The 54,529-nt window shown below is 64.6% G+C and carries 57 protein-coding genes and 2 pseudogenes (1 of these 59 cut by a window edge); 22 read left to right on the top strand and 37 right to left on the bottom strand.

Annotation, left to right across the window (positions count from 1 at the left end):
• Positions 1-205: 205 nt before the first annotated feature.
• The 5 genes from EJ070_RS35270 to EJ070_RS36595 all read right to left on the bottom strand — a co-directional run bounded on the left by EJ070_RS35270 (position 206) and on the right by EJ070_RS36595 (position 3,745).
• Positions 206-508 carry a DUF982 domain-containing protein gene (locus EJ070_RS35270; RefSeq protein ID WP_126095469.1) on the bottom strand — a complete coding sequence of 101 codons (303 nt, stop codon included), beginning with the start codon at positions 506-508 and terminating at the stop codon, positions 206-208.
• A 127-nt stretch (positions 509-635) separates the two neighbouring features.
• Positions 636-815: a hypothetical protein gene (locus tag EJ070_RS35265; protein ID WP_126095468.1), complete on the bottom strand. Its 180-nt coding sequence runs from the start codon at positions 813-815 to the stop codon at positions 636-638.
• 68 nt (positions 816-883) lie between these two features.
• Positions 884-1,228: a hypothetical protein gene (locus EJ070_RS35260; RefSeq protein ID WP_126095467.1), complete on the bottom strand. Its 345-nt coding sequence runs from the start codon at positions 1,226-1,228 to the stop codon at positions 884-886.
• Positions 1,229-1,365: 137 nt separating this feature from the next.
• Positions 1,366-3,447, bottom strand: a complete 2,082-nt coding sequence (locus EJ070_RS35255; RefSeq protein ID WP_126095466.1) for an ATP-dependent helicase — start codon at positions 3,445-3,447, stop codon at positions 1,366-1,368.
• A gap of 130 nt (positions 3,448-3,577) precedes the next feature.
• On the bottom strand, positions 3,578-3,745 hold the full coding sequence (locus EJ070_RS36595; protein ID WP_189350269.1) for a hypothetical protein: 168 nt from the start codon (positions 3,743-3,745) through the stop codon (positions 3,578-3,580).
• A 134-nt stretch (positions 3,746-3,879) separates the two neighbouring features.
• Between EJ070_RS36595 and EJ070_RS36590 the strand changes: the two genes are divergently transcribed.
• Positions 3,880-4,053: a hypothetical protein gene (locus EJ070_RS36590; protein ID WP_189350268.1), complete on the top strand. Its 174-nt coding sequence runs from the start codon at positions 3,880-3,882 to the stop codon at positions 4,051-4,053.
• A 363-nt stretch (positions 4,054-4,416) separates the two neighbouring features.
• On the opposite strand, the gene EJ070_RS35250 is transcribed toward EJ070_RS36590, so the two are convergent.
• Positions 4,417-5,385 carry a LysR substrate-binding domain-containing protein gene (locus EJ070_RS35250; protein ID WP_126095465.1) on the bottom strand — a complete coding sequence of 323 codons (969 nt, stop codon included), beginning with the start codon at positions 5,383-5,385 and terminating at the stop codon, positions 4,417-4,419.
• A gap of 111 nt (positions 5,386-5,496) precedes the next feature.
• Here EJ070_RS35250 and EJ070_RS36585 point away from each other — a divergent pair, with 111 nt between their 5' ends.
• The 4 genes from EJ070_RS36585 (at position 5,497) to EJ070_RS35225 (ending at position 8,447) form a co-directional block, all read left to right on the top strand.
• Positions 5,497-6,330, top strand: a complete 834-nt coding sequence (locus tag EJ070_RS36585) for a hypothetical protein (protein ID WP_189350266.1) — start codon at positions 5,497-5,499, stop codon at positions 6,328-6,330.
• Positions 6,331-6,389: 59 nt separating this feature from the next.
• Positions 6,390-7,415 (top strand): DMT family transporter, encoded by a 1,026-nt coding sequence (locus tag EJ070_RS35235; protein ID WP_126095464.1) that lies wholly within the window; start codon positions 6,390-6,392, stop codon positions 7,413-7,415.
• Positions 7,416-7,444: 29 nt separating this feature from the next.
• Complete coding sequence (locus EJ070_RS35230) at positions 7,445-7,654, top strand: hypothetical protein (protein ID WP_126095463.1); 210 nt, start codon at positions 7,445-7,447, stop codon at positions 7,652-7,654.
• A gap of 352 nt (positions 7,655-8,006) precedes the next feature.
• A complete protein-coding gene (locus EJ070_RS35225) occupies positions 8,007-8,447 on the top strand; it encodes a MucR family transcriptional regulator (protein WP_126095462.1) in 441 nt (146 codons plus the stop codon).
• Positions 8,448-8,557: 110 nt separating this feature from the next.
• Here the strand turns inward: EJ070_RS35225 and EJ070_RS35220 are convergent, their stop codons facing one another.
• From EJ070_RS35220 to EJ070_RS36580, 4 genes are all read right to left on the bottom strand, one after another.
• The gene (locus EJ070_RS35220; protein WP_126095461.1) at positions 8,558-8,749 is read right to left on the bottom strand and encodes a hypothetical protein; all 192 of its coding nucleotides are present in this window, start codon (positions 8,747-8,749) and stop codon (positions 8,558-8,560) included.
• Between the two features lie 65 nt (positions 8,750-8,814).
• Positions 8,815-8,946 (bottom strand): hypothetical protein, encoded by a 132-nt coding sequence (locus EJ070_RS37535; RefSeq protein WP_281059635.1) that lies wholly within the window; start codon positions 8,944-8,946, stop codon positions 8,815-8,817.
• 113 nt (positions 8,947-9,059) lie between these two features.
• Positions 9,060-9,752 carry a lysozyme inhibitor LprI family protein gene (locus EJ070_RS35215; protein WP_126095460.1) on the bottom strand — a complete coding sequence of 231 codons (693 nt, stop codon included), beginning with the start codon at positions 9,750-9,752 and terminating at the stop codon, positions 9,060-9,062.
• 311 nt (positions 9,753-10,063) lie between these two features.
• On the bottom strand, positions 10,064-10,228 hold the full coding sequence (locus EJ070_RS36580) for a hypothetical protein (protein ID WP_189350264.1): 165 nt from the start codon (positions 10,226-10,228) through the stop codon (positions 10,064-10,066).
• A gap of 95 nt (positions 10,229-10,323) precedes the next feature.
• On the opposite strand from EJ070_RS36580, the gene EJ070_RS35210 reads away from it, so the two are divergent.
• Together EJ070_RS35210 and EJ070_RS35205 are read left to right on the top strand one after the other, a co-directional pair.
• Positions 10,324-12,201 carry an ABC-F family ATP-binding cassette domain-containing protein gene (locus EJ070_RS35210; RefSeq protein WP_126095459.1) on the top strand — a complete coding sequence of 626 codons (1,878 nt, stop codon included), beginning with the start codon at positions 10,324-10,326 and terminating at the stop codon, positions 12,199-12,201.
• 204 nt (positions 12,202-12,405) lie between these two features.
• Positions 12,406-14,511, top strand: a complete 2,106-nt coding sequence (locus EJ070_RS35205) for a molybdopterin oxidoreductase family protein (RefSeq protein WP_126095458.1) — start codon at positions 12,406-12,408, stop codon at positions 14,509-14,511.
• Between the two features lie 14 nt (positions 14,512-14,525).
• On the opposite strand, the gene EJ070_RS35200 is transcribed toward EJ070_RS35205, so the two are convergent.
• On the bottom strand, positions 14,526-17,279 hold the full coding sequence (locus EJ070_RS35200) for a sel1 repeat family protein (RefSeq protein WP_126095457.1): 2,754 nt from the start codon (positions 17,277-17,279) through the stop codon (positions 14,526-14,528).
• 218 nt (positions 17,280-17,497) lie between these two features.
• Here EJ070_RS35200 and dapB point away from each other — a divergent pair, with 218 nt between their 5' ends.
• The 4 genes from dapB (at position 17,498) to EJ070_RS35180 (ending at position 21,266) form a co-directional block, all read left to right on the top strand.
• Positions 17,498-18,271 (top strand): 4-hydroxy-tetrahydrodipicolinate reductase, encoded by a 774-nt coding sequence (gene dapB / locus EJ070_RS35195; RefSeq protein WP_189350262.1) that lies wholly within the window; start codon positions 17,498-17,500, stop codon positions 18,269-18,271.
• A 232-nt stretch (positions 18,272-18,503) separates the two neighbouring features.
• On the top strand, positions 18,504-19,463 hold the full coding sequence (locus EJ070_RS35190) for an ABC transporter substrate-binding protein (RefSeq protein WP_126096035.1): 960 nt from the start codon (positions 18,504-18,506) through the stop codon (positions 19,461-19,463).
• Between the two features lie 104 nt (positions 19,464-19,567).
• Positions 19,568-20,377, top strand: a complete 810-nt coding sequence (locus EJ070_RS35185) for an ABC transporter ATP-binding protein (protein ID WP_126095455.1) — start codon at positions 19,568-19,570, stop codon at positions 20,375-20,377.
• 10 nt (positions 20,378-20,387) lie between these two features.
• Positions 20,388-21,266 (top strand): ABC transporter permease, encoded by an 879-nt coding sequence (locus EJ070_RS35180; protein ID WP_126095454.1) that lies wholly within the window; start codon positions 20,388-20,390, stop codon positions 21,264-21,266.
• A gap of 22 nt (positions 21,267-21,288) precedes the next feature.
• On the opposite strand, the gene EJ070_RS35175 is transcribed toward EJ070_RS35180, so the two are convergent.
• On the bottom strand, positions 21,289-22,647 hold the full coding sequence (locus EJ070_RS35175; RefSeq protein WP_126095453.1) for a sensor histidine kinase: 1,359 nt from the start codon (positions 22,645-22,647) through the stop codon (positions 21,289-21,291).
• A 5-nt stretch (positions 22,648-22,652) separates the two neighbouring features.
• On the bottom strand, positions 22,653-23,321 hold the full coding sequence (locus EJ070_RS35170) for a response regulator (protein WP_126095452.1): 669 nt from the start codon (positions 23,319-23,321) through the stop codon (positions 22,653-22,655).
• 481 nt (positions 23,322-23,802) lie between these two features.
• Between EJ070_RS35170 and EJ070_RS35165 the strand changes: the two genes are divergently transcribed.
• The 4 genes from EJ070_RS35165 (at position 23,803) to EJ070_RS35150 (ending at position 25,245) form a co-directional block, all read left to right on the top strand.
• The gene (locus EJ070_RS35165) at positions 23,803-24,048 is read left to right on the top strand and encodes a DUF680 domain-containing protein (protein WP_126095451.1); all 246 of its coding nucleotides are present in this window, start codon (positions 23,803-23,805) and stop codon (positions 24,046-24,048) included.
• A gap of 56 nt (positions 24,049-24,104) precedes the next feature.
• The gene (locus tag EJ070_RS35160) at positions 24,105-24,311 is read left to right on the top strand and encodes a DUF680 domain-containing protein (protein ID WP_126095450.1); all 207 of its coding nucleotides are present in this window, start codon (positions 24,105-24,107) and stop codon (positions 24,309-24,311) included.
• Positions 24,312-24,698: 387 nt separating this feature from the next.
• Entirely contained in the window at positions 24,699-24,944 is a 246-nt protein-coding gene (locus EJ070_RS35155) for a DUF680 domain-containing protein (RefSeq protein WP_126095449.1), read from the top strand.
• Positions 24,945-25,002: 58 nt separating this feature from the next.
• The gene (locus EJ070_RS35150) at positions 25,003-25,245 is read left to right on the top strand and encodes a DUF680 domain-containing protein (RefSeq protein WP_126095448.1); all 243 of its coding nucleotides are present in this window, start codon (positions 25,003-25,005) and stop codon (positions 25,243-25,245) included.
• A 176-nt stretch (positions 25,246-25,421) separates the two neighbouring features.
• Here EJ070_RS35150 and EJ070_RS35145 read toward each other — a convergent pair whose 3' ends face one another.
• The 5 genes and pseudogenes from EJ070_RS35145 to EJ070_RS35125 all read right to left on the bottom strand — a co-directional run bounded on the left by EJ070_RS35145 (position 25,422) and on the right by EJ070_RS35125 (position 29,374).
• The gene (locus EJ070_RS35145) at positions 25,422-25,931 is read right to left on the bottom strand and encodes a histidine phosphatase family protein (RefSeq protein ID WP_126095447.1); all 510 of its coding nucleotides are present in this window, start codon (positions 25,929-25,931) and stop codon (positions 25,422-25,424) included.
• A 9-nt stretch (positions 25,932-25,940) separates the two neighbouring features.
• A complete protein-coding gene (locus tag EJ070_RS35140; RefSeq protein WP_126095446.1) occupies positions 25,941-26,261 on the bottom strand; it encodes a hypothetical protein in 321 nt (106 codons plus the stop codon).
• 14 nt (positions 26,262-26,275) lie between these two features.
• Positions 26,276-26,983, bottom strand: a complete 708-nt coding sequence (gene purN, locus EJ070_RS35135) for a phosphoribosylglycinamide formyltransferase (RefSeq protein ID WP_126095445.1) — start codon at positions 26,981-26,983, stop codon at positions 26,276-26,278.
• Entirely contained in the window at positions 26,980-28,059 is a 1,080-nt protein-coding gene (gene purM / locus EJ070_RS35130; RefSeq protein ID WP_126095444.1) for a phosphoribosylformylglycinamidine cyclo-ligase, read from the bottom strand. The genes purN and purM overlap by 4 nt, the downstream gene beginning before the upstream one ends.
• A gap of 173 nt (positions 28,060-28,232) precedes the next feature.
• Positions 28,233-29,374: pseudogene (locus EJ070_RS35125) on the bottom strand (IS4 family transposase).
• 325 nt (positions 29,375-29,699) lie between these two features.
• Here EJ070_RS35125 and EJ070_RS35115 point away from each other — a divergent pair.
• Genes EJ070_RS35115 through hdaA form a run of 3 tightly spaced genes read left to right on the top strand, consistent with a single transcriptional unit; the run spans position 29,700 to position 32,113 of the window.
• A complete protein-coding gene (locus EJ070_RS35115) occupies positions 29,700-30,257 on the top strand; it encodes a CDP-alcohol phosphatidyltransferase family protein (protein WP_126095443.1) in 558 nt (185 codons plus the stop codon).
• A complete protein-coding gene (locus EJ070_RS35110) occupies positions 30,229-31,407 on the top strand; it encodes an AI-2E family transporter (RefSeq protein ID WP_126095442.1) in 1,179 nt (392 codons plus the stop codon). The genes EJ070_RS35115 and EJ070_RS35110 overlap by 29 nt, the downstream gene beginning before the upstream one ends.
• A gap of 1 nt (position 31,408) precedes the next feature.
• Complete coding sequence (hdaA, locus tag EJ070_RS35105) at positions 31,409-32,113, top strand: DnaA regulatory inactivator HdaA (RefSeq protein WP_126095441.1); 705 nt, start codon at positions 31,409-31,411, stop codon at positions 32,111-32,113.
• Between the two features lie 172 nt (positions 32,114-32,285).
• Here the strand turns inward: hdaA and EJ070_RS35100 are convergent, their stop codons facing one another.
• Positions 32,286-33,203: a LysR family transcriptional regulator gene (locus tag EJ070_RS35100; protein WP_126095440.1), complete on the bottom strand. Its 918-nt coding sequence runs from the start codon at positions 33,201-33,203 to the stop codon at positions 32,286-32,288.
• A 79-nt stretch (positions 33,204-33,282) separates the two neighbouring features.
• Here EJ070_RS35100 and EJ070_RS35095 point away from each other — a divergent pair, with 79 nt between their 5' ends.
• Positions 33,283-34,113 carry a class I SAM-dependent methyltransferase gene (locus EJ070_RS35095; RefSeq protein ID WP_126095439.1) on the top strand — a complete coding sequence of 277 codons (831 nt, stop codon included), beginning with the start codon at positions 33,283-33,285 and terminating at the stop codon, positions 34,111-34,113.
• Positions 34,114-34,124: 11 nt separating this feature from the next.
• A complete protein-coding gene (locus EJ070_RS35090; protein ID WP_126095438.1) occupies positions 34,125-34,685 on the top strand; it encodes a hypothetical protein in 561 nt (186 codons plus the stop codon).
• On the opposite strand, the gene EJ070_RS35085 is transcribed toward EJ070_RS35090, so the two are convergent.
• The 17 genes and pseudogenes from EJ070_RS35085 to EJ070_RS35005 all read right to left on the bottom strand — a co-directional run bounded on the left by EJ070_RS35085 (position 34,651) and on the right by EJ070_RS35005 (position 51,709).
• Complete coding sequence (locus EJ070_RS35085; RefSeq protein ID WP_126095437.1) at positions 34,651-35,736, bottom strand: Gfo/Idh/MocA family oxidoreductase; 1,086 nt, start codon at positions 35,734-35,736, stop codon at positions 34,651-34,653. The two genes, EJ070_RS35090 and EJ070_RS35085, sit on opposite strands and share 35 nt — an antisense overlap.
• A gap of 56 nt (positions 35,737-35,792) precedes the next feature.
• On the bottom strand, positions 35,793-36,557 hold the full coding sequence (locus EJ070_RS35080) for an ATP-binding cassette domain-containing protein (protein ID WP_126095436.1): 765 nt from the start codon (positions 36,555-36,557) through the stop codon (positions 35,793-35,795).
• Complete coding sequence (locus EJ070_RS35075) at positions 36,554-37,558, bottom strand: ABC transporter permease (protein WP_126095435.1); 1,005 nt, start codon at positions 37,556-37,558, stop codon at positions 36,554-36,556. Before EJ070_RS35075 ends, EJ070_RS35080 begins: the two co-directional genes overlap by 4 nt.
• Positions 37,555-38,541, bottom strand: coding sequence for a substrate-binding domain-containing protein (locus tag EJ070_RS35070; protein ID WP_126095434.1), 987 nt, complete (start codon positions 38,539-38,541; stop codon positions 37,555-37,557). The genes EJ070_RS35075 and EJ070_RS35070 overlap by 4 nt, the downstream gene beginning before the upstream one ends.
• Positions 38,542-39,049: 508 nt before the next feature.
• Positions 39,050-40,131: pseudogene (gene ugpC, locus EJ070_RS35065) on the bottom strand (sn-glycerol-3-phosphate ABC transporter ATP-binding protein UgpC).
• A gap of 34 nt (positions 40,132-40,165) precedes the next feature.
• Positions 40,166-41,155, bottom strand: coding sequence for an ROK family protein (locus EJ070_RS35060; RefSeq protein ID WP_126095433.1), 990 nt, complete (start codon positions 41,153-41,155; stop codon positions 40,166-40,168).
• On the bottom strand, positions 41,155-41,877 hold the full coding sequence (locus tag EJ070_RS35055) for a ribulose-phosphate 3-epimerase (RefSeq protein ID WP_126095432.1): 723 nt from the start codon (positions 41,875-41,877) through the stop codon (positions 41,155-41,157). Before EJ070_RS35055 ends, EJ070_RS35060 begins: the two co-directional genes overlap by 1 nt.
• On the bottom strand, positions 41,874-42,692 hold the full coding sequence (locus EJ070_RS35050) for an alpha/beta fold hydrolase (RefSeq protein ID WP_126095431.1): 819 nt from the start codon (positions 42,690-42,692) through the stop codon (positions 41,874-41,876). Before EJ070_RS35050 ends, EJ070_RS35055 begins: the two co-directional genes overlap by 4 nt.
• Positions 42,692-43,510: a sugar phosphate isomerase/epimerase gene (locus tag EJ070_RS35045; protein WP_126095430.1), complete on the bottom strand. Its 819-nt coding sequence runs from the start codon at positions 43,508-43,510 to the stop codon at positions 42,692-42,694. Before EJ070_RS35045 ends, EJ070_RS35050 begins: the two co-directional genes overlap by 1 nt.
• On the bottom strand, positions 43,510-44,586 hold the full coding sequence (locus EJ070_RS35040) for a Gfo/Idh/MocA family oxidoreductase (RefSeq protein WP_126095429.1): 1,077 nt from the start codon (positions 44,584-44,586) through the stop codon (positions 43,510-43,512). The genes EJ070_RS35045 and EJ070_RS35040 overlap by 1 nt, the downstream gene beginning before the upstream one ends.
• A gap of 4 nt (positions 44,587-44,590) precedes the next feature.
• Positions 44,591-45,412, bottom strand: a complete 822-nt coding sequence (locus EJ070_RS35035) for a sugar phosphate isomerase/epimerase (RefSeq protein ID WP_126095428.1) — start codon at positions 45,410-45,412, stop codon at positions 44,591-44,593.
• A gap of 63 nt (positions 45,413-45,475) precedes the next feature.
• Entirely contained in the window at positions 45,476-46,318 is an 843-nt protein-coding gene (locus tag EJ070_RS35030) for a carbohydrate ABC transporter permease (protein ID WP_126095427.1), read from the bottom strand.
• A gap of 5 nt (positions 46,319-46,323) precedes the next feature.
• Positions 46,324-47,220, bottom strand: a complete 897-nt coding sequence (locus EJ070_RS35025) for a sugar ABC transporter permease (RefSeq protein WP_126095426.1) — start codon at positions 47,218-47,220, stop codon at positions 46,324-46,326.
• 139 nt (positions 47,221-47,359) lie between these two features.
• Complete coding sequence (locus EJ070_RS35020; protein WP_126095425.1) at positions 47,360-48,607, bottom strand: sugar ABC transporter substrate-binding protein; 1,248 nt, start codon at positions 48,605-48,607, stop codon at positions 47,360-47,362.
• A gap of 111 nt (positions 48,608-48,718) precedes the next feature.
• The gene (locus tag EJ070_RS35015) at positions 48,719-49,864 is read right to left on the bottom strand and encodes an ABC transporter ATP-binding protein (RefSeq protein WP_126095424.1); all 1,146 of its coding nucleotides are present in this window, start codon (positions 49,862-49,864) and stop codon (positions 48,719-48,721) included.
• A gap of 90 nt (positions 49,865-49,954) precedes the next feature.
• On the bottom strand, positions 49,955-50,905 hold the full coding sequence (locus EJ070_RS35010) for a PfkB family carbohydrate kinase (RefSeq protein WP_126095423.1): 951 nt from the start codon (positions 50,903-50,905) through the stop codon (positions 49,955-49,957).
• Positions 50,906-50,908: 3 nt separating this feature from the next.
• Positions 50,909-51,709: a class I fructose-bisphosphate aldolase gene (locus tag EJ070_RS35005; RefSeq protein WP_126095422.1), complete on the bottom strand. Its 801-nt coding sequence runs from the start codon at positions 51,707-51,709 to the stop codon at positions 50,909-50,911.
• Positions 51,710-51,871: 162 nt separating this feature from the next.
• On the opposite strand from EJ070_RS35005, the gene EJ070_RS35000 reads away from it, so the two are divergent.
• Together EJ070_RS35000 and EJ070_RS34995 are read left to right on the top strand one after the other, a co-directional pair.
• Positions 51,872-52,633 carry a DeoR/GlpR family DNA-binding transcription regulator gene (locus EJ070_RS35000; protein WP_126095421.1) on the top strand — a complete coding sequence of 254 codons (762 nt, stop codon included), beginning with the start codon at positions 51,872-51,874 and terminating at the stop codon, positions 52,631-52,633.
• Between the two features lie 269 nt (positions 52,634-52,902).
• Positions 52,903-54,051: a Gfo/Idh/MocA family oxidoreductase gene (locus EJ070_RS34995; protein WP_126095420.1), complete on the top strand. Its 1,149-nt coding sequence runs from the start codon at positions 52,903-52,905 to the stop codon at positions 54,049-54,051.
• A gap of 40 nt (positions 54,052-54,091) precedes the next feature.
• Here the strand turns inward: EJ070_RS34995 and EJ070_RS34990 are convergent, their stop codons facing one another.
• Positions 54,092-54,529, bottom strand: the 3' portion of a protein-coding gene (locus EJ070_RS34990) for a LacI family DNA-binding transcriptional regulator (protein WP_126095419.1). It continues 585 nt past the right edge of the window; 438 of the gene's 1,023 nt are visible here — the last part of the coding sequence; its start codon lies beyond the right edge, outside the window — the gene reads right to left on this strand; it ends in the stop codon at positions 54,092-54,094.

Raw genomic sequence — 54,529 nt, 5'->3', positions numbered from 1 at the left:
TGCGATGTTTCACGCAAGGGACCGTTCTGTGCGCTGCTTCACGCAGTGGTATGTTCTATGCGATGTTTCACGCAGCGCCGGAAAACTTTCGTGGAATCTGGCCGGGGCAGCGGAAGGCTGGGTTGAACGAGAAAAACCCGCCCGAGAAAATCATCTCAGGCGGGTCTGGCGGGCCCTCCATCGGGCTGTGCGGGGCCTGCCAATATCAGGCGGCGAAGCCACCATGGGCGCGCGCGACTGGCTTCACCGAGACGATCGGCTGGTCGGACGGCCACAGGATGCCGGCCGTCACCGCGAAGGTGACCAGCGCGTCGCGCGCCGATTCGACGGAAATTTCTCCGGCCCGTGCGGCTTCGCAGGCCTTCACCGCGACGCCGTAGCTCAGCCGCCGGCGCGACGGCGGGAACTCGGTCAGGAACACATGCATGTCGGACAGCGAGGCTATCATGCGTTTGTGGCCGGCGCCGACACTGAGCGCGACCGGGGCGAAGGACATCCTGTCGTACATTTAGACCTCTCGGATTGGGCAGAGGATGGCGGGCTGCCACCCTCGGTCTTGGGTAGGACGCCACACAACGCGCCTTGCGGCGCGAGGTTCCACGTTCGGGGATCTTTTCGCGCCTGCCCCGCCAGAGCTATTGGCCGGCGCCGGCGGTGATTGCCACTTCCGGTGGAAGTTGCGGAACCTGGTAGTGCGCCGACAACACCAGCAAGAGGATCGCGATCCCTGCGATCAGCGCCGCGGCGATGTTGACGAAAAGTTGGCCCGCCAGTTCACCGAGCCGCTGCCGCCAACTCATCGTCGATGGAATCAAGCGCATTTTCCACCTGTTTTCATGGGAGGCTCGAGGCCTGCGTCACGCGTCGACCACAGCATCCCGAGCTAGTCCCTCCAGCCTCTGTGGAGGCCGCAGCTCCAGACTCTATTCACGACCCAGTGGTGGTGATGCCAGCGTTTGTGCACCCTGACCATGCAGTCGCGATTGTGGCCGTAGCGGTATCCGCCTCGCATCTCATATCGGCCTCTGTAGCGCCAATCGTCGCGCATCTCGTATCGGTCTCTGTAGCGCCACTCGTCGCGCATGTGATGGCGGCGCCAGTAGTAATCGTCATCGTATCTGCCCATGCCGTCGTCGGTGGTTATGGTCAGGCTTACTGCCTGTGTCGGAACCGTCATTGGCGCCAAGCTAGCCACGCCCATCATGGCGGCGAGAATGAGATTCTTCATAACTGCCTCCTTGCATTAGATTTTACTAACGGAAATCCGTTGCCGGGTGAAAAGTTCCATGGAGAAGGCAGCAAACCGGCCGCGAGCGGCTTGGCGAGTTGGGGTGGAGTGCGGTTCGGCGATGCTCGGGGCGGACGCTATTTCCACATGCCGCGCATGCGCGCGCCGAGATCGACCTTGACCTGGGGTTGGGTCCGCGGATCGTTCGCCATACGCGCGCTCGCCCACGACGTCTGCTCGAAGGCTGAAAGCATCGAGGCCGGGATGAAGCGGGTGCGCGAGGCATAGATGTGGCGGTCGCCGCGCACCGGCTGGTTGTGCGGATAAAAGCGCTGCGGCACCACCAGATGCAGGCTGTCCTTCGCCCGCGTCATCGCCACATAGAGCAGCCGGCGCTCCTCCTCGATGTCCTCCTTGGTGCCGACGCCGAGATCGGCGGGGATGCAGCCGTCGACGGTGTTGAGCACGAAGACGTTCTTCCACTCCTGGCCCTTGGCCGAATGGATGGTCGACAGGATCAGATAATCCTCGTCGCGATGCGGCGGTCCGGCCTGGTCGCTGGTGGCATCCGGCGGGTCGAGCGTGAGCTCAGTGAGGAAGCGCTCGCGCGAGGGGTAGCCGGACGCGATCTGCTCGAGCTGCAACAGGTCGGCCCGGCGGGTGATCGCATCCTCATGGATGCGTTCCATATGCGGCTCGTACCACAGCCTGATCCGTTCGAGGTCGGCCGGCCATTTGGGACCGGCACGCAGCCCGCTGTAGATGTCGAGGAAGACCGGCCAGTCCTCTGCCGCGCGCTGAGGCGGCCGGAAGCGGGCAAGGCCCATCGTCTCGTCCAGCGAGGTGGCCATCGCCTCGACGATCTGCGAGGCGGCGGAAGGGCCGATGCCCGGCATAAGCTGCAGCACGCGAAACCCGGCGACGCGGTCGCGCGGGTTTTCGGCAAAGCGCAGCATCGCCAGCATGTCCTTCACGTGCGCGGCGTCGAGGAATTTCAGCCCGCCGAACTTGACGAAGGGGATGTTGCGGCGCGTGAGCTCGACCTCCAGCGGCCCGCTGTGATGCGAGGCGCGGAAGAGCACCGCCTGCGCCTTCAGCGCCGTGCCGGCCTCGCGTTCGGCCAGGATCGCGTGGCAGACATAATTGGCCTGCTCGGCCTCGTCGCGCACGCTCACCAGTTGCGGCTTGTGCGACGATCTGCGCTCGGTCCAGAGGTTCTTGGTGAAGCGCTCGGTGGCCTCGCCGATCACCGCGTTGGCGGCGGCAAGGATCGTCTCGGTCGAGCGGTAGTTGCGCTCCAGCATGACGATCTCGGCGCCTTGTGCGAACTGCTTCGGGAAATCGAGGATGTTGCGCACTTCCGCGGCGCGGAAGGAATAGATCGACTGCGCGTCGTCGCCCACCACGGTGAGCCCGGCGCCGTCCGGCTTTAGCGCGAGCAGGATCGAGGCCTGAAGCCGGTTGGTGTCCTGGTACTCATCGACCAGCAGATGGTCGAAGCGGCTGCCGAGATGCGCCGCGATCTCCGGCTCGGCCGCCATCTGCGCCCAGTAGAGCAACAGGTCATCGTAGTCGAGCACGTTCTGCGCCTGCTTGGCCTCGACATAGGCCGCGAACAACTGCTTGAGCTGGTCTGCCCATCCGGCGCACCAGGGAAATGCCGAGCCCAGCACTTCGCCGAGCGGCGCCTGCGCGTTCACCGCGCGCGAATAGATCTGCAGGCAGGTGCTTTTCGTAGGGAAGCGGCTTTCGGTTTTCGAGAATCCCAACTCATGCCGGGCGAGATTCATCAGGTCGGCCGAATCCTCGCGGTCGTGGATGGTGAAGGCCGGGTCGAGGCCGATCTGCTCGGCATAGTCGCGGAGCAGCCTGGCGCCGATGCCATGGAAGGTGCCGGCCCAGGCGAGCGCGTCGGCGATGATCGCGGCGTCGCGGCCCAGCACCTCGCCGGCGATGCGCTCGACGCGCTTGGCCATCTCGGCCGCGGCGCGGCGCGAGAACGTCATCAACAGGATGCGGCGCGGATCGGCGCCCTTGACGATGAGATGGGCGACGCGATGCGCCAGCGTGTTGGTCTTGCCGGATCCGGCGCCTGCGATCACCAAAAGAGGCGCGGCCACCTTGCCGTCGCCATGCACCACCGCCAGCCGCTGCGCGTCATTCAGCCGGGCGAGATAGGCGGGAGCTTCGAAGGACGAATCACGGGCGGCGATGTTCATCGCCCATCAAGCATCGTTTCCGCTTTGTTCGCAACGGGATTGAGGCGTCGAGTGCGTTCGCAGTTGGCGAAAGCCGGAATGATGGCCAATCTCCCCCAAGTGGGTCCCAAGTGGGGGAGATTGGCTGTAACTACCTTTTCGGCTCCACACCCATTGCCGCCGACTGGCGCCGCAGCGTCCGCCTTTCATCGCCTGGCATCTCCAACGGCGTGACGTCGCCTGGCACTTCCTCGATGATCCGCATTGTCACGCGATAGGCCGTGTAGGCAAACAGGCCGACAAGCAGCAGACGGATCATGACCATCTCCTTGTGCGGTTTGATCGGTTGGGAGTTCAACCGGGACTTGGGCGATTGGTTCCCATGGGCGAACGCAACCAAACCGCCACCGCTTCGTTTGCCCCTTGAAATGGGGCGAACGAGAGGAGGTCGTCATGATGAAGCTTCCTGTGCTGCTGGCTCTTGCGGCAGGGCTCGCGCTCGCCGCCTGCGACAACAGCGTGCAGCCCACCAAGGCGCCCGCCGACCAGAGCCCGCAGATCGACAAGAACCCGGTGCCGAAATCGACCACCGGCGGCGACCAGCAGGGCACGCAGCCGGCGCAGTGATGGCGGCAAAGCAGGTAGGCGATGTCTGCCACAGAAGAAGGCCGGCGCTGCTTGGGAGGAAGCTGGAAAGCGCCGGCCAAGCGGGAAAATCAGGCCCGCCGCAAAATAAATCATAGCTGAGTCTTGCCGCCAGGTCATGGGCAAGGCTTGGAAAGTCCTCTGGATATAAGTGAAATCCCGCCAGAAATTCCCGGTATTGTGTGAAATCTACAACAACAATCCTGAGATGCAGCCAGGCGTCGTCATGGTTGAATCATCTGTATCTTACCGGTTGCTCAAATGCTCCGGCTTCAGCCAACCGGTGAAGAGAAGCCTCCGCACTATCGAGAATTCGGCTCCAGGGCCTTAGGCATGGGCGTCCGCCTACGCCATCGCTACCCGCTTCACCGGCATGTCGGCGATTTCGATGTCCAATTGGCGCTGCGTCAGCGCCGCCTCGGCCATGATCCACTGCTTGAACAGCTCCACCTTGCGCGCGCCGAGCGCCTTGATCGGACTCACGAAATACCAACCGGCACTGTTGGGATGGTGGACCGCGAAAGGCGCCACGAGCCGTTCGGCGCGGATGTCGCTTGCCATATAGGCGCGGTTGGCGACGGCAAAGCCCATGCCGGCATTGGCCGCCTCGTAGGCCATCATGCAGGAATCGAAATAGATGCTCCTGGTCTCGCCGAGCACGAAGCTCGCGCCGGCAAAGCCCAGCCAGGACTGCCAGTTCTGGGTGCAGGTGTCGGAGTGGAGCAAGGTGAAGTGCCTGAGGTCCTCGGGCGTCACCTTGTACAGCGGCTTGTCGCCCAGCACGTCGTGGAACAGCTTGCGGCTGCACACCGGCGTCAGGTCCTCCTTGAACAGCAGCTCGGATTTGAGGCCGGGGAAATTGCCGTCGCCATAGCGGATCTCGAGGTCGTACTCGGAGGTCGAGAATTCGTGCGTCGCATAGGAGGTCGAGACCCGCATCTCGATATCGGGATATTGCCGCTGGAAGCTGGTGAGCCGCGGGAACAGCCAGCGCGCCGCGAAGGTCGGCAAAACGCAGATTCTCAGCACATGCGACTGCGACTGGCCGGTGGCCTCCATGCTGGCGGCGACGATCCGCTCCAGCGCCTCGCGCACCCGGGCCACATAGGTCTCGCCCTCCGGCGTCAGGGACACCGCATTTCCGCCGCGCTGGAAAATCTTGAAGCGCAGCTGATCCTCCAGGCTCTTGACCCGCTGACTGACAGCCGAGGCGGTGATGAACTGCTCCTCGCCGGCGCGCGTGAAGTTCTTGTGCCTCGCGGCGCTCTCCACGATTTTCAGCGAGTTTAAGTTGACCTGACTGAGCAGACGCACGGGGCCCGACCTTTAGCTGGGCTTAAAGTAGCACCAGCATTCCTAAATTTACAGGGGCGGGCGGCTTAATCGACTGTTTACCAAGTGTTGCCCCCATCTTGGAGAAGTAGAATGAACGCCCATACCATCCCCGAACTGCGCTATGCGATGAGCCGTGAAGCCATCATTGGTCATGATACGGCGTGGAAAGTGTCGAGCTTCGGCGTCGCCCAGTATCTGCACGGCTACGACCCCGCACTGCTTGCCGCGATCGAGGAGGCGGCGCTCAAGCTCAAGGCCAGCCATGCGGTGCACAAGCATCTCGACCTCACCTTCATCACCGGCGCCGACCGTTACATCCCGGAGATCAAGGAGCTTTTGCATGACAAGCTGCGCCTGGAGCGGCTGTCCGACATGATGGGCACCAAGCTTGAACCCTATCCACTGTCGATCGTCGGCTCGACCGTCACCTTCATGAACCCCAAGGACGGCGCCGTCGAATGGCACTGCGACGGCGTTCCGGTGACGGAGCTCATTCCGCTGTCGATCAGCGACCCTCTGATCGGCGGCCATCTTGAAATCTATTGCGACGATTCCGAGACCGGCCGCGCCATCCTCGAATCAGGCCGCGACCTGCCGCGCAACAAGGTCATGCGCATCGACCACAAGATGAACTACGCCACGCTCGGTCAGTTCCTCGGCGTGCTCCATCGCACCGCGCCCATCCAACTCGGCTCGCGCGTCACCCTGGTTCTCAACCAGCGCTCGGTGACCAAGCCCTATGTCGACGACAACCGCATGTTCTACCTCGCCGCCGACAACGACCACGACCGCGCCTGGGTCAATGAGCTTGCCGACGATGTCTGGACGAACCAACTGCCTGCCTATCGCCGCCATGCGGAGGAGCATCCTGTGCCGAAGCCGGCCGTCGAGTCGGTTTCCGGCGGAGCCAGAGAGTCGTGGTAGTGGCGGATGATCCCGTCGAGCGCCAGGCGCCCTCAGCGTCGTTGAGCCTCGGGCCAGTCATGGCCGAAAGGCGGAAGAACCGCTCCGGCGCTGCTTCCTCGGCGGCGCTAGCCCTCGCCTTCGGCGCGGTGGCGCTCTGGGCGACCAACGCCCTGGTCGGCAAGACGCTGCTTGCAAGTCACCCGGTGTCCGAGGTGCAATTCCTGCAGTTCTGCGGCGCCGCGCTGGTTTTTGCGGTGATCAGGCTTATGAGCACTTCTCCTTCCCCCCTTGTGGGGGAAGGTGGATCGGCGCGCAGCGCCGAGACGGATGAGGGGTGTTCCAGCGAAGTGAGACGTCGGCGTTCCCTGGAACACCCCTCATCCGACCTCGCTTCGCGAGGCCACCTTCTCCCACAAGGGGAGAAGGGGAGGTCGGCTCTCGCCGCCTACGGGGTCGGCTTCATTGGTCTGGTCGGCACCATGGTGCTGCAATACATCGCCTTCGCTTCGATGCCGGTCATCGAGGCCAATCTGGTCGCCTACACCTGGCCGTTGATGGTCGCCGAGGTGGTCATCGCGCTCGGCCGCCCGCAGCGACCGCTGCTGCTTGGGCTGACTGCCGCGCTCGGCTTCGTCGGCGTGGCGCTGGTGATCTCCGGCGGACGCGCGTCAGCCTGGTTCGAAGGCAGTCTCGTCGGCTATTGCGCCGCCTTTGGCTCGGCGCTTTGCATGGCCTTCTATTCGCTCGCCGTCGGCCGTCTTGCCCTGTCGCCGGATCGCCTTCTGCTGCCCTCGGCGCTGATCGGTTTCGCGCTGACCTTCGCCTGGTGTCTGCATGACGGCGCTGCAGACCTGAGCGGCACGCACCTCCTGCTCGGCCTCTATCTCGGCGCAGGGCCGATGGGATTCGGCTACTATTTCTGGTCGCGCGCGCTCAGCCTCGACCAGGGCGGCAGGCTCGCGGTCGTCGCCTATCTGACGCCGATCGCTTCCACGCTTTTGCTGGCGCTGTCGGGCGAAAGCCTGTCGCCGACGGCTATTGCCGGCGCCGTCCTCGTCATCGGCAGTTGCATTGCTGTCGGCATCGAACGTTCGGAGGCCTGAAGATCATGTCAGGAAGCATGCCTGGAACCATGCTTGACAACGACGAACGCCGCGCCCGGCAGGAGGCGCACTGGCTGATGAAGGAATTCGGCGCCGAGGCGCCGCTCTATGCCGCCATGAAGGCGGAAAAGGCCATCGAGCAGAGGGATTTCGGCCGCTGCGCGCGCTGGAAGCGTGTGCTGGAGATACTGGCCGACAACGGACCGGCGGATCTCAGGCGCGGAGCCGCCGCGGAATAAGCGACTCGCCGCGCCGAATCGGGCATGATCGGTCCTCCGGGCGCCTGTGCTGCTCGCCAGCGTCGGCCTTCATCCTGAATTTCGACTTTTGCTGGAATTACTCGCATAAATTGAAGTGCTGTTGCGTCATTTACGCGCCCGTGCAGATTTCCGGCGCTGTCAATTGTTTGTTATAGGTATTAGAATTCCTAACTTGCGCGGTCGTAGCCCGCAGTGAAAACGTGCTTTTGGTATTGAGTCTCGTGTATTTACTGACTCTGGACGGTCCGTTGGGGGACAGGTCCAATATGATACCTAGACCAAAGTCCTAAAAAACAGCTGGTCATTTGAGAGCCAGCAAAGGGTGAAAAAATTGTCCAATATCGATGACAAGACTGCAATCGAGCTGACCGCCGACATTGTCTCGGCCTATGTAGGCAACAATCCGCTTCCGGCTTCCGGCCTGCCTGATCTGATCGCCAGCGTCAGCGCCTCGGTGCGCAAGCTCGCCGGTGGCGCCGCTGTCAAGGAAAGCGCGCCGCTGACGCCGGCCGTCAATCCGAAGCGCTCGGTGTTCCCCGATCACATCGTCTGCCTCGAGGACGGCAAGAAGTTCAAGTCGCTGAAGCGGCACCTGTCGACCGACCATGGGCTGACGCCGGACGAATACCGCGCCAAATGGGGCCTGCCGGCAGACTATCCGATGGTAGCCCCCAGCTATTCGGCCACCCGCTCGGCCTTGGCCAAGTCTTCCGGCCTCGGCCGCAAGCCGGCCGCGGATTCCGGCAAGGGCAAGCGCAAGCCCAAGGCCTGAGGCCAGCCGCTCATGCCGCAACGGCCGACGCCATGCCGTCGGCCGACTGCTTGGGCACGCTCGATGCACTGCGTCGCAGGGCGGCCAACCAGTCTTCCGCCTGGTCGCCTTCAGTTGCGGGGCGGCTTACGCGCCTCGGCGCGGCGATCCTGCTCTGCCGCGAGGCTGTCCGCCTCGACAGCCGTCATCTCCAGAAAATAGACAAGCACCTGATAGCGCGTGCGCGAAAGCATCTTCGCCAGCCTTCGGGTGATCTCCGCGACATATCTCAGCATGCGCAGATCGTTGGCCGCCTCGCCCATCGGGAGCTCCTGACACAGTCAAGTTATTGTTGTTATTTTTGATTGTTATTGGCGCCTCGCGCGAATCACGACGCTTTCATAAGTTCGCAGGATTGCGGCAAAACTGAAATCGATTTTTCGCCAAGCATCGCGGCTGGATCAAAAGATTTGGCACTTTTTTTGGTGGTTTCGGCATCCATCGCGCTAATATAAGCCAAGGCGCGACTTCGGGTTGTTTTGGTTGACCGATTTGATCTTCCGCATGGGTTGGTCAGTGCCGCTGTTTTGGCGGCAGGCGGGCCTGGCCATGCGGCCCGGCCCGCCTTGCTGCTCAGTTCTTGTAGGCGGAACAGAAGGCCGGCGGATTGTCGGCGCCGATCATGGCGCAGCCTCGCTTGATCTCGTCGATCATCATGCTGCACGCGTTCTGTCCGTTGCAGGGCGGGTGTGTTGCCGGCGACACCTGAACGCATTGCGAGACATATTGGTCCGACTTCGCCTTGCCGGCGGATTGCACGCAAGGCCGCGTGTCGTTCGGGCTTGCCTTGGCAGGAGCGGCCGTCGCAGGCGCGGCCCCAGCCGTCGCAGACGCGGCGCCAGCCGTCGCAAGCGCGGCACCGCCGGCGGTTTGCGGCACGCAGGAGAGGTCGCCTTCCGGACATTGCAACTGGTGCTGCAACTGCGTCAGCCGCGCCTGGGTCAATTCCGCCTTACAGGCTTCGACCAGGCTCGAATACACCGAGCCGTCGGCATAGGGCTGGGTGCGGAAGGCGCATTCCTTGTCGCGGAACGGGATCCAGGCGCGCTGCGCGTCGCGAAGGCGTTGCTGGTCGGCGGGAGCGAGGCGTCCCGACAGCCCCTTGTAGACGGCGTTGAGCGCGGTGTCGGCCGAGGCAGCGTCCTTGGCGGTGCAGGTGGCAAGCTCGGCCTGCGTCTTCGCCGCCGCGCAATCCGCTGCAGCCGCATGGGCCGCGGGCATGATGAGAAGCAGGGCAACGCCGGCGGCATGGAGCAATCGCTTCATAGGAGCACCTCACGATGAGAGTTCTACAAAGCCCGCCGCTGGAACCAGCATAGGTTGAGAACATGGCAGCGATCAACGTCAAACCGGTGACGTGGCAAGCAAAGTGTGACCGGCGATTGGCGCAAGCAGAGGAGCGCGCAATCTCCCTCCTTGTGGGGGAGATGGCCGCCAGGCCAGAGGGGTCGCCGCGCGTGAAGCGTCGACGCCCAGCGACGAGAGACGGCGCCGGCGATCTATGTGAGACGACCCCCTCTGTCGCCTTCGGCGACATCTCCCCCTCAAGGGGGGAGATCGCCGGGTCGGCGCCTCGCTTACTGGAGCTGCAAAGTAGGCGATCCATCCGTATCGCCGGCGAACAGAACCACCTGCGTCGCCAGCGCGGCTGTCGTGGCGACCTGGAAGAAGATGAAGGCGAGGGCGAAATAACGGATCACGGGGCTCAAAACGCTCCGGCCGGCAACTGGTTCCAGTCCCATCGGGCTTTTCCCGAATGGTTCGCGGTCGCATGCAGCGACCCTCATCCAGGCCCTGGCTCTTGCGAACCGCCGATGTCCCGTGCAAAAGCCCGCCCATGCTTATCATCAACGACCTCTCGCTGCGCATGGCGGGGCGCCTGCTTCTCGATCATGCCTCGCTGACCTTGCCCGCCGGAACCAAGGCCGGCCTCGTCGGCCGCAACGGCACCGGCAAGACGACGCTGTTCAAGGCGATCACCGGCGATTTTCCCTCCGAAACCGGCTCGATCAGCCTGCCGAAGAACACCCGCATCGGCCAGGTGGCGCAGGAAGCGCCCGGCACCGAGGAGCCGCTGATCGAGATCGTGCTCAAGGCCGATGTCGAGCGCTCGGCGCTGCTCGAAGAGGAAAAGACCGCGACCGATCCGCACCGTATCGCCGAGATCCACACGCGGCTGGCCGACATCGACGCGCATTCGGCCGAATCCCGCGCCGCCACCATCCTGGCCGGCCTCGGCTTCGACGATGCCGCGCAGAAGCGACCGGCCTCGTCCTTCTCGGGCGGCTGGCGCATGCGGGTGGCACTCGCCGCCGTGCTCTTCTCCGAGCCCGACCTTCTGCTGCTCGACGAGCCGACCAACTATCTCGACCTCGAAGGCACGCTGTGGCTGGAGAACTATGTCTCCAAATATCCGCACACGGTGCTGCTCATCTCGCACGACCGCGACCTGCTCAACCGCGCCGTCAACTCGATCGTCCATCTCGACCAGAAGAAGCTGACCTTCTGGCGCGGCGGCTACGACCAGTTCGAGCGGCAGCTCACCGAGCAGCGTGAGCTGCAGGAAAAGAGCCGCGTCAAGCAGGAAGCGCAGCGCAAGCACATGGAATCCTTCGTCGAGCGCTTCCGCGCCAAGGCCTCGAAGGCCAGGCAGGCGCAGTCGCGGCTGAAGGCGCTGGAGAAGCTGAAGCCGATCGCCGCGGTGGTGAACGATACGGTGCGGCCGTTCTCCTTCCCGGAGCCGGTGAAGACGGTGGCCTCGCCGATCGTGGCGCTCAACGGCGTCAATGTCGGCTACACCGAGGGCAATCCGGTGCTGAAGAAGATGACGCTGCGCATCGATGCCGACGACCGCATCGCGCTGCTTGGCGCCAACGGCAACGGCAAGTCGACCTTCGCCAAGCTGCTCGCTGGCCGCTTGAAGGGCGAAACCGGCACCATCACCATTGCGCCGGGCTTGAAGGTGGCGATCTTCGCTCAGCACCAGCTCGACGATCTGCGCCCCGAGGAAAGCGCCTATGAGCATGTGCGCCGGCTGATGCCGGATGCGCCGGAGGCCAAGGTGCGCGCCCGCGTCGCCCAGTTCGGCCTGTCGACCGAGAAGATGAACACGGCGGCGAAGGACCTGTCCGGCGGTGAGAAGGCGCGCCTGCTGATGGGCCTCTCGGCCTTCGAAGGCCCGAACCTCTTCATCCTCGACGAGCCGACCAACCACCTCGACATCGACAGCCGTGAATCGCTGATCCATGCGCTGAACGATTTCCCGGGCGCCGTCATCCTGATCTCGCATGACCGGCATCTGCTCGAAGCCACCGCCGACCGGTTGTGGCTGGTCAAGGACGGCGCGGTCAACCCGTATGACGGCGATCTGGAGGACTACAAGACGCTGGTGACCGGCGTCTCGTCCAACCGCCGCGAGCAGAAGGAGGCCGACAAGGCGTCCAAGGCCGACCGCCGCCGCGAGGCCGCCCAGCGCCGCGCAGCACTGGAGCCTTTAGCCAAGGAGATCCGCGCCACCGAAGCGCTGATGGACCGCATCCGCAAGCGCATGGATCTGATCGAGGACGAGCTCGCCAATCCGGCCCTCTACGAGAAGGACCCCTCGACCGCCACCCGCCTCGCCAAGGAACGCTCGCAATTGGCACACACGCTGGCGCAGAACGAGGACAAGTGGCTGACAATGTCGGCGGAGTATGAGGAAGGGATCGCGGAGTAGCGTCTCTCCTTCTCCCCTTGTGGGAGAAGGTGTCGCCGAAGGCGACGGATGAGGGGTGCTCCAGGGAACGCCGGCGTCTCACTCCGCTGGAACACCCCTCATCCGTCTCGGCGCTGCGCGCCGATCCACCTTCTCCCACAAGGGGAGAAGGGAAGGAGCCATCTGGCCCTACACCTCGCCGGCAAAACCCGCTACACACCCCGCATGAACCAGCACGCCAAGCTCAGGATCGGCCATTCGGCCTGTCCGCACGATTGTCCGTCCACCTGCGCGCTCGAAGTCGAGCTGCTCGACGAAAACCGCATCGGCCGCGTCCATGGCGCCAAGGCGAACAGCTACACGGCGGGCGTCGTCTGCGCCAAGGTCGCCCGCTATGCCGACCGCGTCCACCATCCCGACCGGCTGCTGAAGCCGCTGGTGCGCGCCGGCGCCAAGGGCGAGGGCGCCTGGAAGGAAGCGAGCTGGGAAGCGGCGCTCGATCTCGTGGCGGAAAAATTCATCGCTGCCGAAGAGAAATACGGCTCGGAAACCGTCTGGCCCTATTTCTATGCCGGCACGATGGGGCTGGTGCAGCGCGACGGCATCGAGCGGCTGCGGCATGCGAAGAAATACTCCGGCTTCTTCGGCTCCATCTGCACCAACCTCGCCTGGACCGGCTGGATGATGGGGGCGGGCGCCCTGCGCGGTCCCGATCCGCGCGAGATGGCGAAGTCCGACTGCGTGGTGATCTGGGGCACCAATGCGGTGGTCACCCAGGTCAACGTCATGACCCATGCGACCAGGGCGCGGAAAGAACGCGGCGCCAGGATCGTCGTCATCGACATCTACGACAACGCCACCATGAAGCAGGCCGATCTCGGCCTGGTGCTCAAGCCCGGCACCGATGGCGCGCTCGCCTGCGCGGTCATGCATGTGCTGTTCCGCGATGGCATGGCCGACCGCGCCTATCTCGAAAAATACACAGACGATCCGCGCGGGCTGGAAGAGCACCTCAAGACCCGCACGCCGGAGTGGGCGGCGGCCATCACCGGGCTCTCCGTCGCCGAGATCGAGGCTTTCGCGCATCTGGTCGGCACGACGAAGAAGACCTACTTCCGCCTCGGCTATGGTTTTGCTCGCCAGCGCAACGGCTCGATCAACGTGCATGCCGCCTCCTGCATCGCCGCGGTCACCGGCGCCTGGCAATATGAGGGCGGAGGCGCCTTCCATTCCAATTCCGGTATCTTCAAGCTGAACCAGGACGTGCTCGAGGGCACCGCGATGCGCGACCCGAAGGTGCGCTATCTCGACCATTCGCGCATCGGTCCGGTGCTGACCGGAGCCGAGGACGCGCTTTACGGCGGCCCGCCGGTGACGGCGATGCTGATCCAGAACACCAACCCCGCCAACGTCGCGCCGGAGCAGCGCCTGGTGAAGCGAGGCTTCCTGCGCGAGGACCTGTTCTCTTGCGTGCACGAGCAGTTCATGACCGATACGGCCAAGCTCGCCGACGTGGTGCTGCCGGCGACGATGTTTTTGGAGCATGACGACGTCTACAAGGGCGGCGGCAACCAGCACATCACGCTCGGCCCCAAGCTGATCGAGCCGCCGCAAGGACCGCGCACCAACCACTATGTCAATGAGGAGCTCGGCAAGCGGCTGGGCGTCGGCGACCGGCCGGGCTTCGGCCTGACCGAGAAGGAGCATATCGACATCATCCTCGGCAAGCGCGGGTTGGGCAGCTTCGACAGCCTCAGGCAACAGAAGTGGGTCGACCTGCAGCCGGAGTTCGACGACGCGCATTTCATCAACGGCTTCGGCCATGCCGACAAGAAATTCCACTTCCGCCCCAACTGGACGGGGCAGGCGGCGCCCAACCGGCCGCCGAAGAGCATGGGCCTGTTCGGACCGGTCGATCGGCTGCCGGAATTCCCTGACCATGTCGACCTGATCGAGGTGGCGGATGAGGAGCATCCGTTCCGCCTGACGACCTCGCCGGCGCGCAATTTCCTCAACTCCACCTTTGCCGAGACGCCGGTGTCGAAGGCCAAGGAAGGCAGGCCGGAACTGCTGCTTCATCCCGAGGACGCCGCGTCGCTCGGCATCGAGGATGGCGGCCGCGTCGAGGTCGGCAACCGGCGCGGCGACCTCGTGCTGCACGCCAAGCTCTTCGACGGCGTGAAGCGCGGCGTGGTGGTGGCCGAAGGCATCTGGCCGAACGGCGCGCACGAGCGCGGCGAGGGCATCAACGTGCTCACCGGCGCCGACGCGCCGGCGCCCTATGGCGGCGCCGCCTTCCACGACAACAAGGTCTGGCTCAGGGCGCTTTGATCGCTCGGCTTTGACTATTTGGCGGCCTGAGCGTCCAGCGTCTTGATCTCTTCCGCGGCCGCCTTGCGGGCCGTGGCATCGATGCCGGTTGCACCCTTGTCCTTGGCGAATGCGATGAGAGCTGTGCGTGTTTGCTCGTCGCATCCATCCTCGCCCACGCCGTCGATGCCGGCCTTGCGGGCAGCAGCGAGGACGGAGTCGCAGGCGTCGGGCGCGAAGGCGAACTGTCCCATGATGGCGCCGAGCGTCAGCGGGTCCTGCAGGCGCGGATCGTCGCGGATCGCCTGAAGGGTGGCGTTGCCGACCGCGCGTGATTTCCGGTCCTGCGCGATCTGCGTCAGGTCGAAGATGAATTCGAACTCCGCCTTGTCGACGCCGTCGGGTTTCGAGACCAGGATGTCCAGCGCATAGCGCGTGACTTCGTCGGGCGTGACGACCGCTCGCACGACCCTTGCCTGGTGATAGTTGCGCACCAGCACCCAGCGCGAGGGGAGGTCGCCATAGCGGGCGAGCATGCCGAGCTGCTTGATGGCGGCCTTCTTCTGCTTGTCGGTCTTGGCGGCCTGCGCCTGGGTGAAGGCCTTGTCGCGGACGCGGTCGAGGATTTCGCCCGCGAGCATGTCTGAAGCCGGTGCCGCCTGCTGTGTCCCGGCCGCCGTTTGCGGGCTCGGAGCATCGGTGAGCGGGCCTTTCGCATCGACCCATGCGGCCAGCGCCTTGCGCGCGTCGGGGCCGAAATAGCCCTTCAGCTCACCCGCGTAAAAACCCTCGCTCTTCAGCGTCGTCTCGATCGCGATGCGGATTTCGTCGGGCAGGGCCTTGCCGACGCCGACCAGGTTTTCCTCGTCGAGGCCGGCCGGCGCTTCCCGGAACGCGTCCATCACCGCGGCGGCGACCGCGGCCGTTCCGGCGCTGGAGGCCGGCCCGGAAAAGAGGCCGCTGAGTTCGATACCGGCATCGCCGCCGAACACCCCGGCGCCCATCCTGCCGATGCCGTCATTGTAGAGGGCAATGCGGTTGGTGATGCCTTCGCGCAGCGTCATCAAGTGATCGAAACTGTCGAAGGTGAAGGCATCGGCGAGCTTGCCCTTTGCCTTGAGCGAGCCCAACCGTGCCGCCTCGCGCCACGCGTGCAGCCGCTCGCGCGGGTTCTTGTCGATGCCGAGACCGTTGTCATAGGCGTCGCCGAGCAGCACCATGGCTTCGACGCTGCCGAGATTGGCGGCGTTGATCAGCATCGCGGTCGCCCTGACGTCGTCCTGCGGATAGACCAAGCCCCGCCGCAGCAGCTTGGCATGAAGCAGGTAGGCCTGCGCCTCCTTCTTGCCTTCGCCCTCGTCGATCAGGGTTTTCAGTCGATCGTCGCTCAGGCCGTCTTCGCGGCGCGACGGCCGATAGCTGGTCGAATCGAGATTGGCATATTGCGTCGAGGCGTAGAGCCAGAGCGCGTCGCGGTCGCCCCCATCCGCCAGTGGCTTCAGCATGGCGCGCGCCTGGTCCTCGCTCCTGAACTGCTGATTGTCCGAAAGCTCGAGCCGCGCCAGCGCCAGCGCCGCGCCGGGCTCGCCGGCATCGGCGCCGTCGCTCAGGCGTTCGACCAGCATTTCGGGATAGTCGACCCGCACGCCGTCATAGTCGACAAGCGGGCCCGCAAGCCTGATGCAGGCATCGAGGTCCCATGAGCCGTTGAACAGCTGGACCGCCGCCCGCGGCTGGCGGCCGACGAACCTGCCGTCCAGCAGCAGGCCGGCGAGCATCGGCCCGGCCTCGGCAACATTCTTGGCGGCGCGCAGCATGGCGATGGCGCGCTTGCCGTCCGTCGGGCCGCCTTCGCCCTTGGCCAGCATGTCGGCCAGCATCGGGATGGCGTAATCGTCGTGACCGACGCGCGCCTCCAGCAACTGCCTGGCCTTTGCTGCATCCTGCGGCGTCCCCCGGCCCAGCCGGAGCGCCGTGATGTAGGCGAGCGCGGATCGTACCGAGTCATTGGTCCCGGCCTGGGAATCGGCCTCGACAGCATGAAAGGCCTTTTGCTGCTCGTCGCCGGTGAAGCCGTCCTTCTCCGGCGTCGTCTGCGCGATCAGCAGCGGCATGCCCTTACGGACCTGGCTGTCCCATTCGCCGGGCGACTGGCCCTGGACCGGCGCGTCGATGATGTGCTGCGCGGTCTCGACCAGCTTGCGCGCGTCGCGGCGCAGCAGCGGCCCGTCGTTATACTGGCGGAGCAGCGTCATCAGGGCCATCAGATGCCCGGCGGCGCCAGCTTTCTGCAGGGCGTCGAGCGCCATTTCGCGGGTGATCGACGGCGCACCGGCATCCGCGCGGTCGCGCCGATGCACCGCATAGAACTCGTAGAGCAGGAAATTCGCTTCAGGGCTGCCGCCGTCGGCCAGCGGCTTGATCTGCGGGATGAGCCAGGTCAGTCCCGGCTGGTCGAGCGCTACTTCGACCCTCAGCCATTGCAGCGTCAACCGCTTTTCCTGCGGCGCGCCGAGCATCGCCGCCTGACATTTGTCGGCCAGGCCTTTGAGCTTGCCGAAGTTCATATCGAACGGGAAGAGCTCGCCATACTGGATCGGCGGCGCCTTGGCTTCGGGGTCGAGCGGCACGGAGGCGCCCCGGTCGCAGGTGGTGATCGCCTCGGCGAGCGCGGCCTTCTTTGCCGCATCGTCCGATTTGTCGGAAGATGCCTGGGCGGCGAATGCCCCGCCGGCGAGTGGTGCGAGCACGAGGCAGGAAAGAACCAGGACATGCACTGGCCGTAACATGGGCGTCCCCCCTCGGACCCGGCCCGGGCGGCGCGTCGCGGCCGGACAGCGGAGCTAAATTAGCACATCGCGCGAGCCATGATGAGTGTGACGCTTCACATTCGCGTACAGTTCGCCCTTGTCTCGCTCCGATGTCGTGGCGCCGTAGCCGGCTGAATCAATTTGGCAAGGTGGCGTGCTAGAGGATTGTTCCGACTCAGCTTTCGACAGGGATAGCCATGCCGCAGCTCAAGATAGCCATTACCGGCGCACTCGGCCGCATGGGCCGGCAGATGGCGGAGACCGTCGCGGCCGATCCGCGGCTCGATCTCGCCGCCCGCTTCCACCGACCGGGCAGCGCAGGTGAGGGGCTGGTCGAGCGTGACGAGGCGCTGGCGCTGGCCGATGTGGTCGTCGACTTCACCACGCCGGCAGCGTCCGCCGAACTGGCAAAGGCCTGCGCGGCGCGCGGCGGGCCGGCGCTGGTCATCGGTTCGACAGGTTTCGACGCCGCTGAACTGGAAACCATCGCCGACGCCGCGAGGAAAATCGCCATCGTGCGCTCCGGCAGCTATTCGCTGGGGCTCAACCTGCTGACCGGCCTGGTCGAGCAGGCGGCGCGGGCACTCGGCGCCGACGATTGCGACATCGAGATTTTCGAAGCGCATCACCGCCTGAAGGTTGACGCGCCGTCGGGCACGGCGCTGATGCTGGGCGAGGCGGCCGCGCGCGGGCGAGGCGTCAGGCTGGATGAGCTGGCAAGGCGTACCCGCGACGGCGTCACCGGCCCGCGTCCCGCCGGCGAGATCGGCTTTGCCGTGCTGCGGGGCGGCAGCATCGTCGGCGAGCACAGCGCCAGCTTCCTTGGCGAAGCCGAGGCGCTCACGCTCTCGCATGCTGCAGGCGACCGCTCGATGTTCGCGCGCGGCGCCATCGCGGCGGCGCTGTGGGTCGCCGGACAGCCGCCCGGCGAATACGGCATGCGCGACGTGCTTGGCTTCACCTCCACGTGATTGGCAATCCCGCTCGGTTCCATTTCAACAGCCGCTAAAATGGCTGAAAGCCAGCTGAAAGCTTGGGCATGCCATGACAGTTTTGTGGCGTTCGCCACGTGACCGGTCTGGGAGCGGGCCGGCAAGGAGGAAATGCGGCGCGGCCCGGATGGCACGCCGCCCAGGTGGAGGAAGTTACGTGACCGGTTTCATCTCTAAATGCGCCCTGCGTTCGGCGGCGTTGACGCTTGCCATGGTTGCCGCGGGCGCAACGACTGCGTCGGCCGCCGACAAGATCTCGATCATGGTGGGCGGCTACGAAAAACAGATCTACCTGCCCGCCAAGCTCGCCGAGGCGCTCGGCTATTTCAAGGATGAAGGCCTCGACGTCGAGCTGCTCAATGAGCCTGCGGGCGTCGATGCCGAGAACGAGATGCTGGCGGGTGCCGTTCAGGGCGTGGTCGGCTTCTACGACCACAGCATCGACCTGCAGGCCAAGGGCAAGTTCGTCGAATCCGTCGTCCAGTTCAGCCAGGCGCCGGGCGAGGTCGAGCTTGTCTCGGCGAAACATCCGGAGATCAAGTCGCCCGCCGATTTCAAGGGCATGAGCCTCGGCGTCACCGGCCTCGGCTCCTCGACCAACTTCCTGACCGAATATCTTGCGGTCAAGAACGGGCTGAAGCTCGGCGAATTCACCTCCGTGCCGGTCGGCGCCGGCAACACTTTCATCGCCGCCATGCAGCAGGACAAGATCCAGGCCGGCATGACGACCGAGCCGACGATCACGCGGCTGCTCAAGACCGGCGAGGCCAAGGTGCTCGTCGACATGCGCACCGTGGAAGGCACCAAGGCAGCACTTGGCGGCACCTATCCGGCCGCCTCGCTCTACATGCAGACCGAATGGGTCGACGCCCACAAGGAAACGGTTCAGAAGCTCGCCAACGCCTTCGTCAAGACGCTGAAGTTCATCAGCACCCACAGCGGCGCCGAGATCGCCGAAAAGATGCCGAAGGACTATTATGTCGGCGACAAGGAAGGCTATGTGAAAGCGCTCGACGCCGGCAAGGCGATGTTCACCCCCGATGGCGTGATGCCGCAGGGTGGACCGGAGACGGTTCTTTCGGTGCTGTCGGCCTTCAAGAAGGAACTGCAGGGCAAGCAGATCGACCTTTCCAAGACCTACACCACGGAATTCGTCAAGAACGTGAAATAGCGGATTAGGCGGCGCGAGGTTCCGACCTCGCGCCGCCGCCCTATCTTGTTCCACGTCCGGCGATCACCGCGCGGCGGTCGCACGCTATTGGAGTTTGCTCAACTATGGCTGTTAAAAAGACCGCTCCGGCGATCGAGCTGATCAATGTCAGCCGCCGCTTCCTTTCCCCCACCGGCAAATCCCTGACCGCGATCCGCGATTTCACCATGACGGTCGAGCGCGGCGAGTTCGTCGCCGTCGTCGGCCCGACCGGCTGCGGCAAGTCGACGACGCTCAACCTCGTCACCGGGCTCGCCAGCCCGAGCGCCGGCGAGGTCCGCGTCATGGGCGCGCCGGTCAAGGGCATCGATCCGCGCATCGGTTTCGTGTTCCAGACCGATGCGCTGTTCCCTTGGCGCACGGTGATCGAAAATGTCATGGCCGGGCCGCTGTTCCGCGGCAAGCCGAAAGCGCAGGCGCAGGCCTCGGCGCGAGACTGGCTGGCTCGCGTTGGCCTGGCACGCTTCGAGCAGCACTATCCGCACCAGCTTTCCGGCGGCATGCGCAAGCGCGTGGCGCTGGCGCAGACCTTCATCAACGGTCCCGAGATCCTGTTGATGGACGAGCCGTTCTCGGCGCTCGACGTGCAAACCCGCGTCCTCATGCACGAGGAATTGCTGCGCCTGTGGTCCGAGGCCAAGGCCTCGGTGGTCTTCGTCACGCATGACCTTGAGGAGGCGATCGCGCTGGCCGACAAGGTCTATGTGCTCACGGCCGGGCCGGCGACGGTGAAATCCGTCTACACGATCGACCTGCCGCGCCCGCGCGTCGTCGCCGACATCCGCTACGACCAGAGCTTCATCGATTATTCGCGCACCATCTGGGCCGACCTCAAGGAAGAGGTTGAGACCAGCTACGCCCGCGCGGCGGCATGAGGAGGCTTTTATGACAGACGCCACCGTCAACATCTCGACCGCGAGCTTCAGGCCAGGAACGTCGGACGCCGAAATCGAGGCAGCCGCCGCCAAGGCGGCCGCGCATCGGCGCCATTCCGTCATCTTCTGGCGGCTCGCCATCCTCATCGCTTTTCTCGGCGCGTGGGAAATCGCCGGCCGCATGGCCTGGATCGATCCCTTCTTCTACGCCATGCCGAGCACGATTGCTGGACGGCTCTATGAATGGATGACGGAGGGGACCTCGGAAGGGCCGCTCTGGTACCACCTCTATGTCACCATGGAGGAGTCGGTGCTGGGCTTCGTCACCGGTTCGGTCGCCGGCATCATCATTGGCGTCGCGCTCGGCCGCAACCGCATGGCTGCGGATATCTTCTCCATCTACATCAAGGTGATCAACTCGATCCCGCGCGTCGTGCTGGCGCCGATCTTCATCATGATCCTCGGCCTCGGCCTTGCCTCCAAGGTGGCGCTGGCCTTCGTCATGGTGTTCTTCGTCGTCTTCCACAACGCCTTCCAGGGCGTGCGCGAGGCCGACCGCGCGATGATCGCCAATGCCCGCATCCTCGGCGCCTCCGACTGGCAGTTGACGCGTTCGGTGATCGTGCCGTCGGCGATGAGCTGGATCTTCGCCAGCCTGCATGTCAGCTTCGGCTTTGCCATCATCGGCGCCATCGTGGGCGAGTTCGTCGGCTCGCGCTTCGGTATCGGCCTCTTGATCAACATCGCCAAAGGCTCGTTCGACGCGGCCGGCATGTATGCGGCGATCGTTATCGTCATGGTCGTGGCGCTGGGCGCCGAATACCTGATGACGCTGGTCGAGAACCGGCTGGCGAAATGGCGTCCGCAGCCGCTGCATGAAACGCAGTGACCACCAACGCCCTGGCTAGTCTTTAACTGGAACGTAGCGGCAGCCGCACCTCGACCTTGAGCCCGCCGGAGGCAGCGTCGCCAAGCGCGACGCTGCCTCCGGCATTTTCGACCACCTCGCGCACGATGGCGAGCCCGAGCCCGCTGCCTTCCTCGTTCGTGCCGACAATACGGTAAAAGCGTTCGAAGACGTGTTCCCGCTCTTCCGGCGGAATGCCGGGGCCGGCATCGGTGACGGTGAGCTGCGCCTCGCTATCGACGGCGGCGATCTTCACCGTGACGCTGCCACCGGGCTTGGAGTATCGCAGGGCATTATCGACGAGGTTCACGATCATCTCGCGCAGCATCGTGCCGTCGCCGATCACCGGAACAGGCCCGGTTTCCTCGAGGCCGAGATCGATGTTGCGTTCGATTGCCCTCGGCGCATGCGTTTCCAGCACCTGGCGGCAGGCTTCGGTGAGGTCGATGCGGTCGGCGCGCGGCCGCCGGCTGCCGGGCTCCGCGCGCGACAGTGTGAGCAGCTGTTCGGCGAGCCGCGCCAGCCGGCCGGAGCTGGCCTGCAGGGCGACAAGCGCTTCCTGGCGCTTATCGGCGGCAGTTTCGCGCAGCGCGTAGCTTGCCTGTGTCGACAGCAGCGCCAAAGGTGTGCGCAGTTGGTGCGCGGCATTGGCAATGAAGCGGCGCTGCGCCGCCATCTGCGCCCGCACGCGCGCCATATAGGCATTGAGCGCGTCGATCAGCGGCCTGATCTCGCTTTGCGCGCCGGGAACCTCGACCGGGTCGAGCTCGCTGCGGCTTGGCGAACGCACGGCATCGCGGAGCCGGATCAGCGGCGCAAGGCCGCGGTGCAGGCCAAGCAGCACGAACACGCCGGCGATCGCTACCAGGGCCAACTGCTGGGCGAAGGCGCTGAGCCACAGACGCTTCACCATCGCGTCATGCCCGGCAAGCGTGACGCCCACCGTGACCTTGATCGGTGAATCCGCGCCGGCGCCGATCACCGCCTGGCTGAGGGTCAGGAGGCGGAGCCGGCGATCGCGGTAGGAAGCTTCGATGCTGCCGCGTTGCGACGCCTGGGGCAGGTCGGGATAACCGGTGAGCAGGCGTCCGCCGGCGGTCTCGACGTGATAGTAGACGCTGTCGCGGTCGCCTGTATCGAACATCTCGAGCGCCGCCGGCGGGATGGTGGCAAAGAGCACGCCGTCGTCCATCGCCACCTGCTCGGCGATCGCTCGGGCCGATCCGAGCAGCATGCGATCGGTGACCAGATCGGCGGTAGCAAGCGCATTGCCATGGCTGGTCCACAGATTGACGGTAGCGAGCCCGGCCAGCGGCAGCACGACCCAGGCCAGCAATTGCAGGCGGAGGCTGTTAATCCGCATCGCAACTAGTCTTCATGGCGCAGCAGATAGCCGAGGCCGCGCAAGGTGGCGATCTGAACGCGCGAGCCTTCCAGCTTCTTGCGCAGCCGATGCACATAGATCTCGATGGCGCTGGGGTCGGCGTCGGTTTCGAAGTCATAGATCGCCGCTGACAGCGCCGCCTTGCTCACCGTGCGCCCGGCCTTGACCACCAGTTGCTCCAGCACCGCATGCTCGCGCGGCGTCAGCGCCAGCGTCTCGCCGGCAAGCGAGAACAGCCTGGTGTTCGTGTCGAAGACGAGGTCGCCGCAGGAAATGATTGGTGCTGTCCGGTCGTTGGCGCGGCGCAACTGCACGCGAATGCGCGCTTCCAACTCCTCGATCTGGAACGGCTTTGCCAGATAGTCGTCGGCGCCTTCGTTGAGGCCCTTGACCCGGCCGTCGAGGCTGGCATTGGCGGTGAGCACGATCACCGGCACCGGGTTGCCGCGCGCTCTCAGCCGCTTCAGCACCTCCATCCCGCTCATGCGCGGCAGCGCGAGGTCGAGAATGATGAGCGCATGGTCGCCGGCCGCCAGCGCATGCTCGACATCCTCGCCGTCATGGACGACATCGACGACATAGCTCGCCTGGCGCAGCGTCTTGCTCAGCCAATCGGCTAATTCGCGATTGTCTTCGACAAGCAGGAGCCGCATCTCTGTCGTTGTTCACTCCAGGGACGGCACCGGCCCCGGCGAGCGCGCGGCGGCGTCCGAATTCGATCCTCGAAGCAACCGATAATATCGATCCGCCTACAAGGCAAACTCCGGCTCCTCCGCAGTCACGACCGCGTCACGGCGGCTGTTGAGCCGACTCATTGGTTGAATCGGGGATAAAACCGAACCGTTCGGTTCAATTTATGTTGACGGTTCGTGTAGTCGAGTTGAACGCCGGCTGGCTGATCCGTGGGGCTATATCGCGCAGCCCTTTCTGCAAGCCATTGATATTGCATAAGAAGAATGTGGCAACTGCGCCGCTCACGCAAATTCAAGGTCGAACCGAACGGTTCGGTTCACAAATTTTCGTGATTGGAAATGGCAACAGGACCGACCCATTTCGGTATTGTCCGAGCGACGCGATTTTCCACCAAGGCACGCCACTAGACGGACAGGACTTTTGAAATCTGGAGTACCCAAAATGAACAAGATTGCTCTTTCCGCTGCGGCTCTTCTCATTGCCACGGGCAGCGCCTTCGCCGGCAGCGACCACTACGGTTCGGACAACGTCAACCAGCCAGCCGTCACCCAGTCGGTCACGCCCCAGTCCGGCGACAACATCGACCGCAGCATCACCGGCTCGATCCGCAAGTTCGAACAGCGCGATCTCAAGATCACGCCCGATCAGAACCAGCGGGAATCCGGCCAGGGCATCTGGGGCCGCTAAACCGGCGTCCGTCCCGAACCAACCAAGCATCAACATTCAAATCTGGAGTACCTAAAATGACCAAGATCGCTCTTACCGCGGCCGCCCTTCTCGTTGCCACCGGTGCCGCTTTCGCCGGCTCCGACAACTACGGCTCGGCCAACGCCAACCAGCCGGCCGCTTCGGTCGACACCTCGTACACCGCTTCGGTCAAGAAGTCGGATGCGAATGTCCAGAAGCCGCTGACCCAGGGCGCCGACCGCGACCTGTTCGGCAACCGCTAACCGGTTCCGATCTTCGATAGACCTCAAAGCGGCGGGCTTGTCCCGCCGCTCTGTTTTTGTAGCGCCGGCTATCCGTTGGGCCGGCTTTTGCATGCGTTCGATCGAGCATTCATCACGAAGCGGTGATGCCTGTAGGGACGAGGGTTCGCCCCACCGCTTTTTTCTGGAGCCGGCTATGGGGCGGCCTGAATCAGCCGGATGGAAGCTCCTTCTAATCCATTGTTCGAGATGAGTTTTTTCGGGTGAGCTCACGGCCGCGGTGGCGAAACGACCAGCGAAGAAGAGATTTCGCCCGGGAATAAATCCGGGCCGTTCCGGGTCTTTGTCGGCAGCGGGGCCATCCTCCCAAGGCGCCGCCGATGAAACGACAGGACAAGGAACACTGAGATGATCAGGATCGCATTCGTCACGGCCGCCATGCTCTTCGCTGCCATGGGCAGCGCCTCTGCCGGCAGCGACCATTACGGCTCCGACGGGGCCAACCAGCAGACCGCCGGCGCCGATCATATGATGACCAGTTCGATCCGCGTGCGGGACGTGGCGCATCACCAGGCTTCGGTGGCGACCGGCTCCGGCGAGACGGTCGCCGACATGATCGCCCGGCACAATGGCGACGGCCTGTGGGGCAAGTGACTGCACTCGACCCTTCCTCGAAAACTCCCATCCAAACGCAACGACAGGAACTTTTGAAATGACCAGGATCGCACTCACCACCGCCGCCTTGCTTCTCGCCATGGGCTCCGCCTTCGCGGGCAGCGACCACTACGGCGCCGACAGCGCCAACCAGCCGACTGCCGGCGTCGACCGCGGGCTCACCGCCTCGATCCGCAAGCATGAGGCAGCCAAGCCGGCCAATGTCGACACCTCGATGACGACCGGGCAGCCGCCATCTCAGGCCTGGCCTGATCCGGGCCAGGGCATCTGGGGCAATTGAAGCGGCCAATCTCCCCCCTTAAGGGGGAGATGTCGCCAAAGGCGACAGAGGGGGTCGCCGCGCGTGGAGCGCCGGCGCTTTCCGTGGCGAGAAACAAAGCTGGCGCTCTACGCGAGACGACCCCCTCTGGCCTGCCGGCCATCTCCCCCTCGAGGGGGGAGATACCGCCCGCAATCTTACCCCAAATCCTTAGGCCTGATGAAATCCGCCAGCCGGGCGCCACCAAATTCGAGGTTCGCCCAATCCTCGTCCACCGTGAGCCGAGCCAGCGCTGCCGTCGGGAATTTCGCCTCGATCTTTTTGAACACATCGCTGTCCGATCCTGCGCCGGCGAGCCGCAGCACGAAGTTCTGCAGGCCGGGGTTGTGGCCGATCACGATCAGGCTGGTCGCCTTGGCCTGGCGCACGCGCGCCAGGATGGCGGCCGGGGCCGCCTCGTAGAGCTCTTCCGCGAATTCCGCCGGCACCTGCTCCGGCAATTCGGCGGTGACCAGCCGCCAGGTGTCGCGGGTGCGCAGCGCCGGCGAGACCAGCGCCTGATCCGGCAGCCAGCCGCGACGGACAAGTTCTCGCCCCATCAGCGGCGCCGTCTTCAGCCCGCGCGGGGCGAGAGGGCGGTCGAAGTCGGCGAGCTTGGGATCGTCCCGGCTCGACTTGGCGTGGCGCAGCACGAGGAGCTGTCTCATCGGCATTGCTCAGGACCAGGGGATCTTAGCGTTGAAATCCTTGCCATACCTACCACCGTATCTCGTCCCCGTCGCGGCATCAAAAGCGGCTGTCAGCACGCCAAAGACGAAGAGGCCGACACGCTGCTCGCTACGGTCCCACTTGACGGCAATGTCAGCCTCGGCGATCGACCAGGCTCCTGATCGAATGTGGATTGCGCCGACAACCGGCCCAGCGGTTTCGCATAGGTAGAAATATGCGGTGGCGTTTTGCGGTCCGTCGCCGTCTTCGTATTCGAATACGCCAGCAAGATCGCCGTTTGTTCGGACCGCGCTGTCGAAGATAGCCACGGCTTCCAGGGTCTCTAAGGCGTGATCCGCGCCAGTTGCTCGAGGTCGGTTTCCTCGCGCAGCGGGTCCGGCGCCATCACCACCGAGGTGGCGTTGTCGGCGTCGTCGGCGAAATGGGCAAGCACGGTGTGGCCCTTTTCCATGCGCGCCTTGCCCTCGGCGACCAGCCCCAGCGCCAGCGGATAGAGCCGATGCTCGACCTTCAACACCCGCGCCGCGAGCGTGTCCTCGTTGTCGCCGACCATCACCGGCACCGCGGCCTGGGCGATGATCGGGCCGTCGTCCATTTCGGGCGTGACGAAATGCACCGAACAGCCATGGATGCGCACGCCGGCGCGCAATGCCCGCGCATGCGTGTCCAGCCCCTTGAACGCAGGCAAAAGGGCAGGGTGGATGTTGACCATGCGCCCCACCCATTTTTCCACGAGGCCACGGCCGAGAATGCGCATATAGCCGGCCAAAGCCACGATCTCGGCGCCGAAGCCGGTGAGCGCGGCATCGAGCGCGGCGTCATAGGCGTCCTTGCTTGGATGGTCGGCGCGCTGGATGACCTTGGTGGCGATACCGCGCGACTGGGCGATGCCGAGGCCGGCCGCGTTCGCGCGGTCGGAGATGACGCCGACGATCTCGGCCGGATAGGCCGGGTCGCTGGCGGCAGCGATCAGCGCCGTCATGTTGGAGCCGCGCCCCGAGATCAGGACGACCGTGCGCTTCCTGCTCATAGGCCGATCGAGCCCCGATAGATGACGCCGGCGTCGCGGCGCGGCACGATGCGGCCGATCGGCGTCACCGTCTCGCCCGTCTCCTGCAGCACTGCCGCGACCTGCGCCGCCTGGCCGGAAGCGACGGCCAGGATCATCCCGATGCCGCAGTTGAAGGTGCGCATCATCTCTTCCGGCGCGACGCCGCCGGTCCTGGCGAGCCACGAGAACACCGGCGGCACCTCGATCGCCTCGAGGTCGAGCTCGGCGGAAAAATCCTTGGGCAGCACGCGCGGAATGTTTTCCGGAAAGCCGCCACCGGTGATGTGGGCAAGCGCCTTAATGCCATGCGTGTTGCGGATCGCCTTCAGGATCGATTTGACATAGATGCGCGTCGGTTCGAGCAGCGCTTCGGCGAGGCTCAACTCGTCGTTGAACGGCGCCGGATCGCTCCAGGCAAGACCGCTCGCGGCAACGATGCGGCGCACCAGCGAGAAGCCGTTGGAGTGCAGGCCGGAGGAGGCAAGGCCGAGCAGCACGTCGCCCTCGACGATGTCGTCGGTCGGAAGCAATTGGCCGCGCTCGGCCGCGCCCACGGCAAAGCCGGCGAGGTCGTAATCCTTGTCGTGATACATGCCGGGCATCTCGGCGGTCTCGCCGCCGATCAGCGCGCAGCCGGCCAGCCGGCAGCCCTGCGCGATGCCGCCGACAATGGCCGCGCCCTGGTCGGGGTCGAGCTTGCCGGTGGCGAAATAGTCGAGGAAGAACAGCGGCTCGGCGCCCTGCACGACGATGTCGTTGACGCACATGGCGACGAGGTCGATGCCGATCGTGTCGTGCTTGCCGGAATCGATGGCGATCTTGAGCTTGGTGCCGACGCCGTCATTGGCGGCGACCAGAACCGGATCGCTGAAACCGGCGGCCTTGAGGTCGAAAAGCCCGCCGAAGCCGCCGATCTCGCCGTCGGCGCCCGGCCGGCGCGTCGCGCGCACCAGCGGCTTGATCTTCTCGACCATCAAATTGCCGGCATCGATATCGACGCCCGCCTCGGCATAGGTGAGCCCGTTGTTGCGCTTGCCCGTGTCGCGCTTGGTCATGTCTGGCTCGTCGCTGTTTCCATTGCGGGCTCATCGCATGAATGGTTTCGAGGAGCAAGGATGACGCGCGCGTAGGGAAATTTTGCCCCCGAAAAAGCGGAAATGTTGACGGGACAGCACCCCCCTCTGGCCTGCCGGGCATCTCCCCCTCGAGCACGGCTGTCCGGGGAAAGTCATGCATAGGAGAAGCTCATCTGGTTTGGGGAGGATCTGAGCTTGCGTTGACTTGGGTTGACGGGGGGCGGCTTGTCGATGGCGGCGATGTTTCGTCGCTCGAAGAGGCATCGGGCGACCAGATCGGTAAACCTGAGGATAGGCATGGCGATACGGCAGGCCCGGGCGGCGATGCGCAGCAGCGCATAGGCGATCATAGCGGCGAAGAGCTGCAGGCGGATGGCGTTGTCATTGGTGCCGAGGAACTTGCGGATCTTGAGGTGCTGCTTGATCCAGCGGAACAAGAGCTCGATCTGCCATCGGCCCTTGTAGAGGTTGGCGATCTCGACGGCGGGGCGCTGGAGATCGTTGGTCACAAGCGTGATGGTGTCGCCGTTCTGGCGCTGCACCGTGAGGCGTCGCAATGGGATGGGCAGCTTGCGGTGGCTCTTGCTGGCAAGGCTCACCTCGACGTCTTCGAGAACGGTGAAGCCGTCACCCTGCGCGCCCTTGATAGGGCGGCTGCCGAGCACCTTGAGCCCCATGTTGGATTTGGGGCGGGTGACGAAGAAGGCTTGGGCTGCGGCGATCGCCGTCCACCAGCCGTAATGGCAATAGCCCTTGTCGAACACATAGGTGGCGCCGGTCTCAAGGGTGATCGTGCGGCCGATCTCGGCGTCGTTGACATTGGCGTCGGTGATGTCGAGGACGCGCGGGCAGTCGCTGTCTGGATCGTAGACGACATGCAGCTTCATGCCGCGGATGCGGCCGTTCGACTTGGCCCAGCCACAGGCCTTGCCGAGCGGAATGGGCGTGGAATCGATCAGCCGCAGCATGGCCGCGCCTTCGCGGCGCATGTGCCGGTCGAGCTGGTTGGCAATGTGCTCGAAGGTCTCGGCAAACACGCCGACTGGGCGGCGCCGGTTGGCATCCGACAAGGTCGAGCGGCTCAGCCGGTCGCTGCCCAAGTGATAATGATGCTGGCAGTTGGCGTTCCAGCCAGCTTCAAGGCCGCGCAGGCTGTCAGCGCCGCTCAACTGCGCGTAGATCTGTGGAACGACTTGTCCTAGGCGTCCCCATCATGGCTATCCACAATCGTCTGGAAGCGGCGCCGATTGAGCGGTTCAACCAGCTTGCCAAGAATGCTAGGCCTAAAGCGCATGCCCCGTCCCTTTCTGAGTCTCGACAACCAGAAGGTAGACGGAACCCGTCTTACGGGGCATGCGCATGTGGCATTTCGATTCACCCCTATCTTTTCCCGGACAGCCCTGCCCTCAAGGGGGGAGATTGGATGTCACTTCCGCCTTCGCCAATCGCCGACGTTGCAGGAATGGATGCGGCGCCGAAATTGCTGATCTCCCCCCTTGAGGGGGAGATGCCCGGCAGGGCAGAGGGGGGTGCCTCGCGCAGACCTTTGTCGCTCCTCCCTTGCGTCCATCCCCCGTCTCCATCATCTATTTCCCAACAAAGCCACGATGGGACATCACGTGACCATACCCAACATGATCACGATCATGCGCCTCCTGCTGGTGCCCGCCGTGGTGCTGGCGATGCTCAGCGCGCGCTGGGACTGGGCTTTTGCCGGCTTCCTCGTCGCCGGCGTTTCCGATGGCGTCGACGGCTTCATCGCCCGCCGTTACAGGCAGTTCTCGCGCCTCGGCGCCTATCTCGATCCGATGGCCGACAAGCTTCTGCTGGTCTCGGTCTTCGTGGTCATGGGTTATGCCGGGGAACTGCCGCTGTGGCTGGTGGTGACCATGGTTTCTCGCGACGCGCTGATCGTCTGCGCGGTGCTTCTGTCCAGCGTGATGGCGCATCCCGTCGAGATGAAGCCGCTCTTCGTGTCCAAGGTGAACACCGCCGTGCAGATCGCGCTGGCGGCGCTGGTGCTGGGCGAGCTTGCCTTTTCCATCCATCTCGATCCGCTCCGGCCCGCGCTCATATTGCTGTCCGGGGTCTTGACCGTGGCTTCGGCCGCAGCCTATCTCGTGGCTTGGCTGAGGCATATGAGCGGTTATGGCGAAGGCTCCACGACGGGCGACTGACAGCGAAGCCGCGGACGTTGCGGCAGGAACAGCACTTCGCCGCCAGATTTTCTTCTGGCTGGGCACGGCCGTCTTTCTGGCGCTCTTCCTCTATGTGTTCAGCGGCATCCTGCTCCCCTTTGTCGCCGGCATGGCGCTTGCCTATTTCCTCGATCCGGTCGCCGATCGGCTGCAGCGGCTGGGTCTCTCCCGGTTGATGGCGACGGTGGTGATCCTCATCGCCTTCATCGTCGTCGTCGTGCTCGCCTTCGTCATCCTGGTGCCGGTGCTGGCGACGCAGATGGCCGATTTCGCCCGCAAGCTGCCGGAATATTTGACCCGCCTGCAGTCGCTGATCACCAGTTTCGATCCGAGATGGCTGGAGCAGCGCTTCGGCGTCAACGCCGGCAGCCTGCGCGACGGGCTGAACTCGCTGCTCACCTCCGGCTTCAGCCTTCTCACCACCGTCTTCACCTCGATCTGGAGCTCGGGCGTGGCGTTGGTCTCGGTGGTCAGCCTCTTCGTCGTGACCCCGGTCGTCGCCTTCTACATGCTGCTCGACTGGGACCGCATGGTGGCCGTGGTCGACGGCTGGGTGCCGCGCGATTATGTCGAGACGGTGCGCGCGCTCGCCCGCGACATCAACACCGCCACCGCCGGTTTCGTGCGCGGGCAGGGCACGCTCTGCCTGGTGCTCGGCGCCATGTATGCCACCGGCCTGACGTTCACCGGGCTGAACTTCGCCATCCTCATCGGCTTCTTCTCGGGGCTGATTTCCTTCATCCCTTATGTCGGCTCGCTGACCGGCCTGGTCCTTGCCGTGGGCGTCGCCTTCGTCCAGTTCTGGCCGAACTGGGAAATGGTGCTGTTGGTGGCCTGCGTGTTCTTCGTCGGTCAGTTCATCGAAGGCAACATCCTGCAGCCCAGGCTGGTCGGCAAAAGCGTCGGCCTGCATCCGGTGTGGCTGATGTTCGCACTGTTCGCCTTCGGCGCGCTGTTCGGCTTCGTCGGCCTGCTGATCGCGGTGCCGGCTTCAGCGGCGATCGCGGTGCTGGTGCGCTTCGCGATTTCCCGCTATCTCGAATCGCCCCTCTACAAGGGCCATGCCGCCGAGCCCGTGCCGCCGCTCCCCGCGGATCGCGGCGGCGGCCACCGTTCCCCGCGTGGCTGAGATGGCTGGTGAGCGCACCGATCCGCCACGCCAGCTGCCGCTCGACCTCGGCCACGGCACCGGCTATTCGCGCGACGAGCTCGTCGTCTCCGGCACGAACGCCGAGGCCGCGGCGCTCGTCGACCGATGGCCGGACTGGCCCTCGCCGGTGGTGGTGCTGGCCGGCCCCCCGGGTTCCGGCAAGACGCATCTTGCTCATATCTGGCAAACGCAAGCGCACGCCGTTGCCATCGATCCCGACAGGATCGGCGAGCACATCGGCGGGCTTGGCACCAGGCCCGCGCTCATCGACGACATCGACAAGGGCCCGATCGACGAACAGGGCTTGTTCCACCTGATCAACACGGTGCGCGGCGCCGGCTCCACGCTGCTTCTCACCGCGCGCCGCTTTCCTTCCGCCTGGCGCGTCGCGCTGCCCGACCTCATCTCGCGGCTGAAGGCGGCGGCGACGGTCGAGATCCACGAGCCGGACGACCTGCTGCTCGCCGGCGTCATCACAAAATTGTTCGCCGATCGCCAGATCGAGGTCGAGCCGCATGTCGTGCAATATCTGGTGCGGCGCATCGAGCGTTCGCTGGCGACCGCGATGCGGGTCGTGGAACGCCTTGACCGCGCCGCGCTCGAGCGCAAGACGCCGATCACCCGCGCGCTTGCCGCCGAAACCGTCAGCGCCATGGACGAAGGACAGGGCGAGTTCGATATATAGGGCTTCTTCCCTGTGTCTACCTTTGCGGCCAGACTCGAAGCCCCGAACAACGATGCCGGCATTTGGCGCGAGGTCGAGCAGGAAATCGAACGCCGCAACGCGTCCGGCTATGCCGAATCTTCCGGCACGACCTTTCTGCTCAGACCCGCTGGTTGCCGTTTTCGCGATCGTTTCAGCGCGGCCCCGGCGCCGCCCTGATATGATCGATGAACGCCCGCAGCTTGGGCAGGACCTGCCGTCGTTCGGGATAGTAGAGGAACGCCCCCGGTGTGGTGACGGCGAACGGCGTCAAGAGCGCTTGCAATCGGCCATCGGCGACCGGTGCGCTGGCGAGCGGGCCAGGCACCTGTGCAAGTCCCACACCCTGGATCGCCGCGCCGAGAAGCGTTGGGTAGTCGTGTGCGATGAGCGGCCCTGTGACGATGGCCTCGACCGTCCTGTTGCCGTCGGTAAAGCGCCAGGGGGCGACCGAGCCGTTCGAGCGCCGCATGCGCAGGCAGGCATGCCCGCGCAGGTCCTCGATGTGCTCCGGCCGCGACCGTTGGCGCAGATAGTCGGGGCTGCCGACGACCAACAGCGGGAACGGCGGCGTCAGCCGCACCGCCACCATGTCGGCGGCGATGAGCTCGCCGAGCCGGATGCCGGCATCGAATCCTTCGGCGGCGACATCGACGAGTTCCCCGCTTGCGACGATCTCCAGCTCGATTTCGGGATAGGCTTGGCAGAAGGATGCGATGAGCGGCTCCAGCAGGAGCGGCATCACCGCCGGCGGCACCGAGAGGCGCAGCAATCCGGTCGGGCGCTTGCCGAATTCATGCGCGACCTCGCTCGCGGCGACCAGCTCCTCGAAGGCAGGCCCTGCGCGCGACAGGAATCGCTCGCCGGCCTCCGTCAGGCCGACACTGCGCGTCGTGCGGAGGAAAAGCGCGGCGCCGATACGAGCCTCGAGTGCACGCACCGCCTGGCTGATCGCTGACGGCGTCACGCCGAGCTCGGCTGACGCCTTGCGGAAATTGCGGTGCTTGGCGACGCTCAGGAACGCCTCCACGCCGTCCAGTGCGCCATGCCTGACTGTGAAGTTCTGCTTCATAGCCTATCGACATTATCGCGGATAGTTGCCGGCCGATAGCCGTCCTATGTCTGTGGCGAGAAACTGGAAGGAATTGAAGATGGCAGATGACCTCGATCGCGTGCGCGATCACTACCGTGCGGCCGGTCTGGCCGAGCGTCTGAAGATGGCTCTGGCTGTCTTCGGGTCGGAGGAAGAGCGGCTGAAGCCCGAGCAACTGGCCACCCTCGACCAGTTCCACACGCGCGGGCTCGCTGCGACCGCCGAGCTTGCCAAATTGGCCGGCATTACGGCCGACATGTCGGTCCTCGACGTCGGGTCGGGGGTGGGCGGACCGGCCCGCTTTCTGGCCGCGGCCTACGGCTGCGAGGTGACGGGTGTCGACCTCAGCGAGCCCTTCGTCGAAGCCGCGAATTATCTGACCGCGCGGACGGGGCAGGCCGCAAAGGTGTCGTTCAAGACCGGCAGCGCGCTGGCGCTTCCCTTCGACGACGGCGGTTTCGACGTCGTTTTGCTGCAGCATGTGGCGATGAACATCGCCGACCGCCCGCTTCTTTATCGTGAAATAAGGCGCATGCTGAAGCCGGGCGGAAAATTCGCGGCCTTCGACGTCGTGCTGAACGGTGGCGATCCCCTCTATCCGGTTCCCTGGGCCAAGACCCCGGCGGAGAGCTTTCTGCTCACCGCCGCCGCGACCTGCGAGGCGATCGAGGCTGCCGGGTTCCGCATGCTTGTCCAGCAGGACGATACCGCGGACGCCAAGACCTGGTTCGCGGCGCTGCGGGCGTCCGGCCCGCCGCCTTCGCTGAACCTCGGCGTCGTCATGGGGCCGGGTTTCGCGGATTTTGCCGCCAATCTCGGACGCAATCTGATGGAAGGCCGGCTGGGTGTCCTGACGGCGGTGTTCGAAGCCGTTCCAGTCAAGAGCTAGAGGAGACAAAAATGTCGCCGGCGACGATCTTCAACATCCATCTCGTCCTGGGCTACGCGCCATGGCTGCTTTGCTTCGGCGCCTATATCTGGCCAAGGCTCAAGCTCATGGACCGCGTCGAGGCGCAGCGCGCCATCGCCACGCTGCACAGCTTTCGCTTCTTCGGGTTGGTCTTCCTGCTGCCGGGCGTCGTTGGTCCGAACCTGCCCGCAGGCTTCGCCGTCTTCGCCGCCTATGGCGATTTCGCGACCGGATTGCTGGCCATGCTGGCGCTGCTTGCCGCGAGGCGGCCTTCGATCTTCTGGCCGTCCGTCGTGGCCTTCAATCTGGTCGGGATAGTCGACCTTATCGGCGACTACTATCAGGGCACCGTGCTTCATCTGCCCGAGCAGGCCGGGCAGTTGGGCGCCACGTACGCGATCCCGATCCTCTATGTGCCCTTGCTGATGATCACGCATATCGCCGCCTTCTATCTGCTGGCGCGTCCTCAGCCCAAGGCCATGCCGGCGGCCCGCGATGATGAGGCAGGCGGCGGCCTCAGCTCCCGCCGCTCTCCTTCATCCGCTCGATGATCTCGGCCATCAGCGCGAGATCACGTCGCGAGTCCGCGAGGTCGGTCAATGGCTTCGTGCCCTCCATGATGTGGCGATAGAAAGTCTCGAGCTCGTTGGAGAAGGCGTCGCCGTAGAGCGGGCCGAACGCCTTCGTCACCGGGCCGAGCGGGCCGGCCTCCGTCACCTCGAGCCGTGTCGGCAGGCTGCGGATATAGGGCGTGTCGTAGATGATGCGCACCCGCCTGGTGTTGGAGCGCACCTCGATCATGGCGTCGAACAGGCCGAGATCGTCGACCACCGCGTCATAGAGGCAGGCGAAATGGCCGTAGTCGAAGGTCACGCTCGTGTTGGCGCCGCCATTGGTGCGGTGCGCCGCCACCACGCGCTTCGGCTCGCCGATCAGCCCGCGCATGGCCGAGATATGATGCGAGGAAAGCGCGGTGAGCCCGCGATAGGCGCGCACCAAGTCGGTCGACGCATTCTCGCCGACCACCTCGCGGATCAGTGCGTCGCGCTCCTTGGCGCCGCGCGCCAGAATCCCCGGGTCGATGTCCTGAGGGTAGAGGATGTTCTGGCTCTTTTTGAGGAAATGCCGGCCCTCCGAGATCAGGTCGAAGATGCGGACATGCGTGATGTCGCGATGCGCCGGCAGTTCCTGCCTTGCCGCCAGATAGGCCGGCGCGTAGCGGCGCATGTAGCCGACGAAGATCGTCTTGCCGTAGCCCTTGCTGAGCGTGAGCAGTTCGTCGATCTCGCGCACCGTCAGGCAGGCGGGCTTTTCCAGCAGGATGTGCTTGTCGGCTGCGATCGCGGCGCGAACGAAGCGGCTGTGCGTGTCGTCGGACGACAGCACGAAGACCGCGTCGATGTCGCGCGAACTGATCAGCGCTTCCGCGCTCTCATACGCCCTGGCGGTCGGATATTCCGATGTGATGAGCGACACCAGGCTTGGCGAAACGTCATGTACGCCGGCAATCACCCAGCGGTCGCGCTGGTCGGCCAGCACCGGCAGATGGATCGATTGCGCGACCTCTCCAAGACCCACAAGCCCGACACGGATCAGCGCCACGGCAAACTCCTTCTCAACGCGATTGTTTTCAAGTTCTCTGTCCAGGTGCGGCGGCGTCACGCCGCGCCGGTCACCAGCGCCACCAGCTCGTTGCCGCTGGTTTCGGACGCACGCACCGTCGCCACCATCCTGCCGGCGCGCATCACCCAGATCTGGTCGGAGAGCCGCCGCACCTGATCGAAATTATGGCTGATCAGGATGACGCTCACGCCTTGCTCGCGCAGCTTGCGGATCAGCGCCTCGACATTGGCCGTCTCCTGAACGCCGAGCGCTGCCGTCGGCTCGTCCATCACCACCAGCTTGGCGCCGGACCCGGCGGCGCGGCAGATCGAGATCGCCTGCCGCTGCCCGCCGGAAAGGCGCCGCACGCGCTGGCTCACCGATGGCACATTGATCGACAGCTTGGACAGCATGGCGCGCGCCTGGGCCTTCATCGCCTTGCGGTCGAGCAGCGCGAACGGCCCGATGCGGCGCACGATCTCGCGGTTGAGGAAGAGGTTCTGCGCCACCGTCAGTTCGTCGATCAGCGCCAGGTTCTGGTGCACGGTCTCGATGCCCGCCTTGCGCGCCTCGTCCGGATTGGAGAATGGATGCGGCCGTCCGTCGAAGTAGATCGTGCCGCCGTCCGGCTGATGCACACCGACCAGGCAGCGGATCAGCGTCGACTTGCCGGCGCCATTGTCGCCGATCACAGCGGTGACCTCGCCGCGTCTCGCCTCGAAACCGACGTCGGTGAAGGCGCGGATGCCGCCGAAATGCTTGCTCAGTCCCTGGCAGGCAAGGATCGCCTCGGAAGGCGCGATGTGATTGACCGTGCTCATTTCTGATACCGCATGATCAGCGCTGCCAGCACCACGATGACGCCCACGGCAAGCGGCTGGTAGAAGGCCGAGACGCTGAGCAGCGTCAGCCCGTTGACCAGCGCCGTCAGCATCAGCGCGCCGATCGCCGGCCCCAGGATGCTGGCGCGGCCGCCGAACAGGCTGACGCCGCCCAGCACCACGGCCGCCACCGAGTTCAACAAAAGGCTGGTGTTGATCTGTGGTTCGGCCGATCCGATGCGCGCCACCAGAAGGATCGCGGCGATGCCTGCGCAGAAGCCGGAGATCGTATAGGCGGCGATCTTCACCCTGCCGGTGCGGATGCCCAGCGCGGCAGCGCTTTCGGCCTGGCCGCCGGTTGCCAAGAGATGCACGCCGAAACGCGTGTGATAGAGCGCGATATGCGCGACGACGACCGCCGCGATCGCCACCCAGACCGGATAGCCGAACGGCCCGAAGGAGCCCGAGGCGAGCTTGAGCAGGAAGGTCGAGCCGACCATTGCCGGCTCGCCGCCGGAGATGATGAGGCCGAGGCCGGTGATGCCGGAAAGCGTGCCGAGCGTCACCACGAAATCGGGAATGCGTCCCGCGGTGATTAGCACACCGTTGAGCAGGCCGATCGCGCCGGTGGCGGCGACAGCGAGCATGCAGGCCGCGAAGACGCCCCAGCCGGCGGCGTGGACCAGGCCGAGGATGACGGCACCCAGCATGACGGCGGCTGCAAGCGACAGGTCGACGCCGGAGGTCGCGACGACGAAGGTCTGGCCGATCGACAGCACGACCAGGATCGCTGCCGCGAGCAGCAGCGCCTGCAGATTGGCGACGCTGAGGAAGACGGGTTGGGTGATGCCGAACAGGATGACGAGGCCGACCAGGCCGACGACGGACGCCCAGTCGGCCCAGAAGGAAGGATCGAGGAGGAGAGCCGCAAGGGAGGGACGGCTCTCCTCCGTGGCGCCCGCCCGTGGGACAGCGGGCGCGTTGTCTGTGGGAAGGCTCACTTCAGCATCTCGCGGAAGGGGTCGGGATAGTCACCGCCGGGCCGCGGGAAGTTCTTCAGCGAGGCTTCGGCGTTGTCATTGTTGATCAAGAGCACCGGTGCCGGCACGTTGGCGGGCAGCTCCTTGCCCATGGCGGCCGCCTTGCAGGCCTCGACGCCCATTGCGCCGACCACGTAAGGATACTGGGCGACGGTGGCCGAAAGCTCGCCCGCGGCAACCGACTTCAGGGCGTCGACGATGCCGTCGAGGCCGATCACCTTGACCTCCTTGCCGGAGGTCTGCACGGCGCGCTCGACGCCGAGCGCCATGATGTCGTTGGCGGCGAAGAAGCCGGCGAGGTCGGGATGCGCCTGCAAGATGTCGGTGGCCGCCGTCAGCGCCTTCTCGCGATCCCAGTCGGCGCTCACCATCACCGCCACCTCGAGCTTGCCTTCGACGGCCTGCTTGAAGCCCTTGATGCGGGCGTTGGAGCCGACGTCGCCGACGATACCGGCAATCAGCGCGACCTTCGAGCCCTTCGGCACCAGCTTCAGCATTTCCTCGCCGGCCAGCGCGCCGGCGGCGACATTGTCGGTGCCGATATAGGTGGAAACGGCGAAGCCGGCGGCCTTGGCCTGTTCGGGATCGATCGTGCTGTCGATGTTGACGATCGGCTTCTTCTTCTGGGCGACCGGCACCAGCGCCTGCACAAGATTGGAGACGCTGATCGGGTTGGTGAGGTAGCAGTCGAAATCCTGCATGGCGAGCGCGGTCAGCTTGTCGGCCTGGCCGGTCGCGTCGCCCATATTGGCGGCGGCTTGCACGGTCACGCCGACGCCGTCGGCCTTGGCCTGCTCCTCGATGCCCTTCTGCATGTACTGGAAGAAGGGATTGTCGAGACCCTTCACGATCGCCGCGACCTTTGCCTCCTCGGCCTGGGCCGATGCCGAGATAATGGTGGCAAGCAGGCCCGCGCCAAGCGTCAGGCCGTTGAAGATGCGCATGGATATTCCTCCTCCGAATTCTTGGTTGTCGCCTCGTTTTCTGCGGGCGGGAATGCCTGACGTGACACAAGCGACCCCGGCGCTCGTCCTGTCAAAGGTGATGACCGGATGCCGACCGCGACGTGCGCGGGCCGCGACCGCTGACTCGGGTTTTTCCATGTCAGGCATTGCTCCTCCCAGAGCGCTGGCCTATGCCTTGCCAGCATTTCCGCATGCTTCAGAAAAATTTGACATGCGTCAATAATTAAAATGGTGTGTTGTGCATTTTGATGTGCTGCGGTGCAGCGAGGGTCGTGTGATCCAGCGGTGAAGAAGGGGAGCTTGCGATCCTTCGCGCCCCTCTGTCCTGCCGGACATCTCCCCACGAGGGAGGAGATCGGATGTCACTCACGCTTTCCCCAATCGCCAACGTTGCAGGGAAGATGCAGCGGCCGGAAGCTGCCAATCTCCCCCCAAGTGAGGGAGATGTCCGGCAGGACAGCGCTATCCCGCCGGCGTCTCTTCGATTTCAAGCCAACGGCATTAATGCCGGCCCTTCAGGCCGGAACAAATGGCAGGTCGCTGCTGCAATATCGAGCGCGATGGGTGTGTGCAGCGGCGTTGCGTCGCCGCCTTCGGCCTGCACTACCAGCGAGACGTCGGAGGCGACCTCGACATGGAAAATGGTCAGGCTGCCGAGTCGCTCCGCGAGCGCGGCCTGCCCCTTGAACGGCCCGTCGGACGCCACCTTGAGATGCTCAGGCCGCATGCCAAGCAGCAGCTCGTCGCCGGCCTTGGTGCCCCCTGCCTCGACCGGCACGGTAAGCGTCCTGCCGCCGGGCAGGCCGACGCCCACGCCGTCGGCCCCGGTCGATGCGACCTTCACCTTGATCAGGTTCATCTTCGGCGAGCCGATGAAGCCGGCGACGAAAGTGTTGGCCGGCCGGTTGTAGAGGTCGAGCGGCGAGCCGACCTGCTCGATCGTGCCGCCGTTCAGCACCACGATCTTATCGGCCATGGTCATGGCTTCGATCTGGTCATGCGTGACATAGATCATCGTCGCCTGGAGCTGCTCATGCAGCCGCATCAACTCCAGCCGCATGCTGACGCGCAGCGCTGCGTCTAGATTGGACAGCGGCTCGTCGAACAGAAACACTTTCGGGTTGCGCACGATGGCGCGGCCGATGGCGACGCGTTGGCGCTGGCCGCCCGACAATGCCTTCGGCCGGCGGTCGAGCAGATGCGCAACAGCACGTCGGCCGCTTCCTTCACCTTGCGCTGGCGCTCCGCCACCGGCACGCTGGCGATCTTCAGCGCGAAGCCCATGTTCTCGGCTACGCTCATATGCGGATAGAGCGCGTAGGACTGGAACACCATCGCAAGTCCACGCTCCGACGGGTCGATGTCGTTGGCGCGCCCGCCGTCGATGGTGAGGTCTCCGGCTGTGATCTTCTCCAACCCCGCGATCATGCGCAACAAGGTCGACTTGCCGCAGCCGGACGGGCCGACGAAGACGACGAATTCGCGATCCGCGACGTCGAGATCGATGCCCTTGATGATCTCCGCCGATCCGTAGGATTTGCGCACGCCGCGCAGCTTGAGCTCAGCCATGGCTTGCCTCCCTGGCGCCGGCTTTTCCGCCGGCCTACGTCTCCTCATTCTGCACCATCGCCAGCGCCGTACCGGGCTCGCCCTCCCACAGGATCAGGCTGGCCGCGCCGACCAGCCCGGCGCGGTCGCCGAGCTCGGCCGGCACGATCGGCACGTCGCGATATGCCTGCATGGCGCGCTCCTCGACCGTCGCCCTGATTCCCGGCGCCAGAAGATCGAAGCCGTTGGCGAGCCCGCCGCCCATGACGATCACCTCGGGCGAATAGAGATGCAGCAGGTTGGTGAAGCCTATGCCGAGCCACTTCGCCTCCGCCTCGACCAATTGGCGGGCGCCGGCATCGCCGGCACGCGCGGCCTCGACGACATGGCGGGCGGAAACGTCGCCATCCTTCGAAAGACGCCGGAGCAGCGAGCCGTCGCCCGGCGAGGTGAGCCGCGTCGCCCGGCGCCCGAGCGCGGTGCCGGAGGCGACCGCCTCGAAGCAGCCGACGGCACCGCAGAAGCAGCGGTCGCCTTCGCCGGTGATCGTCATGTGGCCGATCTCGGCCGCGAGCCCACGTCTGCCGTGATAGATGTGACCGTCGGCGATTACGCCGCCGCCGATGCCGGTCGACACGGTGACGAAGACCATCGATGCGGCGCCCCGGCCGGCGCCGAAACGCCATTCGCCCAGCGCCGCCGCGTTGGCGTCGTTCTCCAGCCGCACCGGCAGGCCGAACTGACGGCTCAAGATGTCGATCATGGGCACGTTATGCCAGCCGGCGAGCGTCGGCGGCCCGATGACGATACCCGCCTTGGGGTCGAGTGGGCCGGGCGCGCAAGCACCGATGCCAATGACCCTTGCCTGCGGATGCTCTTTGAGGAGCCTGCCCGCTAGCGCGATGATCTGGCCGATCACCGCTTCCGAACCCGCGCCCGCCAATGTTGCTTCCGAGACGCGTGCGACGACATCGCCGCTGCGCTTGACCAGCGCGCCGCGCAGCTCCGTGCCGCCGAGATCGAAGGCAAGCGCGAGCGTGCTCATCAGGCGGCGGCCTTCAGTCCGTGCAGCCAGGCCATGCGCTGCGCGAGGTCGGGATCGCCGAAGGCGAGCGAACCCAGCACCACCGTGTCGGCGCCTGCGGCGCGCAGCAGCGGCACCGTCTCATGGCGGATGCCGCCATCGGCTGCGAGGATGATTTCGGCCTCGCGGCCGGCTTGTCTGATCAGGGCGCGCGCCTCGATCAGTCGTGGGCAGGCCTGCTCGGACAGGCTCTGCCCCTTGACGCCGATCGAGGTGCCGAGAAGCGTCACGAAGGCCACCTCGGAAAGGAAGGGCACGATGGCGGAGACCGGCGTCTCCAGCCGCAGCACCACGCCCGCCTCGGCGCCGAGCTCATGCGCCAGCTTGACGGCGCGCAAGCCAGCCTCGCCGTTTTCGGCGTGGATGGTCACGAGGTCGGCGCCGGCTTCGATGAACTGGCGCGTCTGCGCTTCGACGATTTCGGCCTCGACCATCAGGTGCACATGGATCGGCTTGGCCGTCAGCTTCGCGATGCGCGCCACCATGTCGGGAAAGAACAGGAAGCCCGGGGTGAAGCGGGCATCCGCCACGTCGATGTGATGCAGATCGGCATGGGCTTCGATCCGCTTCAGATCGCGCTCCATATTGGCGAGATCCGCCGACCACAGCGAGAATTCGCCGATGAGCCGGTGGCGGGGCAGGGCGGCGATGGCGGCGGGGCCGGAGAGGGGTTTGGCGGTCATGAGAAAATGCGACTCCGGACTTTCGAATGGGATTGCAGGAAGGTCGAGATCTGAGTGTGCAGGTCGCTGAAGTGCCTGGCGCTGTCGCGCGCTTTCGGCGTGATTTCGGCGAGGATTGCGGTTGGCATCGCGGCCGCAAGCGTATAGGCCGCCGACAACGGGTGGACGGCATCGATTTCGTTGCCGATGACCAGTGCTGGAATGTCGAGCGCCGCAGCGTCGCGTTCGGCAACGCCCGGTCCGTCGGTGGCGATATTGGCAAGCACTTGCGCGAATGCCTTGGCGTCGGACCTGTCGAAATAGCCGAGCAGCGAGGAAAGATTGTTGGGCGCCTCGCGATAGAGCCGCGTGGCGGTCTCGGATCGCGCGAAGATCGTCCGCCCCGTGTCGGTCCCGTGTTCGAGGATGAGCCCGGCGACCTCGGCTATCGGCTGCATGTTTTGCGGCGCGGCGGAAAACGTCCATGCCGGACGCACCAGGACGAGGCCGGCGACGCGCCGCGGATGGCGGCAGGCGAGATGAAGCGCGATCCCCGCGCCCATCGAGACGCCGCCGGCGACGAAGCGGTCGAGGCCGGCCTGGTCGGCGGCGGCAAGAACATCGTCGGCGAACATTTCGAACGAGAATGGCCGCCGCTCGCCGAGTCCGGAGCCGCCATGGCCGCGGCATTCCAGCGTGATGCGGCGGAAGCCGGAGGGAAAAGTCTGCGCGACCTGCGCCTCGCCGCCGCCCAGCCCGTGCTGGAAGACGACTGGCAGGCCTTTGCCCGTGTCGGTCATACGCAGCGTGGCACCGTCGCGCAGCAGCGTGCCCATCACACCAGCCCCTTGAGAAAACGCGCTACGCCGGGCGCCTCCTCGGCCGAAAGCCCATGCGTCACCAGCGGTCCGTCGAAGCCTGTGGCCTTCAGCCGTGCGACGAAGTCGATGAAGTCGACGACGCCCTGTCCGGCCGTGGCGAAGCGGCCGTCGGCGAAACGATCCTTCGCGTGCGCCAGAGAGACATGACCCGCCGTGCGTTCGACCGCTTCGGTGACGATCGCACGCGCTTGTTCGGCATTGGCCCGCTCGAACAGGTTTGCCGGATCGAGCACGATGCGCAGGCGCCTGGAGCCCATCTCGGCGATCAGCCGCATCGCGTCGGCCGCGGAGGTGACGACGTTGGCCTGCTCCGGCTCGATGCCGAGATCGACGCCGTGGCGCTCGGCAAGGTGAAGCGCCTTTTCCATTTTGCGCGCCATGTCGGCCCAGGCCGACGGGTCAACATTGTCGGGGTGATGCGCCCACTGGTCTTCTGCATTGCGCGTCCCGGTGCAGAGCGTGACAAGTGGGATCGATAGCTTGGCGGCCGTCTCGATGACGACGGCCAGCTGCCGCAGTCCGTCGTTGCGAACCCTGCTGTCGGGATGCGCCATGTTGTAGGTGCCCGACAGCGCGACGAGGCCGACGCCGGAAGCCCTGGCGGCGGCATCGATTATGCGGATCGCTTCGTCCGGAACCGCGTCCGGCATCGACGGCAGGCCGGCGCAGGCAAGGTTGAACTGGGTGACCGCGAAGCCGGCATCGCGCACGGCGGCGAGCACGCCGTTCGGTTCGCTGCCTGCAAACGTCTTGGCGAACACGCCGACCTGCATCACACCGCTCCCGTCACGCCGGCGAGTTCCACGCGCTCACCGCTTTCGACCGAGCGGGCGATCGCCACCATGGCGCGGATCGAGGCGAGCCCGTCTTCGACATTGGCGCCGCGCTGCGGCGCGCCGTCGAGCACCGTGTCGGCGAGGCCTTCCAACTGGCGGCGGAAGAAGTGGCCGTCGGCGCCGAGCGGCTTGCGCGAGGTGGCGTCCTCCTCGTGGAAGATGTCGACCTCGCTGGCGCGGAAGTACCAGGGATTGAAGGTTTTCGCGATCACCGAGCCGTTCTCGCCGTAGAGCTGGAAGCCTTCGTGCCAGTCCATGCGTACCGCGACGGTGAGGTCGAGATGGCCGAGCGCGCCATTGGCGAATTCGGTCTCGACAAACCAGCAATAGGCGCCGAAGCGCTCGTTGAGGCGCGCGCGAACAGCAAGGATCTCGCCGCAGAGGAAGCGCGCCGTATCGACAAGATGCGAGCCATGCGCCAGCATGAAATACTGCCTCAAGTCCGCCTTTGGATTCCCGGATGGCTTCCTCGCCAGCTTACTGGTGACGGGCAGCGGCTGCACGGCATCGGTGTTGGTGTAGCGATGGGTGGAATCGCAATACCAGGCTTTCAGCGCCAGGATCTCGCCCATCTCGTCGCGGACGAAATCCCGCGCCGCTTCCAGCGCCGGGTCGAAGCGCTTCATGTGCCCGACCTGCAGCACCTTGCCCGAGCGCTTGACCGCCCCGGCGAGCTTCTCGCCTTCCTCGACGGAGACGCCGATCGGCTTTTCGCACAGCACATGCTTGCCAGCTTCCAGCGCCTTGATCGACATCGGCACGTGATAGGCGTCCGAGGTGGCGACGATCACAGCTTCCAGCTCGGGGTCGGCGAGCATCTCGTCATAGTCGCCATATATTTTTTGCGGTTCGTAGGTGGCGCCCATGCGCGCCAAGAGATCGGGCGCCGCATCGCAGATCGCGTAGAGGTCGGCATTGCTCGCCTTCACGCAGGATTCCAGATGCGCGAACTGCGCGATCGGCCCGCAGCCGAGCACACCGACACGAAGGCGACGGTCTTTCTTGTGGATCATCGTCTCAAGCTCCGTAGCCGCTCATCGTCTGGCGGTTGGTCTTCACCGCTATGGCCGGGTCGGCTGCTGCCGTCTCGGACTCCTCTTCCAGCACCAGCCAGCCGTTGAAGTTGGGTGCGGCGCTGGCAATCTCGATCACCTTCGCCGTGTCGCAGACACCCTTGCCGAGCATCGCCCAGGTGCCGGCCGCATCGACGTCCTTCAGATGCACGTAACGGATGCGGTCGCGATAGGTGGTGAGCGTGTCGGCCATGTCCTGACGGCCGCGCAAAATGTGTCCGGTGTCCGGCACCCAGCCGACGAGCGAGGCGTCGATCAGCCCGAAGATGCGGTCGTAATCGGCGCGGTCGAAGAGCAGCGTGTTGTGGTGCGAGCTCGGATGCACTGCGACCTGGACGCCGGCCTTGCGTCCGATCTCGCCGGCCTTGTTGTAGACTTCCGCCGCGATGGCGAACTTGTCATTGCGCGGGCCGTCGGACACGACCGTCGCCGAGCCCATCGACACCAGCGCGCCGGGGAAGGCGGCGGCAAAGTCGATCCAGCGCTTGGCGGTCTCGAGGTCGGCGCCGATCTTGTCCTTCAGCGTGAAGCCGCTCTTCGATCCAAAGGCAAAGGACACGAGCGTCAGGCCGGCCGACTTCAACGCGGCGGCGAATTGCGACGGCCGGTCCGCGTAGCGGCCGATCATCGTGTCGGTGATCTCGATGCCGGCATAGCCGCCGCCGGCGATTGCCTTGACGAGGTCGTCGGGGCCGCCGGTGAACCGGTCTCCCAGCATTTCCCAGGTGAAGGTCTGGCAGCCGACTTTGAGGTCTTTCACGTTCATCCTTTCAATCCTTGATACCGCCCATTCCCTGATGTCGCTCTGCGTCTCCGTGGGATGGACATCCTACTTGACCGAGCCCGCTGTCATGCCGGCGAGGAAGAACCTCTGGGCAACGAGGTAGATGAGCAGGAGCGGTAGCGAGCCGAGCACGCTCATCGCCATCATCTGGTTCCATTCGAAGGCGTGCTGCCCCATTAACAGCTGGATGCCGATCGGCACGGTGCGCATGGAGGTTGACTTCGTCAGCGTCAGCGCAAAGAGAAATTCGTTCCAGCACAACAGGAAAGTGTAGACCGACGTCGCCACGATACCAGGCAGTGAGATCGGCACGATCACCCGCCAGAGCGCCGTCCAACTGGTGCCGCCGTCGACAGCCACCGCTTCATCGAGATCGCGTGGCAAGGTGTTCAGATATCCCGTCATCAGCAGGATCGCGTAGGGCAGCGTGAACACCAGGTAAGTCAGGATCAGCGCGACGTAGGTGTCGAAGATGCCGTAGGAGACGACAAGTCCGAAGAAGGGGATCAGAAGCGTGATCGGCGGAATCGTCTGTGTGCTGATGATGAGTGTGTTCAGGCTGCCCTTGCCGCGGAAGCTGAAGCGGCTGAACCCATAGGCCGCCAGCAACGCGATCAGCACCGTCAGCACGGTCACCGCTCCGGCCACGAAGTAGCTGTTGAAGAAGAAGCGCAGCTTTACCGGATCGCCAAGGATGGCTGCATACGCCTCCAGCGTGAAGGCCTTCGGCAGGATGGTTGGCGGCAGGGCAAAGATTTCGGTATTCGATTTGAACGAGCTGCTCAGCATCCAGTAAATCGGGAAGGCCGCAAAAAAGAGCCCCGCTGCAAGCGCTGCATGGAGCGCGACGGTGATCAGCCTGTCTTTCGGCGTGTGCCTTTTCCTCATGGTGACTACCGAGCCTTTTGATAACGGATGTAGAACAGCGTAAGGCCGAGCGAGATCAACAAGATGACCACGGCGCTCGCCGACGCCTGCGACAGGTTGTAGCTCGAAAACGCCAGCTTGTAGGTGTAGGTGCTCAGCACCTCGGTCGAGTAGATCGGGCCGCCGCCCGTCGTTATCCAGATCAACGGGAAGACCTGCATGGTCCAGATGAAGTCGAGCAGCGAGATGCTGATGATGATCGGCATCAGCTGCGGGATGGTGATGAAGATCAGCTTCTGGTAGGCCTTCGCCCCGTCGATATCGGCGGCCTCGTAGAAATCCTTGGGAATGCCCTGCAGGCCTGCGAGCAGGCTGACCATGAAAAGCGGGTAGCCCGCCCAGATATTGGCGAAGGTGACGGCGTGCAGCGCGGTCTCGGGCGAGGAGAACCACTCGACCTTGGAACCGATGATGCCCATCTGCATGAGAATGCTGTTCACGACACCGTTCGGCTCAAGCAGCAGGCGCCAGATCACCGCGATGATCACCGCGGTGAACAGCCAGGGCAGTATGTAGAGCACGCGCAGGATATTGCGCAGCCTCGGATTGATGCGGTCGCTGTTCAGCATGAGCGCGAAGACCATGCCGATGGTCATGTGGAAAACGACACTCATGCATGTGAAGTAGAGCGTGTGCCACAGCGAGGCCCAGAACACCGGGTCGTCGAAGATCGCCTGGTAGTGTTTCAGTCCGGCAAAGGATGGGTCACGACGCAGCACCGCGCTGTTCTGGAAGGAATAGCCTATCACGGTCACCATCGGCAGGAGCATCAGAAGGCCGATAATGAGCAGCGAGGGCGACAAATAGAGGTACGGTGCGATCGCTCGTTTCAGCTTGTGGTGGGAGCGCTTTTGCCGGGTCATATGCCAACCTTGGGATACGCCTTCAAAAGAAGGTGAGCTTCGGAAACAGGGCCATCTCAAATTGCCGATCCGTTGTTGCCGGGTGGCCTGCCCGAAGTCAGGCCACCCGGTCGAAGATAGCAAACGGGGAACAGGCCGATCAGAATTTCGCCAGCCAGCCTTTCTGGGCGGCAGCGGCCGCCTGTTCCGGAGATTGCTCGCCGGTGAGCATCTTCTGGGCCTCTACGTCGAACTGGGTCATCAGGTCTTCGGCCACCGGCAGCCCCGTGAACTCGTTGGCGAGATAACCGGTCTTGAAGATTTCGAAAGCCTTGCTGAATGCCTTGTCCGAGGTCACGAAATCGGGCTTGGCGTTGACGTTGCCCGGGAAGGCGTTTGCAAGCGACACGAGCTTGGCGTTCACCTTCTCGCTCATCAGATATTGGACGAGTTTCCAGGCCTCTTCCTGATGTTTCGAGCCCGCGGAGATGCCGATACCCCACGAGGCATAGGGAAGGCCGCGCTTGCCGTTGTAGTTCTCCACGACCGGGACCGGGATGAGGTCGAAGTTCAGCTTCGGATTGCGTTTGCGGATGAGGTTCACATGCGCGAGCGAGTCGATCATCATCCCGACCCGGTCGTTGACGAACTCCTCGACCTTTTCTTGTTCGGTCTTGGTGGCGATGCCGGGCGAGATGGTGCCCGCGTCGTTGAGCGATTTGACGAAGGTGAGCATATCCACCACCGGCTTGCCCTCGAGGGCGGGCTTGCCGTCAGCCATCATGGATTGACCCGATGCCCAGACCCACGACATCATGTCGTTCTGGACACCGGACGGCGTTTGCAGCGACAGCGGCAGCACCCAGCCATACTGGTTCTTGTCGGCATGGGTCATCTTCTTGGCGGCTTCGAGGAACTCAGCGCGGGTCGACGGCAGCTTGGTGACGCCCGCCTGGGCGGCGAGGTCCAAATTCACGAAGACCGGATAGACGAACGAAGCCACGGGAAACATCACCGCCTTGCCGTCCACCTTGATGATGTCCGCGACTTGGGCTTTGTCGAACTTGCTCGCATCCATCATCGGGTTCATGTCGGCCAGCGCATTCTGCGCGTTCAGGTTGTTCACCCAAGCGCCGTCGAGACCGACCACGTCGCTAAGCGTTCCGGTTGCAGCGCCAACCGAGATCTGGTCTCGCGTGGTCGCGTACGGGCCGCTGACCAGCGTCACCTTGATGCCGGGGTTCGCAGCCTCGAAATCATCCATGATTTTCCGCAAGGACCCTGCGGGCAGCTCTGGCTCCCACCACTGGGTGAATTCCAGCGTCGTGTCCGCCATGGCGCCGGTTGCGCCAAGCAACCATGCGGCCGCGGCTATTTTCAGCATCGCGGGTCGTATCCGAAACGTCATTTTCTCCTCCTTATTTAGGATCGGCCGCACAATGCGGACGATCGTCTGGTTTATTCAGAAGCCTTCATTCGCAGGCGCCTCGCTCTCGCCTGCGGGCTTTGCCGCAGATCTTCAGATCGCCAGATGCGTCTCGGGATCGAAGAAATGCAGCTTGGTATCATCCAGGGCCAACCGGATTTCCGAGCCGGCGCGGACTGCGCTGACCGGTTCGAATTTCGCCACCGCATTCGACGCCAGGCCGAAATCCTGCACCGCGTCCGGGTCGCCGGAATCCACCCGGACCGCGTCGATGTTCAGATGGACGATATGTTCGGATCCGAGTTCTTCGATCGAGGTCACCTTTGCCGGTATCGTCTGATACTTGCGGCCGGATTCCAGGCTGCTGTCATAGAGATCCTCCGGTCGGATCCCGAACACGACCTTGCGCCCCGTATACGACCTCAAGCCCGGCCTGCGCACGAAGGCTGCATCCTGCAGCCGGATGGCTAAGGTGCCGGACGTCAGCTCGTCGCCTGTCAGGATCGCCTCGAAAAGGTTCATCGAAGGAGACCCGATGAAGCCGGCAACGAAGGCGTTCACCGGCGATTCATAGAGCCTCTTGGGTGTGTCGACCTGCTGCAGCACGCCACCCTTCAACACCGCGACCCTGTCGCCCATCGTCATCGCTTCGGTCTGGTCGTGGGTCACGTATATGGTCGTGACGCCGAGCTGCTTTTGCAGGCTGGTGATTTCGGCGCGCATCTGCACGCGCAGTTTCGCGTCCAGATTGGAAAGGGGCTCGTCCATCAGAAAGGCGGCCGGCTCGCGCACCATGGCGCGGCCCATGGCCACCCGTTGACGCTGTCCGCCTGAAAGGTTCGCGGGTTTGCTGTCCAGCAGAGACGTCAGCTGAAGGGTTTTGGCGATCTCGTCCACGCGCTTCTTGCGCTCGGCCTTCGGCTTGCCTGCCAGCCGCATCGAAAAGGCGATGTTTTCGAACACCGTCATATGCGGATAGAGCGCGTAGCTCTGGAAGACCATCGCGATGTCGCGGTCCTTGGGCGGCATGTCGACGACGTCGGTACCGCCGATCCGAAGGCTGCCGCTGGTGATGTCCTCCAGTCCCGCGATCATTCGCAACGCGGTGGATTTGCCGCAGCCGGACGGCCCGACGAGAATCAAGAACTCACCGTCCTCGACCGACAGGTTCAATTGGTCGATCGCGTGAAAATTGTTCCCGTAGGTCTTGCAGATATTCTCAAGAATGACTTCTGCCATCTTCCTCCCTCCGCAAGTCTAAGCCACTGATTTTTATAGCTATCCTCGGCTTGTGTTCACTTGTGGAATATTTCCTCGGATAGTTTCAGGCTATGTGCCAGTATCGAGCTGCGCATATTTCAGTTCGACTGCTGACGGAGCGCCCGTCGCAGCCAGGAGTTCCGTGACCTGGTCGTCGGTCGGAAGCGCCTCGCGCCCGCCACGCCCCGTTATCGAAAAGGCCGCCGCCGCGGCCGCGAATGCGACCCGGCCTGCAGTGTCGGTCCCGCGCGTCAATGCATAGGCATAGGCGCCATGAAAGCAGTCACCGGCGCCGGTCGAGTCGACGACGGCAACCCGGTGCGGAGGCAGGTGCCAGAGCCCTGTCTCGTCGCGTCCGCGATAGTAGACGCCCCTGCCGCCATCGGTCAGAACCACGGCGGACCGAGACGGCAGCCACAATGCATCGAGCATCTCGGCGGGCGATCGGCAGCCCGTGGCAGTCCGCGCGAAGCCGAGGGGGAGAATGAGATGGTCGCAGAGCGCGATCAGCCTCTCGGTGGCTGGCCCGTCGCTCCATTCGACATCGCCAAGGATCGCAAGGCCGAGATCGCGGGCCCGAGCCACGACATCCAACGACCGGATCGCGTAACTATCGACGATCAGGACGGTGGCGCGGCCGAGGACCTCGTCCGGAAAGTCCGGCGCGGTGCCCAGCATCGCGTCGTCGTCATACGCGATGAACCGCTCCCCATCCGAGCCGACGGTGATCCGCGAGCGCACCGGGCGTGCGTGCGGGTGGCGCGGCGCGAATGCGGTCTCAACGCCGCTCGCAACGAGATCGCACAGCACGGCGTCGTCCGCGGCACTGCCCAACCATCCGACGAACCCGGCCGTTCCGCCGAGCCGCGCGACGGCGGCAAGGGCCGTCGCGACATTTCCCCCGAAAGCCCGGGCGCTTTGCAGAACCTTCCCCTTGCCCGCCGACAACGGCTGATCGACATAGACGATGTCGTCGATCGCGATAGCGCCGAAGCCGAGGATTGAGGGGACGGTGGGCATCGGTCAGGCACCCGCCTTCGTCAGCGCTTCCTGCGCCGAAAGGCCGTCATGGATGACGCCCCGGAAGGCAAGCGCAGCCTTCTGCGGATCGCCATGCCCCCAGAGATTGCGGCCCACCACGGCACCGCGCGCGCCGGCACGGATGGCGTCCGCCGTCTGCTGAAGGGCGCCGAGCAGCGTATCGGTCTTCGGACCGCCTGCGATCACAACCGGGACCGGGCAGGTCCGGACGGTCTCCCGGAACGACTCGAAATCGCCCGTGTAGCCTATCTTGATCACGTCGACGCCGGACTCGTAGCCGATGCGCGCCGCATAGGCGATCTCGTCGGGGGTGAAGACGATTTTTGCTCCGTCGGTGAAATCGCGAGGGTAGATATGCGCCACCACCGGCATGCCGTAGCGGGCCGCCGCGTTCACCGAATCGGTCAGCCAGCGAATGTACTTGCCCTCGGTCGCGCCGCGCACCGGAATGGCCACGGCCAACGCATCGGCGCCCGCGCGTACCGCATCCTCGGGCGTTGCTATCAACTCACTGATGCGATCGTCCGGGGTGAAGCAGCCAGCCTGGATCACCAGCGAAGCCTTGCCCGCGTATTGCGGCCACAGATGGCGGGCGGTGCCAGGCTGGATGCTGACGTAGTCGGGTTTGCCCACCATGACGCGCGCGAGCGCGCCCGGCAGGTCGGCAAGACCGCCTTTGCGCACGTCGCCATAGCCGACAAAGTGGTCGACCGCGCCGCCAAAAAGGTTCCCCGATGGATGCGAGAAGAGGCGTGCAAGACGCACCTTGGTTCCCAGGCTCATGAGTGCAAAATTCCCCAATCGTTTGATTTCGAAATCCTGAACTCAGTGTTTCCGAAAGAAATAAGAAATGCAATCTTTCGAAATCTTTCGAATTCGCATATTTTTGGTAAGATGAGCCGAGGCCGTAGCGGTTGCTTGGCGCAGGGAGGCATGGGCAGGGCAATGTTGTCGGAGCAGAGACGCCAATCGATCCTGAGCGAGGTGCAACGCAGCGGACAGGTTCGCACGAAGGACCTGTCAGACGGTTTTGGCGTATCCGAGGTCACGGTACGCTCCGACCTCGAGATACTGGACCGCAAGGGACTGCTGACCAAGACCCGTGGAGGGGCGGTGACCCGGACCACCGATGCAACCACGGCCGCGTTCGCCCGGCGGATGCAAACCAACCTCGATGCAAAGATGCGCATCGCCCGGGCGGCGGTAGACCTGTTCGAGGACAACCAATCGGTCATCTTCGACGGCGGCTCGACATTGATGCAGGTTGCCATGCAGTTACCGCCGCTCAGCAACGTCGTGGTCGCCGCCACGGCCATGAATATCGTGCAGCATCTGATGCATCGTCCCGGACTCGACGTTCACATGATCGGCGGCCGGGTCTATCCCGACACGGTGAGCACGCTGATCACCGATGCTGACACTGCTCTCGGCGGCTTGGTGGCGCATCAGGTCTTTGTTGGAGCGCATGCGATAGACTCGTCACTGGATGTGGTCGACGTGAACGAAGACATGGCGCGAACGAAGCGAAACCTCGTTCGCATGGCCCGGCGCGTCGTCCTGCTTGCGGATTCGAGCAAATGGGGCGTCAGCGGGACCTCCAAGGCATTTTCGCTGTCGGCCGTCGATGTGGTGATCACCGACGATGGCCTGCCCGGTCCGATACGCAGCCAGCTTGAGAGGATCGGGGCCAAGGTGATCTATGCCTGAACCCGTCGCGGTCCTTGGCCGCGACGAAAGGATCCAATGCGCGCATGACCCATGGGCTTGGTGCCGGCCGTCGGCCGTTTTTTCATGTCCGTCATTTTCTCCTCCCGAAGGGCTGGTGGCCTCCGATGCTGCGCCAGCGTTCTCACATGCTCTATAAAAATTTTACGCGCGTCAAGATTTAAAATGCGCTATAGCGAGTCACGAAAATTGTCCGCCGCCATCGCGACGGGCTGTCTCGGTCGCTGCCGCATTGGGAGGTCGGAAGGAAAATGCAAGCAAAATCAGTGGCGAAGCTCGGCATCGGTGTTATCGGGTGCGGTAACATCTCAATGACCTATCTGCGCAATGCGGCACTTTTCACCGGTGTGGAACTGCGTGCTTGTGCCGATATTTCCGCCGACATGGCCACCTTGCGCGCCAAGGAATATGGCATCCGCGCGCTCGGCGTCGATGCGCTGCTGGCCGACCCGGAGGTCGATCTCGTCCTCAACCTCACAATTCCTTCGGCGCATTTCGACATCTCGTTTTCGGCGCTTTCGGCCGGAAAACATGTCTTCACCGAAAAGCCGTTGGCGACGTCTGCCAGCGACGGGCGCCGCCTGGTCGCCGAGGCGGCGAAGCGCGGGCTTGCTCTGGGCTCGGCGCCCGATACTTTCCTTGGCGCTGCCGGACGCCGGGCGCGCCGCCTGATGGACGAGGGCGCCATCGGCCGCGCCGTGACCGGCACCGCCTTCATGATGGGGCGCGGCATGGAGCACTGGCATCCCAACCCGCAATTCTATTACCAGCCGGGCGGCGGTCCCGTCTTCGACATGGGGCCTTATTATCTGACGATGCTGGTCAACCTGCTCGGTCCGGTTGCCCATGTCATGGCGATGGCGACGCGCGGCCAAGAGGAGCGCCTGATCACCGCTGACGGCCCTTACAAGAACACCAGCTTCAGGGTCGGCACGCCGACCAACATTCTGTCGCTGCTCGAATTCCGCTCCGGCGCCACTGTCACCTTCGGCGCCTCCTGGGACGTCTTCAGGCATTCCAATCATCCGATCGAACTGCACGGCACGGAAGGCTCGCTCAGGCTGCCCGACCCCGACACGTTTGGCGGCACCGTCTCGCTTTCGGCGCGCGGCGCAGATTGGAGGGATTTCGCGAGCGAGAGTGAACTCTATGGCGCGCGCAACTGGCCCTATGCCGCGCCCGACCGCGCCAACTACCGCATGCTCGGCGTCGCCGACCTCGCGCGGTCGCTGTCGGAAGGCAGGAGACCGCGCGCGTCCGGCGAGCTTGCACTGCATGTGCTGGAGATCATGGAAGCGATCCTCGCTTCGGGTGAGAGCCAAAATTCCGCCGCGGTCGTCGGCACCGTCGACCAGCCGCCGCTGCTTAGCGAGGACGAAGCGGCGAGACTGCTTGCCTGAGGCACTCGTCGAGCGGAATCCGATGGGCTTTTGGCAGTCTTCAGGCCGACTGGCGCATCACCAGCGTCGCGTCGAGGTTGACCTTCGGCGCGACGGTCGTGCCGTCCTCGTCGAGCAGGGTAAGCAGCGTCTCGACGCTGCGGCCGGCCATGGCGGCGAAATCCTGCGCCATGGTGGTGAGCGCCGGGCAGGTGTAACGGCTGAGCGGATGGTCGTCGTGGGCTGCGACGCGCAGGTCGCAATCCGCCTTGCGGCCCACCTTCAGCCCTTTGGAGTAGGCGGCCGCCATCACGCCGAAGGCGAGACGGTCATTGGCGCAGAGGATGGTCTTGCCCGGCAGGCCGCCATTGTCGAGCAGCTTCTCCGTCTGCTCATAGCCGATCCGTTCAAAGTCCCATGTGTAGTCCTCGATGTTGCCGAACACGACGGGTTCCTGTCCGAGCCGGCGCATGGCAGCGATGTAGTTCTCCACCCGCTC

Origin of the sequence: Mesorhizobium sp. M1E.F.Ca.ET.045.02.1.1 (assembly GCF_003952485.1) — a bacterium.
Classification (GTDB): Bacteria; Pseudomonadota; Alphaproteobacteria; order Rhizobiales; family Rhizobiaceae; genus Mesorhizobium.
The sequence above is the reverse complement of the archived record's forward strand: the minus strand, read 5'-3'. Positions and strand labels throughout refer to the sequence as shown.

Excerpts from the sequence above, each read along its gene's own strand:
- EJ070_RS35170 (WP_126095452.1), bottom strand. The coding sequence starts at position 23,321 with ATGCGGCTCCTGCTTGTCGAAGACAATCGCGAATTAGCCGATTGGCTG.
- EJ070_RS34995 (WP_126095420.1), top strand. The coding sequence starts at position 52,903 with ATGCAAGCAAAATCAGTGGCGAAGCTCGGCATCGGTGTTATCGGGTGC.
- EJ070_RS35090 (WP_126095438.1), top strand. The coding sequence starts at position 34,125 with ATGTCGCCGGCGACGATCTTCAACATCCATCTCGTCCTGGGCTACGCG.
- EJ070_RS35150 (WP_126095448.1), top strand. The coding sequence starts at position 25,003 with ATGACCAGGATCGCACTCACCACCGCCGCCTTGCTTCTCGCCATGGGC.
- EJ070_RS35060 (WP_126095433.1), bottom strand. The coding sequence starts at position 41,155 with ATGAGCACGCTCGCGCTTGCCTTCGATCTCGGCGGCACGGAGCTGCGC.
- EJ070_RS35100 (WP_126095440.1), bottom strand. The coding sequence starts at position 33,203 with ATGAAGCAGAACTTCACAGTCAGGCATGGCGCACTGGACGGCGTGGAG.
- EJ070_RS35185 (WP_126095455.1), top strand. The coding sequence starts at position 19,568 with ATGGCTGTTAAAAAGACCGCTCCGGCGATCGAGCTGATCAATGTCAGC.
- dapB (WP_189350262.1), top strand. The coding sequence starts at position 17,498 with ATGCCGCAGCTCAAGATAGCCATTACCGGCGCACTCGGCCGCATGGGC.
- EJ070_RS35160 (WP_126095450.1), top strand. The coding sequence starts at position 24,105 with ATGACCAAGATCGCTCTTACCGCGGCCGCCCTTCTCGTTGCCACCGGT.
- EJ070_RS35025 (WP_126095426.1), bottom strand. The coding sequence starts at position 47,220 with ATGACCCGGCAAAAGCGCTCCCACCACAAGCTGAAACGAGCGATCGCA.
- EJ070_RS35050 (WP_126095431.1), bottom strand. The coding sequence starts at position 42,692 with ATGGGCACGCTGCTGCGCGACGGTGCCACGCTGCGTATGACCGACACG.
- EJ070_RS35175 (WP_126095453.1), bottom strand. The coding sequence starts at position 22,647 with ATGCGGATTAACAGCCTCCGCCTGCAATTGCTGGCCTGGGTCGTGCTG.
- EJ070_RS35005 (WP_126095422.1), bottom strand. The coding sequence starts at position 51,709 with ATGAGCCTGGGAACCAAGGTGCGTCTTGCACGCCTCTTCTCGCATCCA.
- EJ070_RS35015 (WP_126095424.1), bottom strand. The coding sequence starts at position 49,864 with ATGGCAGAAGTCATTCTTGAGAATATCTGCAAGACCTACGGGAACAAT.
- EJ070_RS36580 (WP_189350264.1), bottom strand. The coding sequence starts at position 10,228 with ATGGGACTGGAACCAGTTGCCGGCCGGAGCGTTTTGAGCCCCGTGATC.
- EJ070_RS35180 (WP_126095454.1), top strand. The coding sequence starts at position 20,388 with ATGACAGACGCCACCGTCAACATCTCGACCGCGAGCTTCAGGCCAGGA.
- EJ070_RS35045 (WP_126095430.1), bottom strand. The coding sequence starts at position 43,510 with ATGCAGGTCGGCGTGTTCGCCAAGACGTTTGCAGGCAGCGAACCGAAC.
- EJ070_RS35220 (WP_126095461.1), bottom strand. The coding sequence starts at position 8,749 with ATGGGCGAGGCGGCCAACGATCTGCGCATGCTGAGATATGTCGCGGAG.
- purN (WP_126095445.1), bottom strand. The coding sequence starts at position 26,983 with ATGAGCAGGAAGCGCACGGTCGTCCTGATCTCGGGGCGCGGCTCCAAC.
- EJ070_RS35255 (WP_126095466.1), bottom strand. The coding sequence starts at position 3,447 with ATGAACATCGCCGCCCGTGATTCGTCCTTCGAAGCTCCCGCCTATCTC.
- EJ070_RS35260 (WP_126095467.1), bottom strand. The coding sequence starts at position 1,228 with ATGAAGAATCTCATTCTCGCCGCCATGATGGGCGTGGCTAGCTTGGCG.
- EJ070_RS35080 (WP_126095436.1), bottom strand. The coding sequence starts at position 36,557 with ATGAGCACGGTCAATCACATCGCGCCTTCCGAGGCGATCCTTGCCTGC.
- EJ070_RS35235 (WP_126095464.1), top strand. The coding sequence starts at position 6,390 with ATGGCCGAAAGGCGGAAGAACCGCTCCGGCGCTGCTTCCTCGGCGGCG.
- hdaA (WP_126095441.1), top strand. The coding sequence starts at position 31,409 with ATGGCTGGTGAGCGCACCGATCCGCCACGCCAGCTGCCGCTCGACCTC.
- EJ070_RS35110 (WP_126095442.1), top strand. The coding sequence starts at position 30,229 with ATGGCGAAGGCTCCACGACGGGCGACTGACAGCGAAGCCGCGGACGTT.
- EJ070_RS35215 (WP_126095460.1), bottom strand. The coding sequence starts at position 9,752 with ATGAAGCGATTGCTCCATGCCGCCGGCGTTGCCCTGCTTCTCATCATG.
- EJ070_RS35010 (WP_126095423.1), bottom strand. The coding sequence starts at position 50,905 with ATGCCCACCGTCCCCTCAATCCTCGGCTTCGGCGCTATCGCGATCGAC.
- EJ070_RS36590 (WP_189350268.1), top strand. The coding sequence starts at position 3,880 with ATGATGAAGCTTCCTGTGCTGCTGGCTCTTGCGGCAGGGCTCGCGCTC.
- EJ070_RS35270 (WP_126095469.1), bottom strand. The coding sequence starts at position 508 with ATGTACGACAGGATGTCCTTCGCCCCGGTCGCGCTCAGTGTCGGCGCC.
- EJ070_RS35040 (WP_126095429.1), bottom strand. The coding sequence starts at position 44,586 with ATGATCCACAAGAAAGACCGTCGCCTTCGTGTCGGTGTGCTCGGCTGC.
- EJ070_RS35200 (WP_126095457.1), bottom strand. The coding sequence starts at position 17,279 with ATGTTACGGCCAGTGCATGTCCTGGTTCTTTCCTGCCTCGTGCTCGCA.
- EJ070_RS35210 (WP_126095459.1), top strand. The coding sequence starts at position 10,324 with ATGCTTATCATCAACGACCTCTCGCTGCGCATGGCGGGGCGCCTGCTT.
- EJ070_RS35205 (WP_126095458.1), top strand. The coding sequence starts at position 12,406 with ATGAACCAGCACGCCAAGCTCAGGATCGGCCATTCGGCCTGTCCGCAC.
- EJ070_RS35035 (WP_126095428.1), bottom strand. The coding sequence starts at position 45,412 with ATGAACGTGAAAGACCTCAAAGTCGGCTGCCAGACCTTCACCTGGGAA.
- EJ070_RS35145 (WP_126095447.1), bottom strand. The coding sequence starts at position 25,931 with ATGAGACAGCTCCTCGTGCTGCGCCACGCCAAGTCGAGCCGGGACGAT.
- EJ070_RS35070 (WP_126095434.1), bottom strand. The coding sequence starts at position 38,541 with ATGCGCATCTTCAACGGCCTGACGCTTGGCGCGGGCCTGCTTGCCACC.
- EJ070_RS35055 (WP_126095432.1), bottom strand. The coding sequence starts at position 41,877 with ATGACCGCCAAACCCCTCTCCGGCCCCGCCGCCATCGCCGCCCTGCCC.
- EJ070_RS35230 (WP_126095463.1), top strand. The coding sequence starts at position 7,445 with ATGCTTGACAACGACGAACGCCGCGCCCGGCAGGAGGCGCACTGGCTG.
- EJ070_RS35030 (WP_126095427.1), bottom strand. The coding sequence starts at position 46,318 with ATGAGGAAAAGGCACACGCCGAAAGACAGGCTGATCACCGTCGCGCTC.
- EJ070_RS35165 (WP_126095451.1), top strand. The coding sequence starts at position 23,803 with ATGAACAAGATTGCTCTTTCCGCTGCGGCTCTTCTCATTGCCACGGGC.
- EJ070_RS35095 (WP_126095439.1), top strand. The coding sequence starts at position 33,283 with ATGGCAGATGACCTCGATCGCGTGCGCGATCACTACCGTGCGGCCGGT.
- EJ070_RS35020 (WP_126095425.1), bottom strand. The coding sequence starts at position 48,607 with ATGACGTTTCGGATACGACCCGCGATGCTGAAAATAGCCGCGGCCGCA.
- EJ070_RS36585 (WP_189350266.1), top strand. The coding sequence starts at position 5,497 with ATGAACGCCCATACCATCCCCGAACTGCGCTATGCGATGAGCCGTGAA.
- purM (WP_126095444.1), bottom strand. The coding sequence starts at position 28,059 with ATGACCAAGCGCGACACGGGCAAGCGCAACAACGGGCTCACCTATGCC.
- EJ070_RS35000 (WP_126095421.1), top strand. The coding sequence starts at position 51,872 with ATGTTGTCGGAGCAGAGACGCCAATCGATCCTGAGCGAGGTGCAACGC.
- EJ070_RS35155 (WP_126095449.1), top strand. The coding sequence starts at position 24,699 with ATGATCAGGATCGCATTCGTCACGGCCGCCATGCTCTTCGCTGCCATG.
- EJ070_RS35190 (WP_126096035.1), top strand. The coding sequence starts at position 18,504 with ATGGTTGCCGCGGGCGCAACGACTGCGTCGGCCGCCGACAAGATCTCG.
- EJ070_RS36595 (WP_189350269.1), bottom strand. The coding sequence starts at position 3,745 with ATGATCCGTCTGCTGCTTGTCGGCCTGTTTGCCTACACGGCCTATCGC.